This window comes from Streptomyces sp. NPDC055099, from assembly GCF_053607685.1.
Map to the genome: position 1 here is coordinate 1 of NZ_JBSGUA010000014.1, position 56,464 is coordinate 56,464.

51 protein-coding genes and 3 tRNA genes (1 of these 54 cut by a window edge) are annotated in these 56,464 nt (G+C 71.0%); 32 read left to right on the top strand and 22 right to left on the bottom strand.

Annotated features, from left to right (window positions below):
- Positions 1–362 precede the first annotated feature (362 nt).
- The gene (locus ACWFRU_RS29695) at positions 363–887 is read right to left on the bottom strand and encodes a universal stress protein (protein WP_453691399.1); all 525 of its coding nucleotides are present in this window, start codon (positions 885–887) and stop codon (positions 363–365) included.
- Between the two features lie 504 nt (positions 888–1,391).
- Here ACWFRU_RS29695 and ACWFRU_RS29700 point away from each other — a divergent pair.
- The 4 genes from ACWFRU_RS29700 to ACWFRU_RS29715 all read left to right on the top strand — a co-directional run bounded on the left by ACWFRU_RS29700 (position 1,392) and on the right by ACWFRU_RS29715 (position 4,219).
- Positions 1,392–1,745, top strand: coding sequence for a hypothetical protein (locus ACWFRU_RS29700; RefSeq protein WP_453691195.1), 354 nt, complete (start codon positions 1,392–1,394; stop codon positions 1,743–1,745).
- Positions 1,746–2,183: 438 nt separating this feature from the next.
- Positions 2,184–3,422, top strand: a complete 1,239-nt coding sequence (locus ACWFRU_RS29705) for a GlxA family transcriptional regulator (protein ID WP_453691196.1) — start codon at positions 2,184–2,186, stop codon at positions 3,420–3,422.
- Positions 3,423–3,432: 10 nt separating this feature from the next.
- Complete coding sequence (orn, locus tag ACWFRU_RS29710; RefSeq protein ID WP_453691197.1) at positions 3,433–4,035, top strand: oligoribonuclease; 603 nt, start codon at positions 3,433–3,435, stop codon at positions 4,033–4,035.
- Between the two features lie 111 nt (positions 4,036–4,146).
- Positions 4,147–4,219: transfer RNA gene (locus ACWFRU_RS29715), tRNA-His, on the top strand.
- 70 nt (positions 4,220–4,289) lie between these two features.
- Here the strand turns inward: ACWFRU_RS29715 and ACWFRU_RS29720 are convergent.
- Complete coding sequence (locus ACWFRU_RS29720) at positions 4,290–5,345, bottom strand: LacI family DNA-binding transcriptional regulator (RefSeq protein WP_453691198.1); 1,056 nt, start codon at positions 5,343–5,345, stop codon at positions 4,290–4,292.
- A gap of 314 nt (positions 5,346–5,659) precedes the next feature.
- Between ACWFRU_RS29720 and ACWFRU_RS29725 the strand changes: the two genes are divergently transcribed.
- The 7 genes from ACWFRU_RS29725 to ACWFRU_RS29755 all read left to right on the top strand — a co-directional run bounded on the left by ACWFRU_RS29725 (position 5,660) and on the right by ACWFRU_RS29755 (position 15,673).
- Positions 5,660–6,973: an ABC transporter substrate-binding protein gene (locus ACWFRU_RS29725; protein WP_453691199.1), complete on the top strand. Its 1,314-nt coding sequence runs from the start codon at positions 5,660–5,662 to the stop codon at positions 6,971–6,973.
- A 5-nt stretch (positions 6,974–6,978) separates the two neighbouring features.
- Positions 6,979–7,983 (top strand): carbohydrate ABC transporter permease, encoded by a 1,005-nt coding sequence (locus tag ACWFRU_RS29730; protein ID WP_453691200.1) that lies wholly within the window; start codon positions 6,979–6,981, stop codon positions 7,981–7,983.
- On the top strand, positions 7,980–8,927 hold the full coding sequence (locus tag ACWFRU_RS29735) for a carbohydrate ABC transporter permease (protein WP_453691201.1): 948 nt from the start codon (positions 7,980–7,982) through the stop codon (positions 8,925–8,927). Before ACWFRU_RS29730 ends, ACWFRU_RS29735 begins: the two co-directional genes overlap by 4 nt.
- 128 nt (positions 8,928–9,055) lie before the next feature.
- Entirely contained in the window at positions 9,056–10,477 is a 1,422-nt protein-coding gene (locus ACWFRU_RS29740) for a GH1 family beta-glucosidase (RefSeq protein WP_453691202.1), read from the top strand.
- 107 nt (positions 10,478–10,584) lie between these two features.
- Complete coding sequence (gene aspT, locus ACWFRU_RS29745; RefSeq protein WP_453691203.1) at positions 10,585–12,264, top strand: aspartate-alanine antiporter; 1,680 nt, start codon at positions 10,585–10,587, stop codon at positions 12,262–12,264.
- 24 nt (positions 12,265–12,288) lie between these two features.
- Positions 12,289–13,992 carry an aspartate-alanine antiporter gene (gene aspT, locus ACWFRU_RS29750; RefSeq protein ID WP_453691204.1) on the top strand — a complete coding sequence of 568 codons (1,704 nt, stop codon included), beginning with the start codon at positions 12,289–12,291 and terminating at the stop codon, positions 13,990–13,992.
- A gap of 31 nt (positions 13,993–14,023) precedes the next feature.
- Positions 14,024–15,673, top strand: a complete 1,650-nt coding sequence (locus ACWFRU_RS29755) for a bifunctional aspartate transaminase/aspartate 4-decarboxylase (RefSeq protein WP_453691205.1) — start codon at positions 14,024–14,026, stop codon at positions 15,671–15,673.
- Between the two features lie 129 nt (positions 15,674–15,802).
- On the opposite strand, the gene ACWFRU_RS29760 is transcribed toward ACWFRU_RS29755, so the two are convergent.
- From ACWFRU_RS29760 to ACWFRU_RS29770, 3 genes are all read right to left on the bottom strand, one after another.
- Entirely contained in the window at positions 15,803–16,852 is a 1,050-nt protein-coding gene (locus ACWFRU_RS29760) for a chitinase (protein WP_453691206.1), read from the bottom strand.
- A 329-nt stretch (positions 16,853–17,181) separates the two neighbouring features.
- Positions 17,182–18,573, bottom strand: a complete 1,392-nt coding sequence (locus ACWFRU_RS29765; RefSeq protein WP_453691207.1) for a sensor histidine kinase — start codon at positions 18,571–18,573, stop codon at positions 17,182–17,184.
- Entirely contained in the window at positions 18,570–19,259 is a 690-nt protein-coding gene (locus tag ACWFRU_RS29770) for a response regulator transcription factor (protein WP_363211347.1), read from the bottom strand. The genes ACWFRU_RS29765 and ACWFRU_RS29770 overlap by 4 nt, the downstream gene beginning before the upstream one ends.
- A 78-nt stretch (positions 19,260–19,337) precedes the next feature.
- On the opposite strand from ACWFRU_RS29770, the gene ACWFRU_RS29775 reads away from it, so the two are divergent.
- On the top strand, positions 19,338–19,877 hold the full coding sequence (locus ACWFRU_RS29775; protein WP_453691208.1) for a hypothetical protein: 540 nt from the start codon (positions 19,338–19,340) through the stop codon (positions 19,875–19,877).
- Positions 19,878–19,900: 23 nt separating this feature from the next.
- On the opposite strand, the gene ACWFRU_RS29780 is transcribed toward ACWFRU_RS29775, so the two are convergent.
- Together ACWFRU_RS29780 and ACWFRU_RS29785 are read right to left on the bottom strand one after the other, a co-directional pair.
- Entirely contained in the window at positions 19,901–20,761 is an 861-nt protein-coding gene (locus ACWFRU_RS29780) for a spermidine synthase (protein WP_453691209.1), read from the bottom strand.
- Positions 20,762–20,827: 66 nt separating this feature from the next.
- A complete protein-coding gene (locus tag ACWFRU_RS29785; protein WP_453691210.1) occupies positions 20,828–21,325 on the bottom strand; it encodes a hypothetical protein in 498 nt (165 codons plus the stop codon).
- A gap of 267 nt (positions 21,326–21,592) precedes the next feature.
- Here ACWFRU_RS29785 and ACWFRU_RS29790 point away from each other — a divergent pair, with 267 nt between their 5' ends.
- Positions 21,593–23,038 carry a tetratricopeptide repeat protein gene (locus ACWFRU_RS29790; protein ID WP_453691211.1) on the top strand — a complete coding sequence of 482 codons (1,446 nt, stop codon included), beginning with the start codon at positions 21,593–21,595 and terminating at the stop codon, positions 23,036–23,038.
- A gap of 40 nt (positions 23,039–23,078) precedes the next feature.
- Here the strand turns inward: ACWFRU_RS29790 and ACWFRU_RS29795 are convergent, their stop codons facing one another.
- Positions 23,079–23,672: a histidine phosphatase family protein gene (locus ACWFRU_RS29795; protein WP_453691400.1), complete on the bottom strand. Its 594-nt coding sequence runs from the start codon at positions 23,670–23,672 to the stop codon at positions 23,079–23,081.
- Between the two features lie 258 nt (positions 23,673–23,930).
- Here ACWFRU_RS29795 and ACWFRU_RS29800 point away from each other — a divergent pair, with 258 nt between their 5' ends.
- From ACWFRU_RS29800 to ACWFRU_RS29830, 7 genes are all read left to right on the top strand, one after another.
- Positions 23,931–24,938, top strand: coding sequence for a phosphatase PAP2 family protein (locus tag ACWFRU_RS29800; protein ID WP_453691212.1), 1,008 nt, complete (start codon positions 23,931–23,933; stop codon positions 24,936–24,938).
- Entirely contained in the window at positions 24,889–26,043 is a 1,155-nt protein-coding gene (locus tag ACWFRU_RS29805) for a hypothetical protein (protein WP_453691401.1), read from the top strand. Before ACWFRU_RS29800 ends, ACWFRU_RS29805 begins: the two co-directional genes overlap by 50 nt.
- Before the next feature lie 163 nt (positions 26,044–26,206).
- Positions 26,207–27,802 carry a hypothetical protein gene (locus tag ACWFRU_RS29810; RefSeq protein ID WP_453691213.1) on the top strand — a complete coding sequence of 532 codons (1,596 nt, stop codon included), beginning with the start codon at positions 26,207–26,209 and terminating at the stop codon, positions 27,800–27,802.
- On the top strand, positions 27,799–29,154 hold the full coding sequence (locus ACWFRU_RS29815; protein ID WP_453691214.1) for an AAA domain-containing protein: 1,356 nt from the start codon (positions 27,799–27,801) through the stop codon (positions 29,152–29,154). Before ACWFRU_RS29810 ends, ACWFRU_RS29815 begins: the two co-directional genes overlap by 4 nt.
- Before the next feature lie 353 nt (positions 29,155–29,507).
- Positions 29,508–29,873, top strand: a complete 366-nt coding sequence (locus tag ACWFRU_RS29820) for a hypothetical protein (RefSeq protein ID WP_453444343.1) — start codon at positions 29,508–29,510, stop codon at positions 29,871–29,873.
- 125 nt (positions 29,874–29,998) lie between these two features.
- Positions 29,999–30,631: a bifunctional DNA primase/polymerase gene (locus ACWFRU_RS29825; protein ID WP_453691215.1), complete on the top strand. Its 633-nt coding sequence runs from the start codon at positions 29,999–30,001 to the stop codon at positions 30,629–30,631.
- Positions 30,622–30,695, top strand: a tRNA-Lys gene (locus tag ACWFRU_RS29830). The genes ACWFRU_RS29825 and ACWFRU_RS29830 overlap by 10 nt, the downstream gene beginning before the upstream one ends.
- Positions 30,696–30,765: 70 nt before the next feature.
- Here the strand turns inward: ACWFRU_RS29830 and ACWFRU_RS29835 are convergent.
- Positions 30,766–32,046 carry a M6 family metalloprotease domain-containing protein gene (locus tag ACWFRU_RS29835; protein WP_453691216.1) on the bottom strand — a complete coding sequence of 427 codons (1,281 nt, stop codon included), beginning with the start codon at positions 32,044–32,046 and terminating at the stop codon, positions 30,766–30,768.
- A gap of 327 nt (positions 32,047–32,373) precedes the next feature.
- Between ACWFRU_RS29835 and ACWFRU_RS29840 the strand changes: the two genes are divergently transcribed.
- The gene (locus ACWFRU_RS29840; protein WP_453691217.1) at positions 32,374–34,179 is read left to right on the top strand and encodes a putative bifunctional diguanylate cyclase/phosphodiesterase; all 1,806 of its coding nucleotides are present in this window, start codon (positions 32,374–32,376) and stop codon (positions 34,177–34,179) included.
- A 15-nt stretch (positions 34,180–34,194) separates the two neighbouring features.
- Here the strand turns inward: ACWFRU_RS29840 and ACWFRU_RS29845 are convergent, their stop codons facing one another.
- From ACWFRU_RS29845 to ACWFRU_RS29855, 3 genes are all read right to left on the bottom strand, one after another.
- Positions 34,195–35,292: an LLM class flavin-dependent oxidoreductase gene (locus tag ACWFRU_RS29845; protein ID WP_453691218.1), complete on the bottom strand. Its 1,098-nt coding sequence runs from the start codon at positions 35,290–35,292 to the stop codon at positions 34,195–34,197.
- Between the two features lie 106 nt (positions 35,293–35,398).
- Positions 35,399–36,136 carry a maleate cis-trans isomerase family protein gene (locus ACWFRU_RS29850; RefSeq protein ID WP_453691219.1) on the bottom strand — a complete coding sequence of 246 codons (738 nt, stop codon included), beginning with the start codon at positions 36,134–36,136 and terminating at the stop codon, positions 35,399–35,401.
- A gap of 12 nt (positions 36,137–36,148) precedes the next feature.
- A complete protein-coding gene (locus ACWFRU_RS29855) occupies positions 36,149–36,997 on the bottom strand; it encodes a maleate cis-trans isomerase family protein (protein WP_453691220.1) in 849 nt (282 codons plus the stop codon).
- Positions 36,998–37,327: 330 nt separating this feature from the next.
- Here ACWFRU_RS29855 and ACWFRU_RS29860 point away from each other — a divergent pair, with 330 nt between their 5' ends.
- The gene (locus ACWFRU_RS29860) at positions 37,328–38,284 is read left to right on the top strand and encodes a D-2-hydroxyacid dehydrogenase (RefSeq protein ID WP_453691221.1); all 957 of its coding nucleotides are present in this window, start codon (positions 37,328–37,330) and stop codon (positions 38,282–38,284) included.
- A gap of 19 nt (positions 38,285–38,303) precedes the next feature.
- A complete protein-coding gene (locus tag ACWFRU_RS29865) occupies positions 38,304–39,707 on the top strand; it encodes an amidase (protein WP_453691222.1) in 1,404 nt (467 codons plus the stop codon).
- Positions 39,708–39,724: 17 nt separating this feature from the next.
- On the opposite strand, the gene ACWFRU_RS29870 is transcribed toward ACWFRU_RS29865, so the two are convergent.
- Positions 39,725–40,225 carry a DUF3830 family protein gene (locus tag ACWFRU_RS29870; RefSeq protein ID WP_363211366.1) on the bottom strand — a complete coding sequence of 167 codons (501 nt, stop codon included), beginning with the start codon at positions 40,223–40,225 and terminating at the stop codon, positions 39,725–39,727.
- Positions 40,226–40,322: 97 nt separating this feature from the next.
- On the opposite strand from ACWFRU_RS29870, the gene ehuB reads away from it, so the two are divergent.
- The 9 genes from ehuB (at position 40,323) to ACWFRU_RS29915 (ending at position 48,892) form a co-directional block, all read left to right on the top strand.
- Entirely contained in the window at positions 40,323–41,273 is a 951-nt protein-coding gene (gene ehuB / locus ACWFRU_RS29875; RefSeq protein ID WP_453691223.1) for an ectoine/hydroxyectoine ABC transporter substrate-binding protein EhuB, read from the top strand.
- Positions 41,270–42,010: an ectoine/hydroxyectoine ABC transporter permease subunit EhuC gene (gene ehuC / locus ACWFRU_RS29880; RefSeq protein WP_453691224.1), complete on the top strand. Its 741-nt coding sequence runs from the start codon at positions 41,270–41,272 to the stop codon at positions 42,008–42,010. The genes ehuB and ehuC overlap by 4 nt, the downstream gene beginning before the upstream one ends.
- The gene (gene ehuD / locus ACWFRU_RS29885; RefSeq protein WP_453691225.1) at positions 42,007–42,672 is read left to right on the top strand and encodes an ectoine/hydroxyectoine ABC transporter permease subunit EhuD; all 666 of its coding nucleotides are present in this window, start codon (positions 42,007–42,009) and stop codon (positions 42,670–42,672) included. Before ehuC ends, ehuD begins: the two co-directional genes overlap by 4 nt.
- Entirely contained in the window at positions 42,662–43,474 is an 813-nt protein-coding gene (gene ehuA, locus ACWFRU_RS29890) for an ectoine/hydroxyectoine ABC transporter ATP-binding protein EhuA (protein ID WP_363211369.1), read from the top strand. Before ehuD ends, ehuA begins: the two co-directional genes overlap by 11 nt.
- Positions 43,475–43,661: 187 nt before the next feature.
- A complete protein-coding gene (locus tag ACWFRU_RS29895; protein WP_453691226.1) occupies positions 43,662–44,420 on the top strand; it encodes an IclR family transcriptional regulator in 759 nt (252 codons plus the stop codon).
- A gap of 72 nt (positions 44,421–44,492) precedes the next feature.
- Positions 44,493–44,566 (top strand) — tRNA-Lys (locus ACWFRU_RS29900).
- Between the two features lie 129 nt (positions 44,567–44,695).
- Positions 44,696–45,937, top strand: a complete 1,242-nt coding sequence (locus tag ACWFRU_RS29905) for a sensor histidine kinase (RefSeq protein ID WP_453691227.1) — start codon at positions 44,696–44,698, stop codon at positions 45,935–45,937.
- Positions 45,870–46,541 carry a response regulator gene (locus ACWFRU_RS29910; protein WP_453691228.1) on the top strand — a complete coding sequence of 224 codons (672 nt, stop codon included), beginning with the start codon at positions 45,870–45,872 and terminating at the stop codon, positions 46,539–46,541. The genes ACWFRU_RS29905 and ACWFRU_RS29910 overlap by 68 nt, the downstream gene beginning before the upstream one ends.
- Positions 46,542–46,711: 170 nt before the next feature.
- Positions 46,712–48,892, top strand: coding sequence for an MMPL family transporter (locus ACWFRU_RS29915; protein WP_453691229.1), 2,181 nt, complete (start codon positions 46,712–46,714; stop codon positions 48,890–48,892).
- Here ACWFRU_RS29915 and ACWFRU_RS29920 read toward each other — a convergent pair.
- The 9 genes from ACWFRU_RS29920 to ACWFRU_RS29960 form a co-directional block, all read right to left on the bottom strand.
- Positions 48,867–49,157: a hypothetical protein gene (locus ACWFRU_RS29920; RefSeq protein ID WP_190080288.1), complete on the bottom strand. Its 291-nt coding sequence runs from the start codon at positions 49,155–49,157 to the stop codon at positions 48,867–48,869. The genes ACWFRU_RS29915 and ACWFRU_RS29920 overlap by 26 nt on opposite strands.
- A 100-nt stretch (positions 49,158–49,257) precedes the next feature.
- Positions 49,258–49,932, bottom strand: a complete 675-nt coding sequence (locus ACWFRU_RS29925; protein ID WP_453691230.1) for a LuxR C-terminal-related transcriptional regulator — start codon at positions 49,930–49,932, stop codon at positions 49,258–49,260.
- A complete protein-coding gene (locus ACWFRU_RS29930) occupies positions 49,896–51,191 on the bottom strand; it encodes a sensor histidine kinase (RefSeq protein ID WP_453691231.1) in 1,296 nt (431 codons plus the stop codon). Before ACWFRU_RS29930 ends, ACWFRU_RS29925 begins: the two co-directional genes overlap by 37 nt.
- A gap of 23 nt (positions 51,192–51,214) precedes the next feature.
- Positions 51,215–52,879: a long-chain-fatty-acid--CoA ligase gene (locus tag ACWFRU_RS29935; RefSeq protein ID WP_453691232.1), complete on the bottom strand. Its 1,665-nt coding sequence runs from the start codon at positions 52,877–52,879 to the stop codon at positions 51,215–51,217.
- Between the two features lie 42 nt (positions 52,880–52,921).
- Positions 52,922–53,464 (bottom strand): DUF3592 domain-containing protein, encoded by a 543-nt coding sequence (locus tag ACWFRU_RS29940; protein WP_453691233.1) that lies wholly within the window; start codon positions 53,462–53,464, stop codon positions 52,922–52,924.
- Positions 53,465–53,573: 109 nt separating this feature from the next.
- Entirely contained in the window at positions 53,574–54,176 is a 603-nt protein-coding gene (locus ACWFRU_RS29945) for a lytic polysaccharide monooxygenase auxiliary activity family 9 protein (RefSeq protein ID WP_453691234.1), read from the bottom strand.
- A gap of 120 nt (positions 54,177–54,296) precedes the next feature.
- Positions 54,297–54,986, bottom strand: coding sequence for a nucleoside/nucleotide kinase family protein (locus ACWFRU_RS29950; protein ID WP_453691235.1), 690 nt, complete (start codon positions 54,984–54,986; stop codon positions 54,297–54,299).
- On the bottom strand, positions 54,973–56,160 hold the full coding sequence (locus tag ACWFRU_RS29955; protein ID WP_453691236.1) for an SPFH domain-containing protein: 1,188 nt from the start codon (positions 56,158–56,160) through the stop codon (positions 54,973–54,975). The genes ACWFRU_RS29950 and ACWFRU_RS29955 overlap by 14 nt, the downstream gene beginning before the upstream one ends.
- 108 nt (positions 56,161–56,268) lie before the next feature.
- Positions 56,269–56,464: the final stretch of a peptidoglycan-binding protein gene (locus tag ACWFRU_RS29960; RefSeq protein WP_453691237.1), read on the bottom strand. It continues 1,151 nt past the right edge of the window; only the last 196 of its 1,347 coding nucleotides appear in the window; the start codon falls outside the window, past its right edge; the stop codon is at positions 56,269–56,271.

Sequence of the window (56,464 nt, forward strand, 5' to 3'; positions counted from 1 at the left end):
GGAACAGGATCAGCACGCACCCGGACACCCTGCCCACCAAGATCGCTAGACGCAAGACCCGCGGTTCAATTCATTCTGAAACGATCAGTAAGACCCCACGGGTGTCGGGCACCCGGAAATGAACGACCCCTCGCGCGTGCCACCAAGCGTGCGAGGGGTCGTTCTACAGGGGCCGGGGGCGCCCATTCCCCCGACCCACGCCTGCCTGATCCGGTAGCCGTCACTCCCCGGCCGGCAGGTGGTCGTGCCCCTGTACGTACCCTTCACAAGGGCACAAAGCACCTCTACGCACGAGTAGATTTATCTACATACAAAGGGAATTGACACCACGCCACCTTCGCCCCACCTGGGACGCGCAGCCGTTACGGAATGACCACGACGGGCCGTTGCGCACGGCGCGCGAGCCGGCCCGCGACCGAGCCGAAGATGCGCCCCACGATCCCGTGCGTCGAGCCGACGACGATGGCGTCCGCGGAGTACTCCCGGCCGACCTCTTCGAGCTCGTGGCAGATGTCGCCGCCGCGCTCGACCAGGATCCACGGCACCTCGGCCAGATAGTCCGCGCAGGCCAGCTCCAGACCGAGCACTTCCGTGCGGTGATCCGGCACGTCGACGAAGACCGGCGGCTCACAGCCCGCCCACACCGTGGTGGGGAGCCGGTTGGCGACATGCACGATGATCAGGCCCGAGCCCGAGCGATGGGCCATCCCGATCGCGTACGAGAGAGCGCGTTCACTGGAGGTCGAGCCGTCGAAACCGACGACGACCCCGTGCCGGAAGGCCGGATCGCAGGAATGACGTGGTTGTTCCGCCGCCTGGGGGGTCACCGTGGGATCGGCGACCTGCCGCTTGCGGTCCGCTGGTTCGAAGAATTCGTGACCGGCCATGGGTGTCTCGGCGAAGGAGTCCTCTGTGGGAGGGTCGGCTCTGTTCGGGTCGTACGACGCGGTGTGGAGCAGATCGGACAAGTTCAGCAGGATCAGGCAGGGGCGAGGAGGAGCGGCGACCACCGGAGCTGTGTCCGGGAATCATCTTCCCAACCCCATACCCCCAAGGGTACGGCGACACTCCTCTCCTGCCCAGAGCTTGCTGTCGGCCCTGCGGGAGCCTCACGGCGTTCACCGGAGCATGCATGAGCGGCGCCCGTATGGCAATGGTTGCTGCCCCGTACAGGCGGTTTGGGCACCCATGCGTGGGGCTGTCGTCGGCCACAAGGATCACGCCAGTGACCGGCCGCGCGACCACGCGTTGAACCTCGGTACGCCACCGCCACAGGGAGCCCGCCGTGCCTGGACCGCCGCCAGTGTCCTCACGCGTCACGACGACCTCACGAGCCACGACGCCCTCACGCGTCACGGCGCAGGGCCACCGGCGCCCACCCGAGGGGGCGCGTGAGCGCCCGCGCGGGGGCGTCCCCGCGCCGCGCGCCGAGGAGAGGCCCCCCCCCCCTGCAGGACTCCGCGAGCGACGTCGTGCGCTGGGCGGCGTTCAGCTGCGTCCTGGTTCCCGTCGTCCTCGTGGGGTACGGGACCTCGCTGGCGGGAGCCGCGGGCTCGGCCCTCGGCCTGCTCGCCGTGACGGGGGTCTGCCGGCTGCTTCTGCGGCAGTCCGAGCGGGGGTCGGCGCGGCCGGCCGACGAGCGGGTCGACGAGCCGGCGGACGAGCGCCGCGGGCGGCACGGAAGGACGGCTTCGGGGGCGCACAGGGGCGGTCGGCATGCTGGTGGGTCAGCGCCGGTGGACTGACCGATTCACGCGCACCTACCCATAACTTTTCAGCCAACTTCCTATGGCCATGCATTCCTTGGCCGAAGGGGTACTCAACCCCGGTCCCACCAGGGCTGAAAGGCCTGCGGAGGGCGCCTGAACCCTACGGGGACCGGCCACGGAGCTGAGGCGCACTTCCCAGCAACGCCCGTGAGTGCAACGCTTCGTGATCGACTGCTTCACGCCAAGTTGCCATGTCGACATAGTGCCGGGTCCTTAACTGGTCACCCCGGCAGCACGGGACGCAGTAGATTCGATCATGACTGTATTACGGCGGGGGACTGGTGGAGGACCGAGGGGAAACGTGCAGGAGCGACAGGTCCGACAGGAACGCCAAGAGCGCCGAGAACGCAGGACACGCAGAGACAGAGCACGCCAAGAACAGGGAGCCGCGACGACCGAGGGGGGCTTAGCACCATGAGCCACGACTCCACTGCCGTGCAAGAAGCCGCGTCGCGGAAACTCTCCGGACGCCGCCGCAGGGAGATTGTCGCGGTGCTGCTGTTCAGCGGTGGCCCCATCTTCGAGAGTTCCATACCGCTCTCCGTGTTCGGGATCGACCGGCAGGACGCCGGGGTCCCCCGCTACCGGCTGCTGGTCTGCGCCGGTGAAGAGGGACCGCTGCGTACGACCGGGGGACTCGAACTCACCGCGCCACATGGCCTGGAGGCGATAGGGCGTGCGGGCACCGTCGTGGTGCCGGCCTGGCGGTCGATCACATCACCGCCGCCGCCGGAGGCACTCGACGCGCTGCGCCGCGCGCACGAGGAGGGCGCCCGCATCGTGGGCCTGTGCACCGGGGCGTTCGTGCTCGCCGCGGCCGGTCTGCTCGACGGCCGTCCGGCGACCACGCACTGGATGTACGCGCCGACGCTGGCCAAGCGATATCCGTCCGTCCACGTGGACCCGCGTGAGCTCTTCGTCGACGACGGGGACGTGCTCACCAGCGCGGGCACCGCGGCCGGAATTGATCTGTGCCTGCACATCGTGCGCACGGATCATGGCAACGAGGCGGCGGGCGCGCTCGCCCGCAGGCTCGTCGTGCCTCCGCGCCGGGCCGGCGGCCAGGAGCGCTATCTCGACAGGTCTTTACCTGAGGAGATCGGCGCCGACCCGCTCGCCGAGGTCGTCGCCTGGGCCCTGGAGCATCTCCACGAGCAGTTCGACGTGGAGACGCTGGCCGCGCGCGCGTACATGAGCAGGCGAACCTTCGACCGCAGGTTCCGCTCGCTCACCGGGAGCGCTCCCCTGCAGTGGCTGATCACTCAGCGCGTGCTGCAGGCACAGCGGCTGCTCGAGACCTCCGACTACTCCGTCGACGAGGTCGCGGGCCGCTGCGGCTTCCGCTCGCCCGTGGCCCTGCGCGGCCACTTCCGGCGCCAGCTCGGCTCGTCGCCCGCCGCCTACCGGGCCGCTTACCGCGCCCGCAGGCCGCAGGGAGGTGAGCGGGCACTGCTGGAATCGGCGGCGTCCGTGCCCGCCTCGGCGACGGTGAACGCGGAGGGCACGGGACCAGTGCCCTCGCAGACCCGGCGTACGGCGGCCGCGAGTGCCGTCGGCCCGTCGGCCTCGCTGACCGCGGAGCCGGGGAAGCCGAACTCGGATGTGTACGCGCCAGGACGTCCGCCACTGCCCGGCCAGAGGAGCGCGCCGTAGGGTAAGACGCATGAACGATCGCATGGTGTGGATCGACTGCGAGATGACCGGGCTCTCGCTGACGGATGACGCACTTATCGAGGTGGCCGCACTGGTCACCGACTCGGAACTGAACGTGCTCGGCGAAGGTGTGGACATCGTGATCCGCCCGCCGGACGCGGCGCTGGAGACCATGCCCGAGGTGGTGCGCAAGATGCACACCACCTCGGGGCTCCTCGACGAGCTGGCCGCGGGCACGACGCTGGCCGACGCCGAGGAGCAGGTCCTGACGTACGTACGTGAGCACGTCAAGGAGCCGCGGAAGGCGCCGCTCTGCGGCAACTCGGTCGGCACCGACCGCGGCTTCCTGCTGCGTGACATGCGGACGCTGGAGGAGTTCCTCCACTACCGCATCGTCGACGTGTCCTCCATCAAGGAACTCGCCCGGCGGTGGTACCCCCGGGCCTACTTCAACAGCCCGGACAAGAACGGCAACCACCGGGCGCTGGCCGACATCCGCGAGTCCATCGCCGAGCTGCGTTACTACCGCGAGGCGGTCTTCGTTCCGCAGCCCGGACCGGACTCGGACACGGCGAAGACGATCGCGGCGAAGTACGTGCTGCCCGCGGAGTAACCCCCGCGACCGCCCCTCGTACGGGGTCCGGAAAACGCGTGCGCGAGCACCCCTTCGGACCCTGTACACTTTTTCTCGGCCGGTCAGAAGAACGCAGGACGACCGGACATGGTGGGTGTAGCTCAGTTGGTAGAGCACCTGGTTGTGGTCCAGGTGGCCGCGGGTTCAAGTCCCGTCACTCACCCTGAATGATCAAGGCCCGGTCCGCGGAAGCGGACCGGGCCTTCTTCGTTCCTCGCCCGGCCCCGGGGGGCTCAGGACGACGCCCGCTCCACCAGCTCCGTGGGCAGGACCAGCTGGCGGTGCTCCAGGCGGCGGGCCGATGCCGGGCGGTCGTCGGCGATCTCGGCGAGCAGCAGGTCGATCATCGCGCGGCCCATCTCCTCGATGGGCTGGCGCACGCTCGTCAGGGGCGGGTCCATGTGGCGGGCGATCGCCGAGTCGTCGAAGCCGACCAACGCCACGTCGTCGGGTATCCGGCGCCCTGCCTCGCGCAGGACCTGGCGGGCGCCGGCCGCCATCACGTCGGAGCCCGCGAAGACCGCGTCCACGTCCGGGAAGGCCGCGAGCAGCTCCGTCATCGCCCTGCGGCCGCCCTCCTCCGTGAAGTCGCCCGGCGCGATCAGCCGCTCGTCCACGGGCCGGCCCGCGTCCGACAGTGCCGCGCGGTAGCCGTCGAGGCGGCGCTGGGCGCCGTAGACGTCCAGACGTCCCGTGATGGTGGCTATACGGGTGCGGCCGCGCGACAGGAGGTGTTCGACCGCGGAGTGGGCCCCGGCGAAGTTGTCGGAGTCGACCGAGGGGAGCTGCTCGTCGGCCGAGCGGCGGCCGCTGATCACCGCGGGGATCTCCAGCTGGGTGAGCAGGTCCGGCAGCGGGTCGTCGGCGTGCACCGAGACCAGCAGGACGCCGTCGACGCGGTGGGCCGCGAGGTACTGGGCCAGGCGCTGGCGCCTGCGGTCGTTCCCGGCGAAGATCAACAGGAGCTGCATCTCCGTCTCGCCGAGCTCCGCGCCGACCCCGCGCAGGACGTCGGAGAAGTACGGCTCGGCGAAGAAGCGGGTCTCGGGCTCGGGCACGACCAGGGCGATGGCGTCGGTGCGGTTGGCGGCCAGGGCGCGGGCCGCCGTGTTCGGGACGTAACCGAGTTCGGCGACGGCGGCCTCGACGGCCGTCCGGGTCGCCTCGCTCACCCGCGGCGAGCCGTTGATCACCCGGGAGACCGTCCCGCGGCCCACTCCCGCCCTCGCGGCGACCTCCTCCAGGGTCGGTCGTCCGCCGCTGCGGCCGCGCGGTCCGTGAGCTGGCATTGTCCGCCTCCCGTCGCACTTCCCCCGGGCGAGGAATGTAGAGGAATGTAACAGCCTGATCTTCGCCGATCGGAGGGACCGTTCGCGCGGGCCTCCTCGTAACAGCCCGATAACTGAAGACATATCTCCATGTCCGGTCCCTTGACACCCCCGCTCCGAGCCACGACTCTTCAACTCATCACTTGTGGGAGCGCTCCCACAGTACCTGACACGTACACATCCCGCACGTTCCCCGCCCGAGCCGAAGAGTCAAGCAACGGGGCAAGAAGTGCAGTTGGCCGGGGGGTCGGCACGTCAGGCAACAGGAGGACGTAATGCGCACGAGTTCCCGCCGACCCGGTCGGCTGGTGGCCATCGCGGCCGTGACCGCACTGGCCGGCAGCCTGCTGGCCGGTTGTTCCAGCGACGACGACAGCAGCTCGGAGGGCGGCGACGGCAAGATCACGCTCAATGTGGGCACGTTCGGTGTCCTTGGTCTGAAGCAGGCCGGTCTCTACGACGAGTACGAGAAGTCGCACCCGAACATCAAGATCAAAGAGAACGTCATCGAGCGGAACGACGCCTACTACCCGAAGCTCCTCACCCAGCTCCAGTCCGGCGCGGGTGTCAACGACGTCGCCGCCATCGAGGTCAGCAACATCACCGAGGTCGTGCAGACCCAGGGTGCCAAGTTCGAGGACCTGAGCAAGGCCGAGGGCGTGGACAAGTCCACCTACCTCGACTGGAAGTGGAAGCAGGCCACGACCGAGGACGGCAAGACGGTCGGCCTCGGCGTCGACATCGGCCCGACGGCGCTGTGTTACCGCAAGGACCTCTTCAAGAAGGCCGGTCTGCCCACCGACCGCGAGGCGCTCGCCAAGGAGTGGGCCGGCGACTGGGACAAGTACGTCGCGCTCGGCGAGAAGTACATGAAGAAGGCCCCCGAGGGCACCAAGTTCGTCGACTCCGCCTCCAGCGTCTACAACGCGGTCTTCGCCGGTGCCACCGAGCGGTACTACGACAAGAGCGGCAAGGAGATCTACGAGAAGAGCCAGGGCCGCAAGGACGCCTGGGACGCGGCGATGAAGGTCGCGCAGGGCGACATGTCGTCCAAGCTCAAGCAGTTCGACCCGACGTGGGACCAGGGCTTCGCCAACGCCAAGTTCGCCACGGTGGCCTGCCCCGCGTGGATGGCCGGCTACATCCAGGAGAAGACGGGCCCGGAGGGCAAGGGCCAGTGGGACATGGCCAAGGCGCCCACCGACGGCAACTGGGGCGGCACCTTCCTCGGTGTGCCGAGCGCGGGCAAGCACAAGAAGGAGGCGACCGAGCTCGCCGTATGGCTGACGCAGCCCGAGCAGCTCGCCAAGGTCTTCGCCAAGCAGGCCAGCTTCCCCTCCACGCCGTCGGCGTACGACACGCTGAAGCCGTCCCCGGCGACCAAGGCGTACTTCAATGACGCGCCCATCACGGAGATCTTCGCCGACATCGCGAAGAACACCCCCTCGGCCATCTACGGCCTGAAGGACGCCCAGATCGGCCAGTCCATCACGGACATCGGTGTGCTCCAGGTGGAGCAACAGGGCAAGTCTCCGGCGCAGGGCTGGGAAGCCGCGCAGAAGGAGATCAAGGATGTTCTGGGACAGTGACGCGCATGTCCGAGACCGCTGAGTACGCCGAGACCGCGTCCCCCGAAGAGGGGGGCGCGGCCCCGGCCGCGTCCGGGAGGCGCACGCCCTCCCCCACGTCCTCGTGGCGCAGCCGCCTGTACCGCTGGGACATAAAGGCGTCGCCGTACGTCTTCGTCGCCCCGTTCTTCCTCTTCTTCGGTGCCTTCGGGCTCTTCCCGCTGCTCTACACGGGCTGGGCCTCGATGCACCGCCTGTCGCTGACCAACCTCGACGACAGCACGTGGATCGGCCTGGAGAACTACACCAACCTGCTGCAGAGCGAGTACTTCTGGAACGCGCTCGGCAACACCTTCACCATCGGCGTCATCTCCACCGTCCCGCAGCTCTGCGTCGCGCTCGGCATCGCGCACCTGCTCAACTACAAGCTGCGCGGCTCCACCCTGTGGCGGGTCGCGATGCTCGCGCCGTACGCCACCTCGGTGGCCAGTGCCTCGCTGGTCTTCACGCTGCTCTTCGCGTGGGACGGCGGCATGGTCAACTGGATCATCGGCTCCATCGGTGTGGACCCGATCAACTGGCGTGAATCCTCCTGGGGTTCGCAGTTCGCGGTGTCGTCGATCGTCATCTGGCGGTGGACCGGTTACAACGCGCTGATCTACCTGGCGGCGATGCAGGCCGTGCCGCACGACCTGTACGAGTCGGCGTCCCTGGACGGGGCCTCGCGCTGGCAGCAGTTCCGGCACGTGACGATCCCGATGCTGCGGCCGACGATCCTGTTCACGGTCGTCGTCTCGACCATCGGGGCGACCCAGCTCTTCGGTGAGCCGCTGCTGTTCGGCGGCACCGCCGGGTCCAAGGGCGGCGCGGACCACCAGTTCCAGACCCTTGGCCTCTATCTGTACGACCAGGGCTGGATCAACGGCCATCTGGGGCGGGCCTCGGCCGTGGCCTGGCTGATGCTCGTGATCCTGCTGCTCATCGCCGCGGTCAATCTGCTGATCGCCCGACGTCTGAGGAAGGCCCAATGAAGTCCCGCACCTCGGGCCCGACGACGGACGCCGCGTCGGACCCGCCGACCGACGTGATCACGAGCCCGAAGGACGCTCCCGCGCCGCGCCCGAAGCCGGGCCGCCCGCTGGGGCTCAAGGCCGGGCGCACGATGCACGCGGGTCCGTGGACCTACATCGTGCTCGCGCTGTTCACGGCCGTTTCGCTGGCCCCGCTGATCTGGACGGCCATCGCGGCGTCCCGTACGAGCGGACGGCTCGCCCAGACACCGCCGCCCCTGTGGTTCGGCGGGAACCTCTTCAAGAACCTGGAGCGGGCCTGGGAGGAGGCGAGCCTGGGCGACGCGATGCTGAACACCACGATCGTGGCGGGCAGCATCACCATCGGCACCGTCCTGTTCTCCACGATCGCCGGATTCGCCTTCGCCAAGCTGAAGTTCAAGTTCAGCGGCCTGCTGCTCCTGCTGACGATCGGCACGATGATGGTGCCGCCGCAGCTCAGTGTCGTACCGCTCTATCTGTGGGTCGCCGACCTGCAGTGGACCAACCAGCTCCAGGCGGTGATCCTGCCGACCTTCGTGAGCGCCTTCGGCGTGTTCTTCATGCGGCAGTACCTGCTGCAGGCGCTGCCGAGCGAACTCATCGAGGCGGCGCGGATGGACGGGGCGAGCAGCCTGCGGATCATCTGGCACGTGGTGTTCCCCGCGGCGCGGCCCGCGATGGCGGTGCTCGGCCTGCTGACGTTCGTGATGGCCTGGAACGACTTCCTCTGGCCGATCATCGCGCTGAACCAGTCGAACCCCACCGTGCAGGTGGCGCTCAACTCCCTTGGTACGGGCTACATCCCGGACCGGGCGGTGATCATGGCGGGTGCCCTGCTCGGCACCCTGCCGCTGCTCTTCGCGTTCATCCTGTTCGGCAAGCAGATCGTGAGCGGCATCATGCAGGGCGCCGTCAAGGGCTGAGGCCCGGCCGCCCGCCGATTCCTCCCCCGCCAGGGCCGAGCCGCCGCCACCTCGGCCCTGGCCGTCCGCCCCATCCGCCCCTCCCCTCTTCCCCCCTGTCCTTTTCCCCTTTCCATGGGAGCGCTTCCATGCCTGAATCCCTTGCCTTTCCGGCCGACTTCCTCTGGGGCGCCGCCACGTCGGCGTACCAGATCGAGGGCGCCGTACGTGAAGACGGCCGCACCCCCTCCATCTGGGACACCTTCAGCCACACGCCCGGCAAGACGGCCGGCGGCGACACCGGTGATGTGGCCGTCGAGCACTACCACCGCTACCGCGACGACGTGGCGCTCATGGCGGACCTCGGCCTGAACGCCTACCGCTTCTCCGTCTCCTGGTCGCGGGTGCAGCCCACCGGGCGCGGCCCCGCCGTCCAGCGCGGCCTCGACTTCTACCGGCGGCTCGTCGACGAGCTGCTCGCCAAGGGCATCAAACCCGCCCTGACCCTCTACCACTGGGACCTGCCCCAGGAGTTGGAGGACGCGGGCGGCTGGCCGGCCCGCGAGACCGCCTACCGCTTCGCCGAGTACGCGGGTTTCGTCGCCGAGGCGCTCGGTGACCGCGTCGAGTCCTGGATCACGCTCAACGAGCCGTGGTGCAGCGCCTTCCTCGGCTACGGCTCGGGCGTGCACGCGCCCGGCCGCACCGACCCGGCGGCCGCGCTGCAGGCCGCGCACCACCTCAACCTCGCGCACGGCCTGGGCACCCAGGCGCTGCGTGCCGCGCTTCCGGCCCGCGCCCGGGTGGCGGTCAGCCTCAACTCCTCGGTGGTCAGGGCGGTTTCGGACAGCCCCGCGGACCAGGACGCCCGCCGCCGCATCGACAACCTCGCCAACGGTGTCTTCCACGGCCCGATGCTGCACGGCGCCTACCCCGCGGACCTCCTCACGGACACCGCACGGATCACCGACTGGTCCTTCGTGCAGGACGGCGACCTGGCCGCCGCCCACCAGCCGCTGGACGCGCTCGGCCTGAACTACTACACGCCCGCGCTGGTCTCGGCCGCGCAGGACGACCCCACGAACGCGCGCAACGACGGCCACGGCGCCAGCGACCACTCGCCGTGGCCCGGCTCCGACGACGTGGCCTTCCACCAGACGCCCGGCGACCGCACCGAGATGGGCTGGACCATCGACCCGACGGGGCTGCACGACCTGATCATGCGCTACACCCGGGAGGCACCGGGCCTGCCGCTGTACGTCACCGAGAACGGCGCGGCCTACGACGACAAGCCCGACCCGGAGGGCCGCGTCCACGACCCCGAGCGCATCGCCTACCTGCACGGGCACTTGGCCGCCGTACGCCGGGCCATCACGGACGGCGCCGACGTCCGCGGCTACTACCTGTGGTCCCTGATGGACAACTTCGAATGGTCCTATGGCTACAGCAAGCGCTTCGGCGCGGTGTACGTCGACTACGAGACGCAGGCCCGCACCCCGAAGTCCAGCGCCCACTGGTACGCGGGCGTCGCGTCCAGCGGTGAGCTGCCGCGGGAGCACGTCGCGGGCTGACCCGCGGGGGTCGGCAGCCCCCAGGAGCCGAGTGGCATCCCGCCACTCGGCTCCTTAAGTTGCCCATATGCCACATTCAGCAATAGAACGGGCACGGTGAGTGCCCCATGGGTGTACTCCGTGACCACCCCGAGCTGGCACTGTTCGTCTGCCTCGCCCTGGGTTACCTCGTCGGCAAGGTGCGGGTCGGCCCCATCACCCTGGGCGGCATCTGCGGCACGCTGATCGTCTCGCTGCTGCTCGGCGCCTGGGCCGAGGTCGTCGTCTCCGACGACGTCAAGACGATCTTCTTCGCGCTCTTCATCTTCGCCCTGGGCTATCTCGCGGGCCCGCAGTTCTTCTCCAACCTCAACCGCGAGAGCCTGCGCTTCTTCGCGCTCTGCGGCATCGAGCTCGTCTGCGTCCTGGGCATCGCGCTCGGCCTCGCCAAGGCCTTCGACCTGGACGTCGGCACGGCCTCGGGCATCCTGGCGGGCGCCGCCACCGAGTCGGCCGTCGTCGGCACGGCGACCGAGGCCATCGGCAAGCTGGACGGCCTCACCCCGGACCAGATCACCCAGTACCAGGGGCACGTCGCCACCGCGTACACGGTCTGCTACCTCTTCGGCCTGATCACCATCGTGCTCTACACCAGCCAGATCATGCCGATGATGCTGCGGATCAACCTGCGGGACGCCTCGCGCGAGCTGTGGGAGAAGATGCGCGGCGCGGGCGGCGGTCTGGAGTCCGACGAGCGCCAGGCGCTGCCGGGCATGGTCGGCCGCACCTATCTGGTGACCACGGGCGACGGCAGGACCGTCGGCGACCTGGAGGCGGAGCTCGGCGGACGGGTCACCGTCGAGGCCGTCAAGCGCGGCAGCAAGGAGCTCACGCCCACGCCCGGCCTGGCGCTCACCCTCTCCGACCTGGTCCTGGTGGTCGGCCGCCGCGCCAACGTCATCGAGTCCGGGCACCTCATCGGCCCCGAGACCCCCGGCATCCCGGGCGTCGACACCCCGCTGGCCACCGCCCAGGTCGCCGTCACCGAGAAGGCGTCGGACGGCATGAGCGTGGACGAGCTGCAGCGCGCGCATCCCGAGTTCATCAAGGACGGGGTCTACGTCACCGACGTACTGCGCGGCGACCAGCATCTGCCCGCGGCCGGCGGCACCACCGTGCGCCGCGGTGACGTGCTCACCCTGGTGGGCGCGCGCTCGGGCCTGAACAAGCTGGTCGCGAGGATCGGCGCCGTCGTCAAGAACGACGCCACCGACTTCATCTATCTGGGTCTGGGCATCGCGGCGGGCTCCCTGCTCGGGCAGGTCGTCGTGCACTTCGGCGACGTGCCCATGTCGCTCGGCACGGGCGGCGGCTGCCTGATCTCCGGGCTGCTCTTCGGCTGGTTCCGCTCCCGCAGGCAGACCTTCGGGGCGCTCCCGCCGCAGGCCGCGAACACGCTCAAGGACATGGGCCTCGCCATCTTCATCGCCTGCACGGGACTCGTCTCGGGGCCGCAGGCCTGGCCGCTGCTCAAGGAGTACGGGGCGCTGCTGCCGTTCGCCGGGATCGCGATGGTCCTGGTGCCCGCGACGATCTCGCTGTTCGTGGGCCGCAAGCTCCTGAAGATCGAGAAACCGCTCCTGATCGGCGCCATCGCGGGACAGCAGTGCTCGACCCCGGCGATCACCTCCGTCACCCAGGTGGCCCAGAGCTCGGTCCCGCTGCTCGGCTACACGATCACCTACGCCCTCTCGAACTTCCTGCTCCCCCTGACCGGGCCGATCCTCGTCGGCGTACTCGGTGCCTGACGCGGCGCATCCGGAGGGTAGAACATGATCGACTTCCTCAACCGGAACATCTTCCAGCCCCACCCCGAGCTGCTCGTCTTCATCACCGTGGCGCTCGGTTTCCTCTTCGGGAAGCTGCGCTACAAGGCCATCGGGCTCGGCGCGGTCACGGGCTGCCTCATCGCGGGGCTGCTGCTCGGGGCGCAGTTCAAGGTCGAGATCGACGGGACGGTGAAGAACCTCTTCTTCACGATGTTCCTCTTCGCCCTCGGCTACAAGGTCGGCCCGCAGTTCTTCCGCGGCCTGAAGAAGGACGGCCTCCCGCAGGTCCTCAACGCGGTCGTCGTCTGTGTGACCGGCCTCCTCGTCTGCTGGGCCTTCGCCGCGATGCTCGGCTACGGACCCGGGCTCTCGGCGGGACTGCTCGGCGGGGCGCTCACGCAGTCCGCCGTCATCGGTGTCGCGGGCGACGCGATCTCCAATCTGCCGGGGCTCAGCTCCGCGCAGGTCAAGAGCGAGTCGAACCTGGTCGCCATCGGGTACGCCGTGACCTATCCGCTCGGCACGATCCTCTGCGCGATGCTGCTCGCCAACGTGCTGCCCAAGCTCTACCGGCGTGACCTGGCAGCGGAATCGGCGGCGCTGGCACGGGAGCTGGACGCACCCGGCGACAATCCCGACCTCGCCGAGGGCTACTACGAGGTCGTCCTGCGCGCCTACACCATCCAGCGCCCCGACCTCGCGGGACGCACCATCGAGGACTTCGAGAACCAGCAGCGCGAGCTGGGCCGCCGGGTCTACATCACCCGCGTACGCAGAGAGGGGAACATCCTCGACCACGACCAGCGGACCGCCTTGCGCGAGGGCGACGTCGTCGCGCTGAGCGCGCTGCGCGGCTCCCTCGTCGAGTTCGACCCCCGTACGCACATCGGCGCCGAGACCGATGACGTCGAACTCCTCGGCTACCAGACCGAGTCACTGCATGTGGTGGCCTCCGAGAAGGACCAACTGGGCAAGAGCATCGGGGACCTGCGGCGCGAACCGTTCATGGTCGGGGTCTACGTCGACAAGCTGTACCGCTCCGGCGCCGAGTTCCCCTACCGGCTCACCACGAAGCTGGAACGTGGCGACACCCTGATCCTCACCGGCCCCAAACGCCTGGTGGACCCGGCGGGCAGGGAAATCGGCAAGCCCGTGCCGACCTCCTTCGCCACCGACATGATCTGGGTGGGGCTCGGCATCTTCCTCGGCGGCTGTATCGGCATCCCGGCGCTCACCGCGGGCGGTGTGCCGATCTCGCTCTCCACGTCCGGCGGCGCGCTGATCATGGGCCTCGTCTTCGGGTGGATCCGCGGCAAGTACCCGACGTACGGCAATGTCCCGCCCGGTGCCCAGTGGTTCATGGACACTCTCGGGCTCTGCCTCTTCGTCGCCGTCGTCGGCATCAACGCCGGGCCGAGCTTCACCTCCGGCCTCTCGACGGCGGGCTGGGGGCTGCTCCTGTTCGGGGCGGTCGCCACGGTGATCCCGCTGATCGTCGGCTTCCTCTTCGGCCACCACGTGCAGAAGATCCGCTTCCCGATCCTGATGGGCGTCCTCGCGGGCGGCCAGACGACCACCGCGGCGATCGGCGCGATCAACGAGTCGTCGCGGTCCCAGATCCCCACGCTCGGCTACACGATCCCGTACGCCGTCGGAAACGTGCTCCTGACCATCTGGGGCGCCGTCATCGTCCTGCTCCACCACTGACCCCCCGCTCCCCCCACGTGAGGAACGAGCCGTGCCCAAGACCACCTTCACCCGCGCGGAAATCCAGTCGTTCGCCCAGCTCAGCCCGTTCGAGCTGAAGGACAAGTTCATCCAGATCGCCCAGGCGGTGCAGGCCGACAAGCCGGGCCAGAAGGAGACCTCCAGCGTCCAGATGCTCAACGCGGGGCGCGGCAACCCCAACTGGATCGCCACGGGCCCCCGCGAGGCCTTCTACGCGCTCGGCTATTTCGCCCTCTCCGAGTCCCGCCGCGTCTGGACCGCGGACAACCTCGGCGGCATGCCGGAGAAGGCGGGCTCCGGCGCCCGCTTCGACACCTTCGTACGTCAGCACCCGGACCTGCCCGGCATCGACCTGCTCCAGAAGTGCGTGGAGCACGCCATCGAGCGGTTCGGCTTCGACAAGGACGAGTTCGTGCACGAGCTGACGGACAGCTCGGTCGGCGACAACTACCCCGTGCCGGACCGGATGCTGAAGCACGCGGAGCAGATCGTGCGCGGCTATGTGGCCGACGAGATGTTCGACAAGAGGCCGCCCGCCGACAACCTGTCGCTCTTCGCCACCGAGGGCGGCACGGCCGCGATGTGCTACATCTTCGACTCGCTCATGAAGAACGGCATCCTGCACAAGGGCGACAAGATCGCCCTGATGGTGCCGGTGTTCACGCCGTACATCGAGATCCCCGAGCTCGACACGTACGAGTTCGACGTGACGTACGTCGAGGCCGGCAAGTTCGCCGAGGAGGGCGTGCGGGAGTGGCGCTACCCGGAGGAGGAGGTCGCGAAGCTCGCCGACCCGGACATCAAGATGGTCTGCCTGGTCAATCCCTCCAACCCGCCCTCGCTCGCGCTGAGTCAGCGGGTCGCGGACCAGATCAAGCAGATCGTCGCCACGTCGAACCCGAACCTGCTGATCGTGACGGACGACGTGTACGGGACGTTCGTCGAGGGCTTCCGCTCCATCGCCGCCGACCTGCCGCGCAACACGCTGCTCGTCTACTCGTACTCCAAGCACTACGGCGCCACCGGCTGGCGGCTCGGCGTCATCGGGCTGCACGACGACAACGTCATCGACGAGCTGATCGCGGCGCTGCCGCAGGCCGAGAAGGACCGGCTGGCCAAGCGGTACGGGACGCTGACGCTCGAACCGGAGAAGATCAAGTTCATCGACCGGCTCGTCGCCGACTCGCGCCAGGTGGCCCTGAACCACACGTCGGGGCTCTCGCTCCCGCAGCAGATGATGATGGTCCTGTTCTCCCTCTTCGACATGCTGGAGGAGGGCCAGGCGTACAAGCGGCGCATCCGCGCGATCGTGCGGCAGCGGCTCGAACTCCTTCTGGAGGGCGCCGAGATGAAGATCGCGGACGATCCGCACCGGGCCGCCTACTACATCGAACTCGATCTGCTCGCCGAGGCCGAACGCGTCCACGGCAAGGACTTCGCCGACTTCCTGGAGAAGAACTACGAGCCGGTCGACCCGCTGTTCCGCCTCGCCGAACAGACCCACGTGGTCCTGCTGAACGGCGGCGGCTTCGAGGGCCCCGAGTGGTCGGTGCGCGTATCGCTCGCCAACCTCGACGACCTCGACTACCTGAAGATCGGCCACCACCTGCGGGCGATCTTCCAGGACTACGCGGCGGAGTGGCAGGCGAGCAAGGGCTGAGGCGTCAGGTGTGAGGCGTCGGGCCTGAGGCGTCGGGCCTGAGCGTGAGTGGCGCCCCGACCGGGTGGGGGGATGCCGGTCGAGGCGCCGTGGGGGGGGTGGCAGCTACTGGGGTGGGGTGTTTCGGGCCTACTTGTAGGCGGCGAAGGCCTTCGTGAAGGCGAGCGGCTCCTGCTCGATCGACGAACAGGTGGGCTGGGCGCCGTTGTTGGCGCCGCCCTCACAGGCCTTGTCGCGGGTGGAGGACCACATCGCGAGCCAGCCGAGACCCTTCTCCTCGGCGAACTTCACCAACTGCGTGGCGTCGTCGACCTTGAAGATCTCGGTGGTGACGTCATTGACGCCGATCATCGGGGTGACCGCGACGGTCTTCCACGCCGCCTCCTCGGACAGGTCGAGGGCGCCCTTGATCTGCTTCTGCGTGGCGGTCGCGGCGTCGATGGCGTACTGGCCCATGTCGCCGCTGTAGGAGGGCCCGTAGTCCATCGCCATGATGTTGACGGCGGAGACCCGCACGCCGTTCTTCTTGGCGTCCGCCACGAGGTCGACGCCCGGCTGGGTCAGGCCCTCGGGCATGACGGGCAGCGTGAACGAGACGTCCAGGCCCTCGTGGTCCTTCTGCAACTGCGCGATGGCCTGGGCGCGGCGGGTGTTGGCGGCGGTGTCCGGGAGGGCCGCGCCCTCGATGTCGAAGTCGACCTTGGTCAGCTTGTACTTGTCGATGACCTTGCCGTACGCCTTGGCCAGCTCGTCGGCGCTGGAGCACTTGAGGCCCAGCTCGGAGCCCGCCGCGCCACCGAAGGACACGCGTACGTCGCCGCCCTTGGCCCGCAGGGCTTCGATCTGCGAGGCGACCTTGTCGTCGTCGAGCCCGGTGGCGCCGCCCCAGAGGGGCTCGCAGCTGCCGCCGGAGGTGATGAAGGCGAGGGTGAACTCCTTGACGCCGGTCTTCTCCGCGGTGTCGACGAGGTCGTACGCGGGGGCGAGCGAAGTGTCCACGAAGGGCGCGAACTTGGCGCTCCCGGCGGCCTCGGCCTTCGCGGTGTCCTCGGCGGGGGCCTTGGTCGCGAGGGCTGTCCCGGAGAAGAGGAAAGCGCCGCCGCCGACGAGGCCGGCGGCCACGAGCCCGCCTATGACCTTGGACCTGGTGCTCACCGTGCGCCGATGCGTGCTGCTCATCGCGTGCCTGCCTTAGCTGTGCGGGGGGTGGGGTGCGTCAGCAACTTAGCCCCGAGGGGGCGCGACATAGCGGGCAATTGGGGCTCTGCACTGGATCTTAGGGCGGGCTTAAGGGAGCGATCGGGGGCGTTTAATGGTGGCTCTGGGGTGCTCCCGGGTGCGAGCCGCGGACGCCTTCCCGCGCTTCGCGCGGATCTTTTCCCGCCCACCCACCCGGCACCCGGAGCCAGCCCATGGACGGGACCTACCTGCGCTCCGTTCACAGTCGGATGCGGGGTAAACGGGTGGGTGGGCGGGGAAAATCCGCCGCGAAGCGGCGGTTCAGGGGGCTAGCGCACGCTAGGGGCACGCTTCCGGCGGCGTACAGCGGCACCCCGATGTCCCCGCCCCCCGGCAACCGGCCGACGCCCGTCCAGCTGAATCCAGATCCGCACCTCGGTCCCACCAAGGACGGATCGCCCGATCCGCACATCACCACCGGTGGACTCCGCCAACTGCCGCACGATGTCGAGCCCCAGGCCGGTGGACCCATCGGCCCCCGACCCCGCGCCCCGCGCCAACGCCGCCTCGGGATCGGCGATCCCCGCCCCCGCGTCCGACACCAGGATGATCACCGCGTCCTCGCCACTGTGCACGTCCACCGCGAACGCCGCCCCCTCCCGCGTGTGCCGGAAGACGTTGCCGAGCAACGCGTCCAGGGAGGCGACCAGTTCGGGGCGCGCCACCGGTATCCACACCGGCCGCTCCACCCCCGCGACCCGCACCTCGCGCCCCTCGTCCTCCGCGAGCGCCGACCAGAAGGCCATGCGCTCCTGGATCACCTCGGAGGCGTCGCAGCCCGCGCCGGGCCCGACCGCGGCGGTCTGCGGCTTGGCGTCGCGTGCGGTGCGGATGATCGTGTCGACCTCGCGCTCCAGCTTCTCCACCGCGATCCGGGTCTGCTCGGCCGCGGGGCCGTCACCAAGGGAGGCCGCGTTGAGCCGCAGGACCGTCAGCGGAGTACGCAGGCGGTGCGACAGGTCCGCCGCCAGTTCCCGCTCGTTCGCCAGGAGTTGGACCACCTGATCGGCCATCGAGTTGAACGCCACGGCGGCCAGGCGCAGTTCCTTCGGCCCTTCCTCCGGGACCCTCGCCCCCAGCTTCCCCTCCCCGAGGGACTGCGTGGCGCCCACGAGCCGCTTGGCGGGCTGCACCATGCGTACGCCGAGCCGGTCGGCCACCGCCACGGACCCGATGATCAGCGCGACACCGACGCCCGCGAGCACCAGCCAGGCCGTGGTCACGCCGTTGCTGACGTCGCCCTCGGGCACGAAGATCTCGACGACGGCGATCTCGCCGGAACTCAGCGCCGTCGGCTGGAGCAGCGCGAAGCCGCCGTCGACCGTGGTCGTCCGCGCCCGGCCCTCCTTGCGCGTGGTCTCCACCGCGTCCGCGTCCGCCCGCCGGTCGCCGATCTCCAGGGCGGGCGCCTTGTCGACGGGCGGCACGTACACGGCCATCCGCCCCTCGCCGCCCGCCTCGGACGTGGCGACGGCCCGCGTCAGCTGACCCTTGTCGGTGGTGATGGAGAGCGTGGGGCCCATGCCGGCCGCGTGCCGCTCCGCGTTCGAGAAGGCCCTGTCCCGCGCCATCTCCTGGATGACCAGGCCGAGCGGCACCGCGAAGGCGACCACGACCATCGTCGTGACGGCCAGGCACACCTTGACGAGCGCCCACCTCACAGCGGTGGCTCCAGCTTGACGCCGACACCCCGCAGCGTGTGCAGATAACGCGGCCGCGCGGCCGTTTCGCCCAGCTTCCTGCGCAGCCACGACAGATGTACGTCGATGGTCTGGTCGTCCCCGTAACTCTGCTGCCACACCTCTGCGAGCAGTTCCTTGCGCGGTACGACGACACCGGGCCGCCCGGCGAGGAAGGCGAGCAGGTCGAACTCGCGCCGGGTCAGGTCGAGGCGCGCCCCGTCCAGCTCGGCCTGGCGGCGCAGCGGGTCGATGGCGAGCCCGCCGACGCGTATCTCCCGGCTCGGCGGGGCCTCGCCCGCCGGGACGCGCGAGCGGCGCAGGACGGCGGCCATCCGCGCCGAGAGGTGCTCGACGGAGAACGGCTTGGTCAGGTAGTCGTCGGCGCCGTCGTTCAGGAGCCTGACGATCTCGGTCTCGTCGTCACGCGCGGTGGCGATGATCACGGGGACGTCGGTGATCCCCCGCAGCATCTTCAGCGCCTCGGAACCGTCCAGATCGGGCAGACCGAGGTCCAGGATCACCACGTCGAAACGGAAATGGGCCACCTCGCGCAGCGCCTCGAGGGCCGTGCCGACGCTGCGCACGGTGTGCGATGCCTCGGTCAGGTGCCGGATGAGAGCGGAGCGTACGAACTGGTCATCCTCGACGACGAGCACACTTGCCATGGGCGGCACCGTACGCCATATGAGTGACCCCGGTCCTCCTGGGACGCCGAGGGGCCCGGTGGTGCAGTATGGCTCGCGATGCGCAGAGGACTCATACACGCAATGGCTTGGTCGCTCGCCACGGGCGCGGCGGTCACGCTCTCCTGGTGGGGTGTCCACACGGTCATGGCGGGCACCGCCTACGACCCGCCGCGCGCCGTGCCGCTGGCCGCCGACGGCGACCGTGCCGAGCCGCTCTCCTCCTCCACGCACCGCCCCGACCCGGCGCCGACCCCGTCGCCCTCGAAGTCGACGAAGCCTCCGAAGTCCTCGAAGTCCTCGAAGCCCCCCGAGAGCAAGCCGTCGAAGACGCGGACGAGCAAGCCGAGCACCCCCTCCGCCCCGGCCGCCGCACCGGGCAACGTGAAGAGCTACTCCGCCGAGGGCGGCCGGGTCGTCTTCGACCTCGGCAAGGACTCCGCGACGCTGGTGTCGGCGACCCCGGCGGCGGGCTGGTCGGTGCAGGTGTGGAAGCAGGACACCTGGATCCGGGTGGAGTTCACGTCGGGCGCCGACAAGGTCTCGGTGTTCTGCACGTGGCACGACCACCCCCCGGCGGTCGAGATCAACGAGTACTGACCGGCCGGTTCACCGGCTCGGCCTCAGCGGAACACCGAGGGCGGCGGCGCCGGTGACGCCACCGCGCTCGCGTCCGTGACCGCCGCCGCTCCCCCGCTGAAGTCGATGAGCGCCCTGCCGTGCTCGACCCGGGCCGGGTGGGAGTCCCCCGCGCTGCGCCGGGTCAGCTCGGCTGTGGGCAGCGGCCGGTCGGAGGCGACGAGCACCGCGTTGCCGAAGCGCTTGCCGCGCAGCACCGCGGGGTCGGCGATGAGCGCGAGCTCCGGGAAGAGCGTGGCGGCGGTGGCGAGCTGGCCGCGCAGATGTGCGAGCGGGGGGCCGTCGGCGAGATTCGCGGCGTAGAACCCGCCGGGCTTCAGGACCCTGCGTACGTCACCGAGGAACTCGGCGCTGGTGAGGTGGGCGGGGGTGCGGGCGCCGCTGAAGACGTCGGCGATGACGAGGTCCGCCCAGCCGTCCGCGATCTTCGCGAGCCCTTCGCGGGCGTCGGTGCCGCGCACCCTGACCCGGGCCTGCGGGTCCAACGGCAGTTCGCGGCGCACGAGTTGGATGAGCGCCGTGTCGCGCTCGATGACCTGCTGGGTGGAGCGGGGCCGGGTCGCGGCTATGTAGCGGGCCAGGGTGAAGGCGCCGCCGCCGAGGTGCAGGGCCTGGATCGGCTTGCCGGGCGGCGCGACCAGGTCGGCGACATGGCCGAGCCTGCGCTGGTACTCGAAGTCGAGATACGCGGGGTCGTCGAGGTCGACATGGGACTGCGGGGCGCCGTCCACGAGCAGCGTCCACGCGCGCGGCCTGTTCCGGTCGGGCATCAGCTCGGCGAGCCCCCCGTCCACCTCCTCGACGACGGCTTGCGCCTCTTCCCGGGACCGCCTGTTCCTTGCCATCGGACCATTATCGGCGTACGCACCGTGCGCGGCCCGATGACCTTGGAGAACCGCTTCTCCTGGGGGTCAGCGGCAGCTGTCGGCGGCTTCGATGGTGCGGGCCGCCTTGCCGAGCGCCGCGCGCAGGACGGCGGGGTCGGTGACCGGGTCGGTCTCGTCGGGGGGCAGCAGCCAGCCGGTGCCCGCGACCGGGGGTGGCGGGGGGACGGGCGCCGGCTCGGCGTGCGCGCGGATGCCGCGGCCGAAGGTCTGCGTACACGCGCTGCCCGGCAGATCCCAGCACTCGGCGGTGCCGGGCGGCACCAGGAAGCCGAGGGTGTCGCAGCTCCCGTCGTGCAGAACGGGGCCGACCGCGTCGTCGCCCGCCCCCCGGCGCAGGATGTCGACCGCTTCCAGGCCCTGGCGGGCCGGGACGGTGACGAGATCGCAGAAGTCGGTGTGCTCGGGGGGCTCGGGGAGCCGTGCGCCCTGCTGTGGTGGTGCGCTGCGATCCTGGGAGGGCAGGTGCCGCGCCGTGGTCAGCGATGCCCTCGATTCGCCGTTCTGTGCGCCGATCTCCAACAAGGGGACCCCTCCTCGCAAGGGCGGAAGCCGCGTCGCTCCCTCTCCGCATGGTTCAACGCGGGAGGGCGTCAACAGCTACGGCGCAATGCCGCCGCAAAGGATGGCACTTCATGGCGGATCGTGGGTGAGATATCCGGTTTGTAGCCAAACTCTGCGTGCCGGGCCCATGACAGCGGGTACGTTCGTGCTCCGCCGGAACAGGGGCAGTATTGCTGAATCCGAAGGATTCGGCACAATCCGGCACGATCCGTACGAGAGGGTCAGGCCATGGCGTCGTCACCGATGGCATCGTCAACTCCGTCCCCACGACCGAATCTTCGCTTCAGGCAGCTGCGCGGACAGCGCTCTCCGGGCGAGTTCGCCGCCTTGATCAGGCGTGCCGCTCGCGAGATCGGTGAGCGGGTCAGCTGCGACGCCCGCTACATCGGACGCGTCGAGGCGGGCGAGATCCGCTGTCCCAACTACGCCTACGAGCGGGTGTTCCTGCACCTGTTCCCCGGCCGGACACTGACGGATCTGGGGTTCGCGCCCCGCTCCGCAGTGCGCGGCCGGGGGGCGCGCGCCACGTCCGGGGCGCCCGCACCACACACCACGATCCAGCTGTATGAGTCTCCCCCGTCCGGGCCGTCGGGCCCCGAACTGCACGAGTGCGACCCGTACGAGATCCAGAGTCACGAGGAGATCGACGTGCGGCGTCGCGCATTCATGAGCGGTACGGCCACGGTGGCCGCCGCCTCCCTGGGGCCCTTCGGGCTCACCGACCCGAGTCCGGCCCAGGCCACCGCACAGCGCGGCGGCCGGCCGGGCGAGGCCGAGGCGTCCGCGGTCGAGGAGGCCGTGCGCAGGATCCGGCTGCTCGACGACCGGCACGGCGCCGACGGCCTCTACCGACGCGCGGCCGCCCCGCTGCGGACCGCGTACGCCCTGCTCGACGCGGGCACCACCCGCCAGCCGATGGCGGACCGGCTCTACACGGGCGCGGGGGAACTGTCCATCTCCGTGGGGTGGTTGGCGCACGACTCGGGCCGCTTCGACGACGCACGCTCGCACTACGCGGAGGCGCTCGCGACGGCCCGCATGGCCGGCGACCCGGCCCTGGAGGCGCACGCCTTCTGCAACACGGCCTTCCTCGCGCGCGACGCGGGGCGGCCCCGGGAGGCGGTGCGGGCGGCCCAGGCGGCGACGCGGGCCGCCCGGCAGCTCGCCTCGCCGCGGCTGCTCTCGCTCCTCGCGCTGCGGGAGGGCGGCGGCTGGGCGGGGCTCGGGGACCGGGCCGGCTGCGAACGGTCGCTGGTGCGCGCCCACGCCCTGTTCGACCGGGGCCCATCGGACTCCGACCCGGAGTGGATGACCTTCTACGGGCCCGCCGAGCTGGAGGTCCTGGAGGCGCAGTGCTGGTCGGCGCTCGGCGACTGGGAGCGGGCGGCCCGGCACGCGCGGCGCGCGGCGGGCATCGCGTCGGCGCAGACCCCGCAGTTCACCCGCAACATCGCCCTCTACACCGCGGAGCTCGCCGACGACCTGGCCCGCGCGGGCCGTCCGGACGAGGCCGCGACGGCGGGCATGCGGGTGCTCGGGCTGCTTGACGAGGTGCAGTCGTCGCGCATCCAGGCGATGCTCGCCACGACGGCCCGGGTGCTGCTTCCGCACCGGCGGGCCTCGGGGGTGTGCGGCTTCCTGGAGCGGCACGCCTCGCTGCCGCGGGCCGTGTAGAGGGCCGTACGCCTCCGGGGCGGCCGTACGCCTGTGATGGCTAGGCCAGGTGTCCGGTGTCGTTCCACGACTCGATGGCCGGCTCGCCGTACGCCCAGCCCAGGGTGGAGATCGAGGTCGGGTTGAGGCGGATGCGGGCGGCGAAGTCGATGCCGAGGCCGAGCCAGCGCGCGCCGATGGAGCGCAGGATGTGCCCGTGCGCGAAGACCAGGACGTCACGGTCCGCGCCGCGCGCCCAGGCCACCACCTCGTCCGCGCGGGCGGTGATCTGCTCCAGGGTCTCGCCCCGGGGGACGCCGTCGCGCCAGATGAACCAGCCGGGGCGCACGCCCTGGATGTCGGCCGGGGTCATCCCCTCGTAGGAGCCGTAGTCCCACTCCATGAGGGTGTCCCAGGTGGTGGCGCGGTCCCCGAAGCCGGCGATCTCGCAGGTCTCGCGCGCCCGCGCGAGGGGGCTGGTGCGCACCTCGACGTCCTTGAGGCCGTCGAAGGGGGCGCGGTGCAGGCGCTCGCCCAGGAGCTTCGCGCCGTTGCGCCCCTCTTCCAGGAGCGGGACGTCCGTCCTGCCGGTGTGCTTCCCGGACAGGGACCACTCCGTCTGTCCGTGGCGGGCCAGCAGGATGCGCGGTGCCATGTCGAGCCTTTCCGAGCCGACAGCCACGGTGGAGACCATCAGCTGTCATAGAGCGAATTCTGTGGACAGACAGCTGTCCGTACCCTCCATCATCACTCACGTGCCATGTCGCGATCACTCCTGCCCGCCAGGAGCAACCCGCTCGTCGATCTCTGCGTCTAAGACGACCGGGGACCGCCGCAGCGTCCTTTCGCGTACGCCGTAAGGTGAGGCGCCGTTGAACACCGCATGACCAAAGACAGATGGGGGACCTACCGGATGCCGCAGACTGACGCTCCGGGCACCGGGGGCATCAGCGGGCTTCGGCTCCGCTGGTGGACGGAGCTGCCGCTGATCGTGCTGGTGTACGCCGCGTACTCGGCGGGACGCCTGCTGGCCCGCGGCGATGTGGCGGGCGCGGTCGACAACGGCCTGAGCATCCTGCGCGTCGAGAAGTTCCTGCATCTCAACGCCGAGCACCCGCTGAACCGTCTCTTCACCGACCATTCCTGGATAGGTGTCCCCGCCGACTTCTGGTACGCGTCCCTGCACTACCTGGTCACGCCCTTGGTCCTCGTCTGGCTCTTCCGCAGCCGCGCGGTCCACTACCGCGCGGCGCGCGCGTGGCTGATGACCTCCACCATGATCGGCCTGGTCGGCTTCACGCTCCTGCCGACCTGCCCGCCCCGCCTGCTGAGCGAGGGGTACGGCTTCGTCGACACCATGGCGCAGTACAGCGACTTCGGCTGGTGGGGCGGCGAGGCGAGTGCGCCGCGCGGGCTCGGCGGCATGACCAACCAGTACGCGGCGATGCCCAGCCTGCACGTGGGGTGGGCGCTGTGGTGCGGGGTCGTGCTGTGGCGGCAGGGCCGTTCACCGCTGGTCAAGACCGCGGCGGTGGCTTACCCCCTGATCACCACGATCGTCGTGATGGGCACCGCCAACCACTACTTCCTCGACGCGGTGGCGGGCGCCGCGGTGATGGGCCTCGGCCTGCTCCTCGCGCAGCCGGTGCTGCGGCTCGCGGACCGAGTGAAGGCCAGGGTCAAACTGCCGTTCGACGCGGCGCGGCCTTCCTCGGGGGTCACGGGCGGGGCCGGCCAGACGTCCGGCGCGGGCTCGTCGTCCGTCTCGTCCGCCCCAGAGTCCTCAATTGTCAGTGGCGGGTGCCAGACTTCCGTGGGTGAGCGAATTCCCCGGCCGCGCAAGCGGCCTGCCGAGCCAGGCGCCGAGCCCAGTGCCCGACCCGCCGAAGCGGGGGACAGCACTCCGACAGCGGCTCGCTGAGCTGCGCGGACCGGACGTCCCCGCGTCGCCGCTCGACGCCCGCGCGCTCGCGGCCCTCGCCGCGAATCCGGGCTGCCGGCGGCGTGCGCTGCTCGACGGCGCGGGTGTGAACAAGGCCACGCTGGCGCAGTCCCTCGGCTCCCCCGCGCCCTTCGGTCAGTCGCAGTTCGCGTTCATGCGGGGCAACGCCTTCGAGGCGAAGGTCAAGGCGGACGGCGGCGCGGAGCTGCTGCGTCTGGTGCACGGCAGGCTCGGTGGCGGCCCGGAACCGGTGCCGGGCGAATCATCGGTCCCCGACCTCGCCGCGGTGGGCCCCGAGGGCCGCGCGGCCCGCACCTCGCTCGCGCTGCGCGAGGCCACGGCGACGGAGGGCTGGACCCTCCTGGACCACCCGATGCTCGCCCTCGACGTGGCGGGGACACCCGCCTTCCTCGAACCGGACGCGGTGGTGGTCCATCCGGACGGCAGTTGGACGGTCGTCGAGATCAAGTCCTTCCCGATGATCGACGGCTCGGCGGACGCCGCGAAGGTGGGCGCGGCGGCCCGCCAGTCCGCGGTGTACGCGCTCGCTCTGGAGGGGGTGGCGGCCCACATGGACCCCGCGCCCCGCATCCGGCACCACGTGCTCCTGGTCTGCCCGAAGGACTTCTCGAACCTCCCCACGGCGTCGGCGATCGACGTGCGCAAGCAGATCTCCGTGACCAGGCGCCAGTTGGCGCGCCTGACCCGCATCGAAGACATCGCGGACGCGCTCCCCGAAGGCACCACCTTCGACGTGAACCGTCCCGCGGCCGACCTGACGGCAGCGGTCGAATCGGTCCCGGCGACGTACGCCCCCGAGTGCCTGGCCGCCTGCGAACTGGCCTTCCACTGCCGCGAGCGCTCCCGCGAGGAGGGCGCGGTCACCGCCCTGGGCCGCTCGCTGCGGGGTGAGCTGGGCGGCCTGACGACGATCAGTGACGTCCTGTCCGCGGCCGACGGAACATCGGGCGACCCGACGGACCCGACGGTGGCGGCGCTGCGGAGGGCGGCGGCGTTGCGGGCTGAGGCGCTTTCTGGCGTGGGCGCCTCGGGCGGGGACACGGCAGGAGGCACGTCGTGCTGACCACCTCTGCGACGCGGCCCGCGGGCACACAGCACCGCCGATGCCCTGCGGCGGCCGCTGCCTTTCCTACGGTGAGCGGATGTTGCCGGGTGATCGGGTGGGCGGGTGGGGAAATCCCGCCGCGAAGCGGCGGGTCAGCGGACCCGCAAGGGAGGGCGGCTCGGTGTCGCTGATCGACAACCTCGCCCGCCTGGAGGCGGTAGCAACAGGCACCGCGCAGCCGAGAGCAACGGCAAGGCACCGCCACCTCTCCCAGCGCCCCCTCGTCTTCGTCCCCCTGATCACCGCCGGTGAGGCCGGCGCCCCGCTCGGCGCGCTCGTGGGGACGGAGCGCACCTCACCCCGCGTACTCGTCGTGCCCCAGCCCCGCGACCGCGACCTGCGCTTCACCTTCCTGGCCCAACTCGCCGACACCGTCCTGGAGTACGTCGACTCGTTCACGGACGACGTCGAAGCGGCGGAACGCAGCGAGACGGACCCCGAGACCGGCAAGCGCGTCAAGGTGGAGGTCGAACTCTGCTCGGACGCCCCGCAGTTGATCGTCCCGAGCCGCGCGGGCATCGACTTCGTACGGCTCATCGGCCGCTCCACCCGCTTCCGCCGCACCGCCGAGCAGGACCCGGAGACCCCGTATCCCGCGCCGCCCCGCGTCCCCCTCCTGGGCCGCTGGCTGACCCACTTCGGGGAGCGCGCCCGCGTTCCGGGCTCCTCCCTCCTCGTCGCCATGACCGACCTGCTCTCCCGGCACTGGGCCACCGGACAGAGCAGCCTCGAAGACCAGCATCTGGGCGCCCTGCTCGCCTGGATCGAGGCCCCGGAAGGCACCTCGGGCGCCGACGCCGCGCTCCGCGCCGAGCTGGCGCGGGACAAGGACGGCCAGTTGCTCTGCCCGCCCGCGGGCCCCGCCACGGACCCGGCGTTCGACAACCGCCTGCTCGCCCCGGCCATCGAGCGGTACGACCGCGCGCGCGGCGTCCTCGCCACCGCGCAGGACGGCGTCCAGGCGGACGCCCGCCTCGCCGAACTGACCGCGGCCGAGCGGGAGATCCGCTCCCTGATCGAGAGCAGGGCCCGTCCCACCTGGGACGCGGTGTGGCGCGGCCTCGACGCGCTCTGCACGCTTCCCGAGGCCCCGCACGCCGTCGACCGCTGGACCCGCGACCGCTGGTCGTTCACCGGCCACCGGGACCGCGTCACGGCGGGCGAGCCCCCGCAGCCGCGCGTCGACGACGCGGTGACGGCGGCGAACAAGCTCGCCACGCGGGAGCGCGAGCAGGCCAGGCTCGAAGCGCAGGAAGCACTGGACGACCCCCTGGTGATGGCGGGCCGCCGTCTCGCGGGCGAGGCGTTCGCCGGTGAGGTGACCGAGGTGGTCATGGCGTACAGCGAGGGCAAGAGTCCGCGGCCCCGCCCCCTGGTCACCGTCCGCACGGACGACCGACCGCACCTGGCCGAGCGCGCGAAGGTGTACCGCTCGCTGCAGGGCAAGCCGCAGTCGGCCGAGTTCGTGACGTACGAGAGCGAGGGCGCCGCCGCTTCCGTCGTGCTGCGCATCACCGACAAGATGGGCCGCGGCAAGGAGCCCGAGCCCGGCTCCGTGCCGGAGAAGGGCGACCGGATCTGCTGGACGCTCTTCGAGCACGAGCAGCGCGGCGGCCCCAAGCTCCCCGACCCCGAGGCGACTCCCTGGACCCACGGCGGCCCGCCGGGTGACACCGCCGAGCGCCCTGACCCCGTGACGCCGGAGGACACCCTGTGAGTCCGACCGCCCCCTTCGACCGCGCCTCCTTCGACCCCGGCGCGGCGGCCGGCCGCGCCACGGACGCGATCCTGCACGACACGCTGCACGGCGCGCACCGCGGCGTCGTCGTCGACTCGCCGCCCGGCGCGGGCAAGTCGACCCTGGTCGTGCGAGCGGCCCGCGAACTGGCCGCGGCGGGACGCCCGCTGATGGTGATCGCGCAGACGAACGCGCAGGTCGACGACCTGGTCCTGCGCCTCGCCGAGAAGGACCCTGAGCTGCCGGTGGGCCGTCTGCACAGCAGTGATCCGAACGCGTACGACAAGGCGCTGGACGACCTGCCCTTCGTCCGTACGTCGACGAAGGCCGCCGACCTCGCGGGGCTCGACGTCGTGGTGTCGACCGCCGCGAAGTGGGCGCACGTCAAGGACGTGGAGCCCTGGGGGCACGCGATCGTGGACGAGGCGTACCAAATGCGGTCGGACGCGCTGCTCGCCGTCGCCGGGCTCTTCGAGCGGGCCCTGTTCGTGGGCGACCCCGGGCAGCTCGACCCGTTCTCGATCGTGGGCGCCGAGCAGTGGGCCGGCCTCGCGTACGACCCTTCGGCGAGCGCGGTGACGACGCTGCTCGCGCACAATCCCGAGCTGCCGCAGCACCGCCTCCCGGTGTCCTGGCGGCTCCCGGCGTCGGCGGCTCCACTGGTCTCCGCGGCGTTCTACCCGTACACGCCCTTCCGCAGCGGGACCAACCACGGCGACAGGGCGCTCACCTTCGGTGTGCCGTCGGACGGTTCGGGCCCCGACCGGGTGATCGACGAGGCCGCGGAGTCGGGCTGGGGCCTGCTCGAACTGCCCGCGCGGAACACACCGCGCACCGACCCGGAGGCCGTGCGTGCGGTGGCCCAGGTCGTCCGGCGCCTCCTGGACCGCGGCGGCGCGGCCACCTCGGAGCGCGGCCCCGACCCCACGCCCCTGACCGCCGACCGGATCGCCGTCGGCACCGCCCACCGCGACCAGGCGGCGGCCGTGCGCGCGGCCCTCGCGGAGCTCGGCGTCGCGGACGTGACGGTGGACACGGCCAACCGGCTGCAGGGCCGCGAGTTCGACGTGACGGTGGTCCTGCACCCGCTCTCCGGCCGCCCGGACGCCACGGCCTTCCACCTGGAGACGGGCCGCCTCTGCGTCCTGGCCTCCCGCCACCGCCACGCCTGCATCGTGATCTGCCGCGCGGGCGTCAGCGAACTGCTCGACGACCACCCGTCCACGGAACCGGTCCAACTGGGCGTCACAGTGAAGTTCCCGGACGGCTGGGAAGCGAACCACGCGGTACTCGCCCGCCTGGCAGAACACCGCGTCCCATGGCGGCCATGAAAACGCCCAGCGCCATGCCCACGGCCGCCGAGCACCCCACCGCCCCGCCGGACGGAGTCCGGCACGCCGCCGGAGGCGGCCAAAGGAAACAGCCCGGACGGCTGGGAAGCGAACCACGCGGTACTCGCCCGCCTGGCAGAACACCGCGTCCCATGGCGGCCATGAAAACTCCCAGAACCAACGCCGTACTCGCCCGCCTGGCAGAACACCGCGTCCCATGGCGGCCATGAAAGCGCCCAGCAACACCGCGTCCCATCGCGGTAGCCGTAATCCCAGGCCCCCAGGGCCCCCTTGCGGGGCGAGGGAGAATGGGAGGCGGCCCCACGGCCGGAAACCGTACGAGGAGGAGAACCATGGCGGAGCCCGAGCGGCCCCGGACCGAGCAGCGTCTTCGACCCGCGCCCCTGCTCTTCGAGCCCGCGGAAGCCGCCGCCGACCCGGAGCACTTCTTCGACCTGGAGTCGATGGAGGACCCCCGGGAGCTGCTGGCCCGCGCCACCGAGCTGACGCACGCCTTTCGTGCCGCGACGGACCGCTCGGTGGAGTTCCAGGCCATCGCCGCGGCCCAGCTCGCCGACCCCCGGCGCTTCGACCGGCTGACGCCCGCCGCGATCGCCGAGCGGGCCCAGTGGACCGAGGACTACGCGAAGAAGATGGTCGAGTTCGGCCGGGATCTGCTGCGCGCGGCCGGTCCGGGAGGCGGCGGCCCGGAGGCCTGAGGGGGACGCCCAAAAGATCACGGGCATATGCCAAGGGGGGCAAGGTACTCCCCCGCACCCGCCGCTGTCCCCATTTCGGGCAACTCCCGGAAAGGGAACGCTCGCCACCGGTAGATGTAGTTGCCATGAGCAGCACACGTCTCCACCCGGGCCCCGACCCCGCCCGCGTCCAGGACATCTCCGACGTCACGGCCGAGGGAGCCGCCTGGCTCGCCTCCGCGGAAACGTATCCGCGCAGCGCGCTCGCCCACTGGCGCAGCCGCCCCACCGCCCCCGCGGTCCTCCCCTGCGGCGCCGTCTTCGACGTGGTGAGCGTCCCCGCCGTCTTCGGCCGCCGGATGCTCGACCGGTTATGGGAGGACGGCCCCGGCTCGGGCCCCGTCGCCGCGCACCGCGGCCGCATGCTGCTCTTCGCCGCCCCGGGGACCGCCCAGCGGCTGCCCTCCCTCCTGGAGTGGGAGGAGTGGGGCCGAGCCGTCCCCGGCATCCTCTGCCACGGCATGGGGGACGCCGTGACGGTGCCGCCGGTCACTTCGGAGACCCGGGCCGCGGCGCCCTCCGGCCGCCTCGACGGGCACCTCGAATCGCGCTGGCTGGTGGCCCCCGACGCCCGCCACCCCTGGCTTCCCGGGCCCGAGGTCGTGCTCTGGGCGTGCGTCCGCGCGGCCCGCGCGGCGGCCGGCTCCGCGGTCCGTATATCGATTTTTCCTGGCGGCGATCAGGGTGCTAAGGTCTACGACGTCAGCAGGCGCCGCTAGCTCAGTTGGTTAGAGCAGCTGACTCTTAATCAGCGGGTCCGGGGTTCGAGTCCCTGGCGGCGCACAGACAGAAGGAAGCCCCTCGCGCAAGCGGGGGGCTTCTTTCATGCCCAGCGAGGCTCCCGGGGGAGACGTCAGCCCACCGACACGTGCACATTCCAGGCCCCCGACGCCGTACGCCCCTCCACCTCGACGCGTACATCCTCGTCCGGCACCGTGAAGCTCTCCCCCGTCGACACCGGCGCGTCCGCGAGCGGTGGATACACCGAGTCGGTCCAGCACGCCTCCGAGTCCGGGTGGGCGTCGAGCACCTCGACCGGGCCACCGCCGGACGGCGCCTCGTTGCGCACGCGGTAGACCAGCACCCCCTCGCTGCACGTGGCGCGGTCGTTGCCCCCCGCGTCGCGCGCCTCGAAGGCGATCGCGCTGCCGCGCCCCGTGCGGACCACCGCCAGCTTGGTGCCGCCGATGCCCCCGCGCGTGGGCCGCGTCGACAGCGGCTCCAGGGTCAGCCGCCGGCCCTCGCCCTCCACGCACGCCACCTGCCGCCGGTCCAGCCAGCCGAGCTTCCACTTGTGCCAGCCGAAGAGGTCCGGGGAGAGCCCGAACTGGCTGCCCATGACGTCCCAGTCGCCGACGTGCGTGTCCCAGTCGCCGTCGCCGTCCGTCGGCCGGTGGTAGAGGTCGGGCAGGTCGAAGACGTGGCCGGTCTCGTGGGCCAGGACGTTGCGGTCCGGCGGATGGCGCTCGAAGACGGTGACGATGCGCTTGATGTCGGCGCCGTCGGCCCGCATCGGCCGGTCGAAGTTGACGACCTTCGTCGCGTCCGAGTCGACGCCGGGGGCGTCCGGGTCGGCGACGAAGTAGACGACGTCGTACCGCGAGAAGTCGACGTGCGGATCGGCGGCGGCCACCGCGTCCCGGAGATAGGCGCTGCGCCGGGCGGCGTTCCAGTCGCGCTGTATGGCGTACGAGGTGGAGTCGTCCGGCATCTCCACCCACTCGCGCCGCGGATGCGGGCGCAGGGCGAACTTGCCGTAGGAGGCGCGGTCGAAGAACTGGCTGGTGGCGGGGAAGTAGTCGGCCGTCAGATCCTCGGTGGCGAGCTGCGGCGGGGAGTCGGGGAAGGAGAGGAAGACCATCACGGCGTCGAGGGCGCGGTCGGGCCGCGTATAGGCGCCGTTCCAGGTATCCAGGCCCTCCGAGTGATGCGCCGGTGTGCGCTGCAGCGCACAGGGGACCACCGAGGTCCGGGCGCTCGCGGGGCCCGCGACCAGCCCCGTGGCGGCCAGTGCGGTCAGGGACGTCAGGACGGCGGCCGCGCTGCGCAACCGGGGTCTCTCCCCTCCACGGGTGAGTCCCCAGGGGGGTAGCTGACGCGGCACGTCCACCTCCGGATGCGGGTTACGGGGCATCCCACCCACCCTGTGCAGCTTTTTTCTGATATGCCCTGTTTTTCTGGGCCAGCCGGGTGACGCGCCACTCCCGGAGCGCTCACGGAACGTCACAAGTTGTCGCCGGGCTGATGGAGGCGTAAAGGAAGCAGTACACGGGCGAGCAGAAACGATCTGTCGCCGGGTAGGCGCCACATCTGCGCCGGGCATGCGCCTGTCCTATGCCCTGCGCGGCCGCCACGCGGCACCGCTCCATGGCTGGATGCGCCCTCGGGCCAGCCCCTATGATCGGCACACTTTCCTGCGCGGGCCCGGCCTCGCCGAACAACTGCACTGCGGGAGCAAGTGGTGAACGGAACGTCTGAAGGCCAAGCGCCCCCAGCGGTCACAGCACCCGACCTCGCCTGGGCGCCCATTACGGAGCGTCGCCATCCAGGGCCGCGGCCCGACCACCGGGCAGCTTTCGCCGCCGCCCCGCTCGCCCTCGGCGTCGTGGACGGTGACGGTCTCGTCATCGACGCCAACGACGCGCTCGCCGAGCTGCTCGGCGCGACCCCCGACGAGCTCACGGGCCGTCTGGCCGCCGATCTGGTGGACCTGGCGTCGGACGCGCGCACCTGGCACGCGTACCGCGAGGTGCTCCGCGGCCGCCAGGCGAAGCTGCGCTGCACCCGGCGCCTGAAACACCCCGACGGGCACTCGCTGTGGGTCCAGGTCACGGTCTCGCCGATGCCCGGCGGGCGTACGGTGCTGCTCGCCGCCACCGACATCAGCGCGCGCCGCGAGCTCCAGGCCCGCCTCCGGCATCTGCAGATGCACGACCCCGTGACCCGGCTGCCCAACCGCAGCCTGTTCTTCGAGCGGCTCGCCGCCGCGCTCGAAGCGGGGGCGTACGACGACACGGGCACCGGCCGGATCGGCCTGTGCTACCTGGACCTCGACGGGTTCAAGGCGGTCAACGACACGCTCGGCCACCGGGTCGGCGACCGGCTGCTCGCGGCCGTCGCGGAACGGCTCACGCGGTGCGCCGACGACGCGGGCCACGGCCGGACGGCGCCGCCGCTGGTGGCGCGGCTCGGGGGTGACGAGTTCGCGCTGCTCGTGGAGGACTCCACGGGCACGGACCAGTTGGCCGACCTCGCCGAGACAGCGCTCAAGGCGCTGCAGGAGCCCTTCGACCTGGCGGGCCAGCGGCTCTCCGTCTCGGCCTCGATCGGCGTCGTGGAGCGGCGCGCCGCCGGGACCACGGCGACCTGCCTGATGCAGGCGGCCGACACGACGCTCTACTGGGCGAAGTCGGACGGCAAGGCACGCTGGACGCTCTTCGACCCCGAGCGCAACGCCCACCGCATGACCCGCCAGACCCTGTCGAGTTCACTGCGTCCGGCCGTCGACCGCGGCGAATTCCTGCTCGACTACCAGCCGTTGGTGCGCCTGGAGGACGGCGGTGTGCGCGGGGTCGAGGCGCTGGTGCGGTGGCAGCATCCGCGCTTCGGGCTGCTCACGCCGAATCGGTTCATCGGACTGGCCGAGGAGGACGGTTCGATCGTGCAGCTGGGCCGCTGGGTGCTGCGGACGGCGTGCCGCCAGGCCCGGCAGTGGCAGCTCGACCACCCGGAGCGGCCGCCGGTCTTCGTGAGCGTCAATGTCGCGGTGCGCCAGGTGTGGGACTCGGATCTGGTGGCGGACGTCGCGGAGATCCTCGCCGAGACCGGACTGTCCCCCGCCCTGCTCCAGTTGGAGCTCACCGAGTCGGCGGTGATGGGCTCGACGGGCCGGCCGCTGCAGGCTCTCCAGTCGCTCAGCGACATGGGGGTGCGCATCGCCATCGACGACTTCGGCACGGGGTACTCGAACCTGGCGTACCTGAGCCGGCTCCCGGTGTCCGTCCTCAAACTGGACGGCTCCTTCGTGCGCGGCTTCCAGTACGACGCCGAGGCGGGCGAGGCGCACATCAACCCCGCGGACGAGGTCATCGTCGAGGCCCTGGTGCAACTCGCGCACCGGCTCGGCCTGACCGTCACCGCGGAGTGCGTGGAGACCACGTCGCAGGCGGCGCGGCTGCGGCGGATCGGGTGCGACACCGGGCAGGGGTGGCTGTACTCCCGCCCGGTGGCGCCGGATCGTATCTCCGCCTTGCTGGCGGCGGGTTGAGGGCCGCCTCGCCGGTCAGGCCGTGGGCAGTCCGTAGGCGTCCGCGATCAACTCGTAGGAGCGCAGACGCACTTCGCCGCCGTGCGCGTTGGCGGTGATCATCAACTCGTCGGCGCCGGTGCGCTTGGCGAGGTCGTCGAGGCCGGTGCGGACCTGGTCGGCGGTGCCGTGGATGACGTTGGAGTTCCAGCTGTTGATGAAGTCCCGCTCCATCTCGTTGAACTCGTACGCCTCGGCCTCCTCGGGCGTCGGGACGAGCCCCGGCTTCCCGGTCCGAAGCCGGACCATGTTCAGGGCGGCAGCGAGGACCTGGCGCCGCGCTTCCTTCTCGTCGTCGGTCGCGAGCGCCGACACACCGATCAGGGCGTACGGGGCGTCGAGCACCGCGGACGGCTTGAACGACTCCCGGTAGAGGTCGAGCGCCGGGATGGTGTTCTGCGCGGAGAAGTGGTGCGCGAAGGCGAAGGGCAGGCCGAGGACCCCGGCGAGGCGGGCGCTGAACCCGGAGGAGCCGAGCAGCCACAGCGGCGGGCGGTGCGGGGACTGGACGCCGCCGGGTGAGGTGGCCTGGACCGGGCCGGGGACGGCGTGGATGCGGCTGTAGGGATGGCCGTCGGGGAAGTCGTCGTCCAGGAAGCGGGTGAGCTCGGCGAGCTGCTGCGGAAAGTCGTCGGCGCCTTCGTTCAGCCGGTCCGTCCTGCGCAGCGCGGCGGCGGTCGCGCCGTCCGTGCCCGGGGCGCGGCCGAGGCCCAGGTCGATCCGGCCCGGGGCCATGGCCTCCAGGGTGCCGAACTGCTCCGCGATGACGAGGGGGGCGTGGTTGGGCAGCATGACGCCGCCCGAGCCCAGGCGGATCCGCTCGGTGTGGGCGGCGAGGTGGGCGAGGATGACCGCCGGGGACGAGGAGGCCACTCCCGGCATGGAGTGGTGCTCGGCCACCCAGTAGCGGTGGTATCCGCGCCCCTCCGCCAGCTCGGCGATCTCCACGCTCTTGCGCAGGGCGTCGGTGGCGGTCCGTCCCGCCCCCACGGTCACCAGGTCGAGCACGGAGAGCGGTACCGGCGCGCTGCCGTGCCGCTCGCCGCGGATGTCGTCGCTCGGGTCCACTGTCACGGGGGTCCTGCCTCCTGCTGCGCGTGCTGATGCGGTGCGTTCTGCTTCGCAGACTTAACAGGAGGTGGACTCCGCTTTATTCCCCGGGCCGGCGGGCGGGTTTCCGCTACCCCTTCACCTGCACCACCGGCTCCTTCGTGAACAGCGCGCCCAGGGAGGGAGCGTTCACCCTGCGGTCCGCCAGGCGCAGGGCCTCCCAGACCGTCACCTGGTTCGCCGTCAGGACCGGCTTGCCGAGGTCCTGCTCCAGGTCATGGACGTACGCCGCCGTGTGCAGCGCCGTGTCGGGCAGGAGGAGCGCCTCCGCGTCGGGGTGGTCGCCCGCGTGGGCCATGGCCCGCACCTCGTCCCAGCCCCACGTGCCGACCTCCGCCGCCGTGATGATGCCGTTCCCCTGCGTGGCCACGACCTCGACGCCGGCCGCCTTCAGGAACGAGGCGAAGAGCGCCGCCACGTCCTCGGGATACGTCGCCGCGACAGCGACCCTCCCCGCCCCCACCTCACGTACCGCGTGGGCGAACGCGAAGGACGTGCTGGACGCCGGGAGACCCGCCGACCGGGCCAGGGCGCGGACCTGGTCGTGCGCGCCCTCCCAGCCGAAGACGAAGCTCGCGCTGGTGCAGGCCCACACCACCGCCTCCGCCCCGGCGAGGCGCAACTCCTCGACCCCGGCGGCGAGCCGTTTCGGCGACCCCATCTCCAGGAGGGCGTCGACCCGGTGCGCGTCCTCGCCGATGTCGGTGTGGACGACCTGGAGCCGGACATCACTCCCCAGCATCTGCTCCATGCGTGGGTAGTCGTCCTCAGCCGAGTGACCCGGATAGAGGAAACCAAGTGCGGTCACTTCCAGCCTCCTTCAAGGCAGCGTTGGTGGTCCTTCGGGCAGACCCTGACCCGGATCGAGCGGCAGTACACCTGGCAGCTCGCCCGGCAGCTCGCCCGGTGCCGAGACCGGACCCGCGCCCGGCCTCGCGCTCGGATTGATCAGCGCCTGGTAGGGCCCTACCGCATGCGTACCCAGACGGCGCAGGGCGGACCACATCGTCACCTGGTTCGCGGAGATCACCGGCATCCGCAGCTCGGCCTCGAGCTGCGGGATGACGTCGTACGTCGCGAGGTTGGTGCAGCTGATGAAGAGCGCGTCGGCCCCGCCGAGCACCGCCCGGCGCGCCATGTCCGCCACGTCCTTGTACGGCACCTTCCAGATGTGCCTGGTCAGGCCCAGGTAGGCGCGGCCGGTGACGGACACACCGGATTCGGACAGATAGTGCTCCAGGGACTGCGTCACCGACCACGTGTAGGGCGTGACGAGCGCGATGCGCCGCGCGCCCAGGTCGGTCAGCGCTTCGAGCAGCGCGCCCGAGGTCGTGACGGAGGAGACGGCGCCCTCGCGGGTCATGGCCTCGCACATCGCGCGCTCCCCGGCGATGCCGCCGACGAAGCTGCCCGATGTGCAGGCGTACGCGAGGACTTCGGGTTCGGCGGCGCTCAGGGCCCGCACCGCCTCGCCGAGCGTCTCGTGTTCGCTGACGAGTCGTGCCAGGTCAAGGCTTACCTCGACGGGCACGTACGGAGTGCGGGTCAGATGGAGGGAGACCTCGTCCGGCACCCAGCGCCAGAGCTCCCGGTCGAGGGCGAAGTCGAAAGGGGCGACGACACCTACACCGCGTTGAGGGTGTGGTCCGCCGAGGAAGGAGACGTCCATGAGCAGGCCCCAAGTTCGTGCGTGCGTGCAATGGAGGGACCGGCCGGGGGCCGGGAGATGCGGAACCGGCGACGCGCCGGGACGTCGGGATGGGGCAGAAGGCGCGAAGAAAAGCGCTACAGAGTGTGCTACGACCTCATACGGAGCGTACTCAGCCATGGGGTGCTTGTGATAGAGCACCTCTGTTGACGAAGGTAGTTTCAGGTGCGAGCGTGGTCAATCCGCGCATCTCAGACGGCTCTGGCCGACACAACTCAGGGAAGCGGACTCTCATTGCGAAACGGTTTCTCCCCGATGTCCGAATCAACGTCCGATCCAGCGTCTGATCCGATGTCCGAAACGACCGTTCTGGTCCTTGACGCCCCATCTCCCGCCCCGCCGCCCCGCCTCGGCAGCCTCACCGGCCGCGCCCGCATCGTGCATGCGGACGCCGACACCCTGGCGGAGCAACTCCCCCACGCCGATGTGCTGCTGGTGTGGGACTTCCTCTCGGACGCGGTACGGCTCGCGTGGCCGGGCGCGGGCCCGCGCCCGCGCTGGGTGCACACTGCGAGCGCCGGCGTGGACCGCCTCATGTGCCCGGAGCTCGCCGAGTCCGACACGCTGGTCACCAACGCCCGCGGCGTCTTCGACCAGCCCATCGCCGAGTACGTGGCGGCCCTCGTCCTCGCCATGGCCAAGGACCTGCCGCGCACCCTTCGGCTCCAGGACGAGCGCACCTGGCAGCACCGCGAGACCCAGCGTGTCGCGCGTACGCGCGCGTGCGTCGTGGGTTCGGGGCCGATCGGGCACGCCATCGTCCGGATACTCAAGGGCCTGGGCATCATCACCGCCCTGGTGGGACGCAGCGCGCGCAACGGCGTGCACGGACCGGACGAGCTCGACCGGCTGATGGCGCGCGCCGACTGGGTGGTGTGCGCGGCCCCGCTCACGGACGACACACGCGGCATGTTCGACGCGCGGCGCTTCGGGATGATGCAGCCGTCGGCCCGCTTCATCAACATCGGGCGCGGCGCGCTCGTCGTCGAGGACGATCTCGCGGCCGCCCTGGCGAAACGGTGGATCGCGGGCGCCGCCCTTGACGTCTTCGAGCACGAGCCGCTGCCCGAGGACAGCCCGCTGTGGACGGCGCCGGGGCTTCTGGTGTCCCCGCATATGAGCGGCGACACGGTGGGCTGGCGCGATGAACTGGGCACGCAGTTCGTGGAGTTGTACGAGGAGTGGGCGGCCGGTAGGCCCCTCTCCAACGTGGTCGACAAGAAGCGTGGGTATGTACCCGGGAATTGATCACCCTTGAGGAGCGTGCATGACCGAGCTCACGGATCTCACCGCGGTACAACTCGTCGATGCCTTTTCCAAGGGCGAATTCAGTCCGGTCGACGCGACACGGGCGGCGCTGCGCAGGGCCGGGGAAGTGCAGCCGGTGGTGAACGCCTTCGTGCGCGTGGACGGCGAACAGGCCCTCGCGCAGGCCGAGGAAAGTGCCGGGCGGTGGCGGCGCGGTGAGCCGCGGGGCCTCCTCGACGGGGTGCCGGTCTCGGTGAAGGACATCCTGCTGCAGCGCGGTGGCCCGACACTGCGCGGCTCGAAGACCGTGCGTGCGGAAGGGACTTGGGACGAGGACGCGCCCTCGGTGGCACGGCTGCGTGAGCACGGCGCGGTGTTCATCGGCAAGACGACGACGCCCGAGTTCGGCTGGAAGGGCGTCACGGACAGCCCGCAGAGCGGGATCACACGCAATCCGTACGACCCTTCGCGCACCGCGGGCGGTTCGAGCGGCGGCAGCGCGGCGGCCGTGGCGCTCGGCGCGGCGCCCGTGTCACTGGGCACGGACGGCGGCGGCTCGGTGCGCATCCCGGGCGCCTTCTGCGGCATCTTCGCGCTGAAGCCGACGTACGGACGGGTGCCGCTGTACCCGGCGTCCGCGTTCGGCACGCTCGCGCACGTCGGCCCCATGACACGGGACGCGGCGGACGCGGCGCTCCTGATGGATGTCATCAGCGGCCCCGACCCGCGCGACTGGTCGCAGCTCGGGCCGGTGGCGGACAGCTTCAGCGCGGGTATCGAAGGCGGCGTACGCGGCCTGCGCATCGCGTACTCGCCCTCGCTCGGCGGTCAGGTCGCGGTGCGGCCCGCGGTCGCCGCGGCGGTGCGCCGCGCGGTGGAGTCCCTCGCCGCGCAGCGTGCGTACGTCGAGGAGACGGACCCCGACTTCACGGACCCGGTGGAGGCCTTCCACACGCTGTGGTTCAGCGGCGCCGCGCGGGTGACCCAGCATCTGCCGCCGGACCGGCGGGAGTTGCTCGACCCGGGGCTGCGCGAGATCTGTGCGCAGGGCGCCCGGTACAGCGCGCTCGACTACCTTGCCGCAGTCGACGTACGCATGGAGCTGGGCCGTCGCATGGGCCGCTTCCACGAGACGTACGACCTGCTGGTCACTCCGACGTTGCCGATCACCGCGTTCGAGGCGGGGGCGGAGGTACCGAAAGGTTCCGGCCATCGCAGGTGGACCGGATGGACCCCTTTCACGTACCCCTTCAACTTGACGCAGCAGCCCGCCGCGACGGTCCCCTGCGGGGTGGACGGGGAGGGGCTGCCCGTCGGTGTCCAGATCGTGGGGCCGCGTCACGCGGACGCGCTCGTCCTGCGGGCCGCGCACACGTTGTACGAAGCGGGCAGCGCGGGGATCGCGCCGCCCGCCCTTGACTGAACCTGCGAGCCCGCGGTCTACGCCCTGCGGAAGTTCAGCGTCTCGCCCTGCGCGCCCGCGCGCCACAGGTCGTTGCAGGCCTCGGCCATCCGGTCGAGGCCGTCGACCACCTGGCCCCAGACGATGCCGGGGACCCAGCCGACGTCGCCGTTGAGCAGCAGGTTGTTGCGTTCGTAGAAGAGGGCGAGGTCCACGACCGTGGCGCCCGCCTTGACGTCCGCGGCCGGTTCGTACCCATAGGCCTGCGTGCCCAGCTGTGTCCCGTTGAACGAGAAATAGCAGAGGTCGCCGGGAATGGGGGTGACTGTCGGGTTCTCCAGGGGCGGCTCGCGGTCCGCGAAAGCCGGAAAGAGGGCGTAGATCTCATTGCGGGCGTACTTCGCGTGATAGACGTCCTCGCTGAGCGGAAGCGCCTCCCACACCGCCTCGCAGGTCAACGGGGCCCGGTCGTCGAGCAGCTTGGCGGTGCACTGAACTCCCCGCTTGGCGAGGGAGACTTCGATGAATCGGTCTGCCATGTGTCCCATGCTCCTCCCTGGGTCAAGACCACAACGATTGCATCAGGGGCCGAAATTGGCCCGCATATTCCGCGTCGAGTCGGGTAGCCGCGCGCCCATGGCTCCACCACTTTGGAACGACCCAGAGAGCAATGAGACAGAGAGCTCCCGCGCCGACGGCCCGGGACCGAGTGCGGCACCCAGGAACACCGGGATCCGCCGACGATCACTCCTGTTCGGCGCGGGCGCGGCGGGTGCCGTGGCCGCGCTCGGCGCCGCGGGCTGCAGCAAGGTGCCCACGGGGGACACGCTGGCGCGGCTGAAGTCACAGGGGACCGTACGGCTGGGGATCGCGGGAGAGGCGCCGTACGGGTACGTCGACGAGGACGGAGGCTTCACGGGCGAGGCGGTGGAGCTCGCGAAAGTGATCTTCAAACGCCTTGGTGTCGACAATGTGCAGCCCGTCGCGACCGAGTTCGGTTCGCTCATCCCTGGCCTGAACACCCAGCAGTTCGATGTGGTCTCGGCCGGGATGTACATCAACAAGGACCGCTGTCAGCAGGTCATCTTCTCGGACCCCGAGTATCAGATGCTGGACTCCTTCATCGTCCGCAAGGGCAACCCGAAGAAGCTCTTCAACTACCAGGACGCCTTCAAGGCCAAGGCGAAGATGGGCACGGGCCCCGCCTACGCGGAGATCGACTACGGCATCGCCGCGGGCTACAAACGGGAGGACATCTCGATCTTCCCTGACCCGGTCGCCGGCATGAACGCCGTCGAGGCCGGGCGCATCGACTTCTTCGCCGGCACCGCGCTGACCGGCCGCGACGTGGTCCGCAAGAGCACGAAGGCGGAGGCGACGAAGGCCTTCGCACCCATCGTCGACGGCGAGAAGCAGATCGACGGCGGCGGCTTCACCTTCCGGCCGACCGACACGGAGCTGCGCGACGCCTTCAACGTGGAGATCCACAAGATGAAGAAGAGCGGTGAGCTCTTCCGGATCCTGAAACCGTTCGGCTTCACCAAGGCCGAGATGACCGAGCTGACCGCAGAGGAGCTGTGCAAATGACAGCGGGACTGTGGGAACACTGGGTTCTGCCCGGTATCTGGATCACCATCCAGCTGACGATCTACAGCGCGGCCCTGGCGACCGTCGTCGCCTTCGGCATCGGCATGGCCCGCACCCACCGGCTGCGCACCGTGCGCTTCCTGGCCGGTTTCTACACCGAGGTCTTCCGCGGCACCTCGTCGCTGGTGCTGATGTTCTGGATCTTCTTCGTCCTGCCGCAGCTGGTCGGCTGGGCGCTGGTCCCGATGTGGGCGGCCGTGCTCGCCCTCGGGCTCTCCTACGGCGCGTACGGCGCCGAGATCGTGCGCGGATCGCTCAACTCCGTGACACCGGCACAGCGCGAGGCGGGGGTCGCGTTGAGCTTCAGCCCGGCGCAGCGGATGCGGCTGATCCTGCTGCCGCAGGCCATCCCGGAGATGATCCCGCCCTTCTCGAACCTGCTCGTCGAGCTGCTCAAGGGCACCGCCCTGGTCTCGCTGCTCGGCATCGGCGACGTGTCCTTCGCCGCCAACCTGGTGCGCCTGGCGACCACGGAGAGCGCCGAGATCTACACGATCACCCTGGTCATCTACTTCGTGATCGCGTTCCTGCTCACCCGCGGGATGCGCTCCCTGGAGCGTAAGACCAAGGCGGGCATCGGGCAGAAGACCGAGTCCCGGGGCCTGATGTCCAGGCTCAACTGGCGTCAGGAGATGGAAGTTGCACAGATTCCGAAGAGCGGGGGTACCGGCGCATGATCATCGCTGCTGACAAGTGGGACTGGGGCGCCGTCTCCGACTTCATGCCGCATTTCTGGGACGGGGTCCTCACCACCCTTCAGGTCCTGGCCCTCGGCTCGCTGATCTCGTTCTCGCTCGGCCTGGTGTGGGCGCTCCTGTTCCGCGCGCCCAGCCGTTTCGTGCGGTGGCCGGTCGGCATCATCACCGAGTTCATCCGCAACACCCCGCTGCTCGTGCAGCTGTTCTTCTTCTTCTTCGTCCTGCCGGAGTGGGACATCCAGTTCTCCGCGCTGACGACCGGCACCATCGCGATCGGCCTGCACTACTCGACGTACACCGCGCAGGTCTACCGCGCGGGAATCGAGGCCGTGCCCGTCGGCCAGTGGGAGGCGGCCACGGCGCTGAGCCTGCCCTACCGCCACACGTGGACCGCGGTGATCCTGCCGCAGGCCATCCGCCGCGTGATCCCGGCGCTCGGCAACTACGTCATCGCGATGCTGAAGGACACCCCGCTGCTCGCCAGCATCGGTGTCCTGGAGCTGCTGCAGCGCTCGCGGCTGCAGGCGGCGGAGACCTTCCAGTACACCGAGGCCCTGACCGTCGTGGGCATCGCCTTCATCGTCATCGCCTACCCGTCCTCCCTCCTCCTCCGAGCCCTGGAGCGTCGTCTTGTCGTCTGAAACCACCCCCAAGGAAACGGCCAACCCGGCGGTCGACGGCAGCGAGCTGATCCGCTTCGACAAGGTCACCAAGAGGTTCGGCTCGAACACCGTCCTGGACGAGCTCGACTTCTCCGTGGACTCGGGCAAGCACGTCACGCTGATCGGCCCCTCGGGCTCCGGCAAGACCACGATCCTGCGCCTGCTCATGACCCTGATGAAGCCCGAGGAGGGCACCATCAAGGTCGGCGGGCGCTACCTCACGCACGAGGAGAAGAACGGCAAGCTCGTGCCCGCGGGCGAGAAGTACGTCCGCGAGGTCCGCAAGAACATCGGGATGGTCTTCCAGCAGTTCAACCTCTTCCCGAACATGAAGGTCCTGCGCAACATCACCGAGGCGCCGGTCCAGGTGCTCGGCCTGTCCAAGGACGAGGCCGAGGAGCGTGCCCGCGGCCTGCTGGAGCTGGTCGGGCTCACCGAGCACATCGACAAGTACCCGAACCAGCTCTCCGGCGGTCAGCAGCAGCGCGTCGCCATCGCGCGCGCCCTGGCGATGCGCCCGCAGGTGCTGCTCCTGGACGAGGTCACGTCCGCGCTCGACCCCGAGCTGGTGGCGGGTGTCCTCGACGTCCTGCGGGACATCGCGCACACCACGGACATCACGATGCTCTGTGTGACCCACGAGATGAACTTCGCCCGTGACATCTCGGACCAGGTCCTGATGTTCGACTCCGGGCGCGTGATCGAGTCCGGGACGCCGGAGAAGATCTTCACCGAGCCCGAACACGAGCGGACCCGGGAGTTCCTCAGCGCGGTCCTGTGATCACGCACCACAATTGCGCAGGCTATGGCCTTGGGTGATGACGCTGGCATATGCCAGGGTGGCGCGTTCCTGCTGAGAGTGCCGGAACGCGCCACCAATCTCCCCAACAGCCGCTCCCTGTCCACCTCTTGGCGGCTATCGTGGACGGAGCCCAGCTGTCCGGAACCGTTGCACGCAGGGGGAAGCCGTGGCGCTGAAGCACGAGCCGACCACGCCGCAGCACTCGGTGCAGAGCGCCCTTCGGGTGCTCGAGATCGTCGCCCGGCATGACGCCGGCGTCACCGACGCCGAGCTCGCCCGCCAGACCAAACTCCCCGATCACCAGCTCGCCGCCCTCCTGCGCATGCTGCGCCGCGAGGCGTACGTCGAGCAGATCGCCGACGGCGCGTACGTCACCGGCGCGTCTCTCGTCCGCCTCAGCTCGGCCCACCGCCGCGAGCAGGCCCTGCGGGACAAGCTCAAGGACACCTTGGACGAGCTGCGCGACTCGATCGGCGCGGCCGTCTACATCAGCCGGTACGAGGACGGCGAAATCAAGATCACCGACTTCGCGGACGGCCCCCGTACCCCCAAGGTCAACGAATGGGTGGACTTCCGCTCCTCCGCGCACGCCAGCGCGGTCGGCAAGAGCCTGCTGACCCAGCTCGACCTGAACGGCCGCAGGGATCACCTCTCCCGCCACAAGATGGCCCGCCTCACCTCGCGGACGATCACGAACGAGCGGGTCCTCCTGAACCGCCTCGCCGCCCAGCCCGCCACGGTCCCGGTCCTGGACCTCCAGGAGTACGCGGTAGGCACGGTCTGCGCCGCCGTCCCCATCACCGCGGGCTCGGCGGTCGGCTGCCTGGCGCTCTCCCTCCCGGTGGAGCACGCCCACCGGCTCCGGGAGGCGGCCCGGACGCTCAATCGCGGGGCGGCGCCGGTGCTGCTCTCCCTGGCGATCTAGGGGCGGGGGCCCGGTCGGCGGCGGGCGGTCCCGAGCACCCTCCAGGACCAGGTATTATTTTCGAGTCAGCAGGCGCCGCTAGCTCAGTTGGTTAGAGCAGCTGACTCTTAATCAGCGGGTCCGGGGTTCGAGTCCCTGGCGGCGCACAGACAGTGAGAAGCCCCTCGCGCAAGCGGGGGGCTTCTTCCGTTGTGCATATCCCTCGCACCGGTGAGGACAGCGCCCCCGGGGCCCCGCGATACTGGCACGGCCCTCCTGCCCCGAGGAGCCGCCCCATGCACGGTCCCTTCCCCGCACTGTCCAGGCTGTCCCGGCTGCGCACCGCCCACCCCTACGTCCTGGACACCGCGCTCGCCGCCCTGGTGCTCTTCGCCGTCTCGCTGCAGTTCCTCTTCCCGGACGAGGGCGGCGATCCGCTCAGCGCGGCCGGTTTCGCGCTCGGCGCGGGCACCGCGCTGCCGCTGATCTGGCGGCGCCGCGCGCCCATGATCTGCGCGAGCGTGATCTCCGTCTTCACGCCCGCCATGGCGCTGTACCATCGGCCGCCGCCCGACGTGTGCATCGGCGGCATGGTCGCCCTCTACACCGTGGCCGCCCTGAGCACCCCGCTCCAGCGGCGCGTCATGCTCGCCGGGTGGCTGACGGGGGCCGCCGTCACGATGACCTTCAAGGAACACGCCGAGCCGTACGAGTACCCCTTCCACCTGCTCAGCCTCGTCAGCGCGTACGCCCTCGGGTCCTTCGCCCGCGTGCAGCGCGCGTACACCGCTGCTCTGGAGGAGCGGGCCCGGCGGCTGGAGCGGGAGCGCGCCGCCGAGACGGCGCGGGCGGTCGGCCAGGAGCGGGCCAGGATCGCCCGCGACATGCACGACATCCTGGCCCACGCGGTGAGCCTGATGGTGGTCCAGGCGGAGGCGGGCCCTGTGGTGGTCCGCAGCGACCCGGACCGCGCGGTGGGGGTGTTCGACGCGATCGCGGGGGCGGGGCGCGACGCGATGGTGCAGTTGCGGCGAATCCTGGGCGTACTGCGGGAGACGTCGGCCCCAGGCGGCGGACGCGTCCCGCAGCCGACGCTCGCGGCGCTCCCGGAGCTGGCCTCGCTGGTGGAACACACGGGCCTGCGCGTCGAGTTGACGGAGACCGGCGGGCCCCGTCCCCTGCCACCCGACGTCGAGGTGGCCGCGTACCGCATCGTCCAGGAGGCGCTGACGAACTGCGTGAAGCACGCGGGAGCGAGTGTCGTGAGCGTGGAACTGGATTGGTCCGACGGGGAGTTGGTCCTGCGCGTCCAGGACGACGGGTGCGGGCTCCGTGCGGCGGACGACTCGGGGCACGGCCTGCTCGGCATCCGGGAGCGGGCCGCCGCCTGCGGGGGCACGGCCGAGGCCGGGGACGGGCCCGATGGTGGATTCCGTGTCGCCGCGCGGCTGCCCACGGCATCCTTGGGGCATGAGCATCCGGGTGGCCGTGGCCGACGATCAGGAGCTGGTGCGCAGCGGCTTCTCCATGATCCTTGAGGCACAGCCCGACATCGAGGTGGTGGCGGAGGCGGGTGACGGCGCGGAGGCGGTGGCGGCGGTGCGCCTGCACTCCCCCGACGTCATCCTCCTGGACATCCGGATGCCGGGGATGGACGGCATCGAGGCGGCCCGCCAGGTGTGCGCGCAGTCGAGCTGCCGGGTCGTCATGCTCACCACCTTCGATCTCGACGAGTACGTGTACGAGGCGCTGTACGCGGGGGCCAGCGGCTTCCTGCTCAAGGACGTGCGCAGGGACGACCTGGTGCACGCGGTGCGGGTCGTGGCGGCCGGGGACTCCCTGCTCGCGCCCTCGGTGACGCGGCGCCTGGTGGCGGACGTGGTCCGGCGCCGCCGCACGGACGCGGACGCGCCCGCCGTATCGCCCTCCGAACGCCTGGCGGTGCTCACGGCCCGCGAGGAGGAGACCTTGCGGCTGCTGGCCCGGGGCCTGTCCAACGCGGAGATAGCGGCGTCGTTCGTGGTCAGCGAGCACACGGTGAAGACCCACGTCAGCAACGTCCTGTCGAAGCTGGCACTGCGGGACAGGGTGCAGGCGGTGATCTGCGCGTACGAAACGGGGCTGGTGGCGCCGGGGGGATAGGGCCCTTCTGCCGGATCTTCGTGGGCCGCCGCCCTCTTCTCCCCCGTCCGACGGAGACCTACCCCGCGCGAGGGAGGCCGCAAGACCGCTCGGTGCGGCGATCCGCCGTGGGCGGGGGGCGGTGACTCTGAGGGGTGTATCCGGACCCCGTCCTTGGAGGAGGCAGAGCCATGCCGGCCGCCCTCGCCCGTACCGCGACCCGACGCCCCCGAACCGTCGTCCTCGTCTGGCTTCTGCTTCTCGTCATCGGCCTGGGCTTCGGCACCCGGGTCTTCGGTGATCTGACCTCCTCGGTGGAGGACGTACCCGGCAGCGAGTCGGTCGTCGCGGCGGAACGCCTCGCCGAACTCACCCCGGACGGCGACGACTTCAACGCCGTCGTGGCCGCTCCCTCCGTCGCCGCCCCGCAGATCCGCGCGCAGGTGGGCGACGCGGTGGCCGACGTACGCGAGCAGCCGGGCATCGCCCAGGTGCCGGACCCGTACACCACCCGCGGCCTGGTCGCGGATGACGGTAAGGCCCTCATCGTCCCCGTCACGCTCAAGGGCGGCCTCGACGACGACGCCGAGGAGGAGGCCGTCGGCGACGCGGCCGACCGGCTCCGCGAGATCACTGCCGGTGACGTCGCGGTGAGCGGCGGGCCGCTGCTCGGCGAGCAGATGGGCGGCAGGGCCCAGGAGGACGTCGCCCAGGCCGAGTTGATCACCCTGCCCGCCGTACTGATCGTGCTTCTGCTCATCTTCGGTGGGCTGCGGGCCGCCGGACTCCCCCTCCTGGTCACCGTGAGCGGCGTGGCCGGTGCCTTCCTGACCCTCTACGGCTTCAGCCAGTTCACCGAGATCTCCGTCTACGCCGTCCAGATCGTCACCATGCTCGGCCTCGGCCTCGCCGTCGACTACGCGCTGCTCATGGTGATCCGCTTCCGGGAGGAGCGGGGCAAGACGGATGACGTGGCGCAGGCCGTGCACGCGACCGTCGCCCGCGCCGGACGCACCGTCCTCTTCTCCGGTCTGACGGTCGCCATCTGTCTGTCGGGGCTCGTCTGGTTCCCCAGCCCGTTCCTGCGCAGCATGGGCCTCGCGGCCGGCGCGGTGGTCGTCGTCGACATGCTGGCCGCACTGACACTGCTGCCCGCGCTGCTCGCCCTGTTCGGCCGGAAGATCGCCCCCTCCAGCGCGACGTCCCGTACTTGGCGACTGCCTTGGCGGCGCGGCAGCAAGGCCGGGGCCTCACCCGAGCCCGGTGCCTTCTTCGCCCGCCTCGCCCTCTTCTCCGCCCGGCGCCCGGTGGCCGTGACCGTCGGCGTCGTGGCCGTCCTCACCTTCCTCGCCCTGCCCGTCCTCGGGATGCGGATCAACATCGGCGACGCGCGGCAGCTCCCGCACGACACCGAGGCCCGGCAGCTTTACGAGACCGTGCGCGAGCACTACCCGGCGGGGACGGACACCGACCCCGTCCAGGTGCTCATCGGGGCCGGCGCCGACCCCGACCGCGAGGACAAGATCCGTGCCCTGCCCGGGATCAGGGCGGCCGACCGCGAGCGGCTCTCCGACGGCACGGTCCTGCTTGAACTGACCCCGGCAGGGGCGGTCGACGGCCCCACCGCGACCCGCCTCGTGGAGCAGGTCCGCGACCTGCGGGGCGACGAACCGATCCAGGTCACCGGCAACGCCGCCGGCCTCGTCGACTTCCGTTCGATGCTCGCCGAGCGCGCCCCCTGGGCCGTACTCACCGTCCTGGCCGCCCTGTTCGCCCTGCTCTTCGCCTTCACCGGCTCGCTCCTGCTCCCGCTGCGTACGCTCGCCACCACACTCCTCAGCCTGGGCGCCGCCCTCGGCGTCGTGGTGTGGGTGTTCCAGGACGGGCACTTCGCCGGGCTGCTCGGCGGAGAAGGGCTCGGGGCGCTGAGTCTGACCGCGCCGCCCCTGATCATCGCGATCGCGTTCGGGCTCGCGATGGACTACGAGCTGTTCATCCTGTCCCGGATGCGGGAGACCTGGCTGGAGACCGGCGACCATCGCACCGCCACCGTCGAGGGCCTGCGCCGCTCGGGCCGTGTCGTCAGCTGTGCGGCGCTGCTGCTCGCGATCGTCTTCGGCGGCTTCATGACCGGCGGCTTCTCACCGATCCTGCAGATCGGGCTCGGCCTGACGCTCGCGGTGCTCATCGACGCGACCTTGGTGCGGATGTTCCTCGTACCGGCGACGATGACGCTGCTCGGCCGCCGCGCCTGGTGGGCTCCGGCGCGGATGCGGAGGCTCCACGAGCGGTACGGGCTCCGCGAAGAGGCGCCGTCCGCCGGCCCCGTGCCGGTCGGCCGAGGGGTCAGGCAAGCACCACCCAGTCCATGACCAGGGCGGCCACCAGGCCGACGGCGAGGAGATAGCTGCCGAGCCGGGTCCGTCCGCGCCTGCTGAGTTCGATCACCAGGCCGCAGAGCACGAGCAGCAGCCCGTACACCCCCACGACAAGCACGGACGACCGGCTCGCCAGACGTACGGCGAGCACCACGGCCGCCGCGGCCATCAGCACCGAGGCCGCGGCGATCCGTATGCGCCGGGCCTGGCGCGGCGTGAGGCCTGCCCGGCCTGCCCCCATCTGGTCTGACGTGCTCATGGTCCAGGATCGTAATCGACCTGACCGGTGGCCTGTGCATGCTTTCCCGCCGCGCATGCTTTCCCGCCGCGCATGCTTTCCCGCCGTGCATGTCGGGAGCTCAGGCGCGCAGGTACGCCAGGACCGCGAGGACCCTGCGGTGCGTGCCGTCCCCCGGGGGCAGGTCCAGTTTGCCGAGGATGTTGCCGATGTGTTTGCCCACCGCGGCCTCACTGACGACGAGTTCGGCGGCGATCGACGCGTTCGACCTGCCCTCGGCCACCAGGCCGAGCACCTCGCGCTCGCGCGGCGTGAGCTGTTCGAGGGGGTCGCGGCGGCGCCTGATCAGCTGCCGTACGACCTCCGGGTCCACGACCGTGCCGCCGTCCGCGACCCGCGCCACCGCGTCGGCGAACTGCTCGACCTGGCCCACCCTGTCCTTGAGCAGATAGCCCACGCCGGTGCCGTCCCCGGTGTCCAGGAGCTCGGCGGCGTACGAGCGTTGCACGTACTGGCTGAGCACGAGCACCGGCAGCTTCGGCCGCCGCGCGCGCAGGGCGAGGGCGGCGCGCAGCCCCTCGTCCTTGAATCCGGGCGGCATGCGTACGTCGGTGAGGACGAGGTCCGGTTCGTGCGCGTCGACGGCTGCGCTCAGCCCCTCGGCGTCACCGAGCGCGGCGGGCACCTCGTGGCCGAAGCGGGCGAGCAGGCCGACGAGCCCCTCGCGCAGCAGCACGCTGTCCTCGGCGACGACGATTCTCAGTGCGGGGCGCTGGTCGGGTGCTGGGCTCGGCACGGGATCTCCACGGACAGTACGGTCGGCCCGCCCGGCGGGCTGGTGACCGTCAGTGTGCCATCGAGCACCGCGATCCGGTCCGCCAGGCCGGTCAGGCCGGTGCCTCGGGCAGGGTCCGCGCCCCCGTCGCCCTCGTCGCGCACGTCGATGCGGAGAGCCTCGCCCTCGTGGCGGGCCCTGATGTGCGCGCGGGGCGCGTTGCTGTGGCGGGCGATGTTGGTGAGGGCCTCGCGGGTGGCGAAGTACCCGGCGGATTCCACGGGTTCGGGGAGGCGGGGCAGATCCAGGTCGGTGTCCACGGGGACCGGCGAGCGGTCGGCGGCGTCCTCGATGGCGGCGGCGAGGCCGTAGTCGGCGAGGACCTGGGGGTGGATGCCTCGGATGAGCTCGCGCAGTTCGGTGAGTACGTGGCCCGCCTCGTCATGGGCCGTGGCGAGCTGGGCCGCCAGCGGGCTGCCGGGAGCGGCGTCGAGCCTGGCGAGGCCCAGGGTCATGGTCAGCGCGACGAGCCGCTGCTGGGCGCCATCGTGCAAGTCCCGCTCGATGCGCCGCCGTTCGGCCTCGAAGGCGTCGACGAGACGGGCCCTGGAACGGGTCACTTGATCCAGCTGGGTGGCCAGCTCCGCCTCCCGGGGCGCGAGGAGGAGGCGGGCGAGGGAGGCGCGGGCGGAGGCGTAGGCGCCGAGGGGGTAGAGCAGCGGGACGAGGAGGACGAGTCCGAGCGCCGCTATGGCGAAGGCGTGCGGGTAGTCGCCGACCAGCCAGAGCTTGGCGGCGCGGATCTCGCCGCCGTCCAGGGCGAGTTGGACGGGGGCGGCGAAGAGGACGGCTGGGGCGCCGACGGTACAGGCCAGCACCAGAAGATCCAGCGGCCACAGCACGAGGGCGAGCAGCACGGCGTACGCGAGCTCACGCCAGGTGGCCTGCTCCTTGACGCGCAGCTTGAACCAGGCGGGGATGCCGGGGGCTTCGGGCGTGCGGTGGGGAGTGGCGGGAGGGGGTGCGGGGTCGACGAGGCGTGCGCGGCGGCGTTCGAGCGCGGCGATGGGGATGCCGGCGAAGGCCAGAAGGGGGAGGAGGGGGATGCCCACGAGAACCAGGGCGAGGGCAAGGCCGAGGGTGAGACCCAGGATGCCGCCGACCAGGACCAGGACCCCGAGCAGCACACCCCCCAGCAGGTACGCCACGCTTCTCCAGGGCGCACCGCTCCTCAGATACGCCAAACCCCGCATCCCCACCCACACGCTCTCCCCGGCCATGGGGCCACGGTATGGGCTGCGGATCAACCCGTCAGCAGCCCCTCCCGGCCCTGAGCCCGGTACTGGGCAAGGAGCTCGGCCAGATCCGACGGCACGAGGCGGCGATAGGCCCCCGCCACGGCATCGGGGCGCCACCACACAGGATCGGCGCACCGAAACCCCTCCCCTCGCAAGGCGGCCCGCGCCACCTTGTTCGTCGCGGTGACCGGCATCCGCCCCACCACCCGTACGAAACGGGGCGCCATCTTCGTGCCCAGGTCCCCCTGCGCCAGCAGGAACTCGGCGAAGGCGAGCGGATCGAACTCCGCCCCCGGCCGCGGGGCGACCGCCGCCATCACCTGATCCCCGGACACCGGATCAGGCACCGCGTACACCGCGACCGCCGCAGCCGCCTCCCACCGCGCGAGGATGTTCTCGATCATCGCCGCCGCCAGGTTCTCGCTGTCCACGCGGAGCCTGTCGTCCGTGCGCCCCGCGAAGTAGAGGAACCCTTCCGCGTCGCGGTAGAAGAGATCCCCCGTCCAGTACCAGCCGTCGCGGAGCCGCGCCGCGTCCGCCTCCGCGTTGCGCCAGTACCCCTCGAAGGGCGACCGCCCCTTGTTGACCAACTCCCCTATCGCCACGTCGCCGTTCAGCAGCCGCCCGTCCGCCGCGAAGACGGCGGGCGGGCACTCCTCCCGCGTACCGGCGTCCACCACCGCGAGCTCGTCCCCCGGCGCCGCCCGCCCGATCGCCCCGGCCGGAGTCCCCGGCACCCGCTGGATCGCCGCGCCGCCCTCCGAGGAGCCGTAGCCCTCCACGAGCCGCACCCCGAACCTCTTCTCGAAGCGTGCCGCGTCCACCGCCCCGGCCTCCGTGCCGAAACCCATCCGGAGCGGGTTCTCCGTGTCGTCGGGGCGCTCGGGCGTCGCGAGGAGGTACTGCACCGCCCGGCCCACGTACGTGAAGTACGTCGCCCCGTACGCCCGTACGTCGTCCAGGAACGCCGATGCCGAGAAGCGCCGCCGCAGCGCCACCCCCGCCCCGCCCGCGAGGGCGGGCGCCCAGTCCGCGATCACGGCGTTGCCGTGGAACATGGGCATGCAGATGTAGTGCACCCCGTCGGACCCGAGCCCGAAGTGGTCGACGAGGGACCGGCCCGCCGCCGCCAGACGCCCCTGGCTGCAGATCGCGGCCTTGGGGGCGCCCGTCGACCCGGAGGTGAAGTAGAGCAGCATCCGGCTCGACGGGGTCGCCGCCCGCGACACCTCCGGGCGCGCGTCCGCATAAGGGACCAGCAGTTCCCCGTACGCCTCCGTGTCCGTCACCAGGATGCGTATGCCAGGGAGCTGCAGTCCGTCCAGGAGGGCGAGGTGCGCCCGTTCCGTGATCAGGACCCGGCAGTCGGTGTGCACGATGTCCCGGGCCAGTTCGGCGCCCCTGCGCGTGGGGTTGATGCCCGCCACCGCGGCGCCCGCGAGCGCCGCCGCGCTCAGCCACAGGGGGTATTCGGGGGTGTTGTCGAGCAAAACGCCGACGTGCGGCTCGGCTCCCTTGGGCAGCAGGTCGGCCAGGAGCGCGGCCCTCGCCGCCGCACCCGCGGCGACCTGGTGGTGCGTGAACTCCTGGTGCTCGAAACGCAGCCCGGGGCGATGGTCGCCCCAGCGCGCCTGCACGAGTTCCGCGACGGTTTTCCCGTTGGGCTCCATGGCCGCGCACCATAACTGATGCACCGTCAGATGTGGAGAGGGTTACGGCCACCCCTGGTCGGCCCCGCCGTCGGAGTCGAACCCGCCGCCCTGCTCGTACCCGCCGCCCGAGTCCGTGGGGTCCCAGTCGACTGATTCGGAGGCGTCGAACATGTCGTTCACCGCCACCATGAAGAAGACGCAGATGGCGAGCACGACGCCGAAGAAGCAGAGCGCGCCGATCAGGGCCGCCGTGCTCTTGGCGGGATCCGGCGCCCGCACCGTCGCCGCCTCCGGGCGGTCGGCCGCGTAGTACACGGTGACGACGTCGCCCTCGATGATCGTCCCGGGGCCGTTCTGCTCCTCGAACCGGATGGATCGGCCCGTGGGCAGGGTGAATTCGTAGACGTGGTGCAGCGTGGTGCTGATGTGGTGGTTGTCGCCGTGGCGGCTCGTCGTGGTGTACGTGCGCAGGCAACGCCCCTGTGCCGTCAGGCCGCTTTCCCACGCTTCCCGCAGCCGCTGGTGGCGTTTGATCACGGCGACCGCCATCGCGATCATCAAAGCGCCCATCAACGTCGGCACGGCATAGAAGAAGAACTCCACTGCATCCCCCGATGGTTGGTGCCGGTACTGCCCCGCGTACGCCGTCGTGGTCCTGGACGGCGTACGCGGAACCTACCCGTGGGGAGTGCCGTGGAGCCTCAAGCCCTGCTCAGAACTTGACGTCGGAGCAGGCGTAGAACGCGTTCGCCGTGTCGTGGACCGTCCACACCGCGACGATCACATGGTGTCCGCTCCTGCCGCCGGGGATCGTCCCGGAGTGCGAGAGCGTGGCCGGCGGCTGCTGGCCGTTGTAGGGGACGTTGAGGAACGGGGTCGTCTCGAGGGCGGCCCGCGTGACGGGCTTGCTCTCGTCCCAGCCCTGCTTGGTTATGTAGTACTTGAAGTCGGTGGTGCGGTGGCGTGCCGTGAACTGCCAGCGGAAGCTGTAGTTCTGTCCCGCGCTGACACTGGTCGTCGGCCAGGCTCCGCCGCCCGGCGCCTTGGGCTGGTTGAGCGAGTCGAAGCCGCTGACGCCCGCCGAGCAGATCTTGCCGTCGGCGGGACCGGACGCCGGGAAGCCCTTGGGGCCCTCGACGCTCTGGGGTTCGTACTGGATGGAACCGCAGCCGCTCACCGTGCCGTTGGCACAGTTGATCTGGCGGCTGGCCGGCAGGTCGGTGTAGCCGTGACCGCTCGCGCCACCGGACGAGAGCGCGAGGGCCCCGACCGTGGTGGCACCGAGCATGGCCGCGTACATCTTCTTGTTTCGCATGCTGCCGCTCCAGGGGAAACGTGGGGGTTCCGTGAGCCGTGCGCGCGCCGCGGCACCGCGCCGCCACGGGTGCGGGGCGCGGTGAATGCAGTGAGTTCTGCGGTCTAGACCAAGCCCAGATTATGGGCGGTAGTTGAACATGTCCATACCAATAGTGGAGACGATCCGATCGCAGCGGTGGCGCGACTCCTCGACGAGATCACCGTTCGGGCCGTCGTTCGTCGCCACCCACTCGGCCGCCCCGTCGGCCGTCCGGCCGCCCGCCAACTGCCGCTCGATCAGGCGCTGTTGACGTACCTCCGCAGGTGCGGCCACGTACCAGCACTCCCCCATCAGCTCCCGCGCGTCGCGCCAGCCGGGCAGATCGCAGGCCAGATAGTTCCCCTCGGTGACCACGATCCGCGCGGTCGGCGGGACACGGTGCCGGGTGGCCACCGGCTCGTGGAGGGTGCGGTCGTAATCGGGTACGTAGATGTCGTGGCCCGTGTCGTCGAGAACCCGGGTGAGGAGCGCGACGTACCCCCGGACGTCGAAGCTCGGCTCCGAACCCTTGCGGGAAGTGAGGGAGAGGCGCTCCAGCTGGTCGTTCGAGAGGTGGAACCCGTCGAGCGGGAGATACGCGGCTCCCTCGCCGATCTCCTCCACCAGTGCCCGCGCGAACGTCGACTTGCCCGCGCCGGGCGGCCCCGCGATCCCGAGGAGGGTGCGGGGCCGGCCGGTGGTCAGCCGCCAGGCGTCCTTGGCCAGGGCCGGGAGCGTGGGGGCGGCGGGGGCAGCGGTGGGGGTGGGGGTGGGGTCAGCGGTCTCCATGCCCCGTATAGAACGCCACCGTGAGGTCCTTGACCAAGGCCTTGCGCTCGTAGTCGTCGAGCTCGACGATCCCGCGGGTGGTCAGCCGGGTCACCGTGTCCTCGACGGAGTCCACCACCGAGGTGAGCACGCTGTCGCGGTGTCGTGCGTCCAGGGCGGCGACCCGCCGCAGGCGCATGGTGTCGGCGATCTCGGGGGCGTACTCGATGCGGGTCGGCTGGGCCGAGAAGATCTCGATGCCGACCGGCTCGGCCTCCGCCACGAGCATCCGGGTCAGCGCGTCGCCGACCGCGTCCGCGTCGCGCAGGGTCGCGGTGTCGTCGTGGAACGCGTCGGCCGGCAGCCGGGACAGGACGCGGGCCGTCGCCGCCTCGACGCACTCGCGCAGATACTCCTGGTGGTCGGCGACGCCGAGCGTCGCCCGCGCCGCGTCCTTGACCCGCCACACCACGAGGACGACGACCCGCAGCGCGACCCCGCCCCGGTCCACCGCGGGCATCGGCTCGCTGCGCCAGTGCCGCAGGCGTACGTCGACGCGGCGCCGCAGGAGGAGCGGGTTGACCCACATCAGACCGGTGCGGCGGACGCTGCCGCGGTACCGCCCGAAGAGGGTGAGCACCCACGCCGTGCCGACCCGGCCCCGCGCGAGGCCCCCGAACCCGAACAGCGCGAGGGCGCCCGATCCGGCGAGCGAGGCCCACTGCGCGAGACCGAGCCCGGCGTACGCGTCGTGACCGCCGGCGCCCTCCACCCCGAACAGCCCGGCCGCCTGCGCCACCGGCTCGGGCAGCACCCCCGCCCACCACAGCGCGGCCGCGCACCCGGCGACCCCCGCGGTGCCGCCGAGCACGCCGACCGCGCCGGGCAGCACGCGCGCGGACCGCTCGCCGAGGTCGGGGTCGACCACGGGCAGGGGCCGCGCCGCCGCCGGGACCGGGGGCCGCCGGTTGGCGCGCGGCTGCTCCCCTGTTCCCTGGCGGCGCCGCACCACGGCGGGCGCCAGGGACACGCCGGGGTCGGCGGGGTCGTCGCGGAAGAGCAGATGGATGGGGATCTCGGTGGTGGCCTCGCTGTGGATCAGGCGCGGGGAGCGGGCGGTCGTGTCCGGGGCGCCGGTGGTCTGCGGTTCCTCGGGCTGGGGGGTCTGTGACCGTGATGCCGCTGTCGCACTCATCCTTGCCTCCGGCTCATACGTGCCTCGATCTCATACGTGCCTGAATGTCATTCGCGACCCGGTCACATCTGGGCCCCACCCCGATGCGTGTCCCGGTCTCATACGTGCTCACGCGAACAGCCGCCGCCAGGTCTCGGGGCCCGGGTAGCCGTCCGCCGCAGCGCCCCGCCAGCCCTGGGCCCGCTGGAACGCCTCGACGTTGCGGCGGTCGCTCTCGCTCCACCGCGGACCCGGGCCCCGCGCGTAGTGCCTGCCGAAGCCCTTCTTCACCAGCTGCCTGCCGAGCAGCTCGATCGACGGGCTG

What these genes read in the sequence shown, in the direction of transcription:
- aspT (WP_453691203.1), top strand. Translation starts at nt 10,585, where the DNA reads ATGGGTGTACTCCGTGACCACCCCGAGCTGGCACTGTTCGTCTGCCTC.
- ACWFRU_RS29870 (WP_363211366.1), bottom strand. Translation starts at nt 40,225, where the DNA reads ATGGCAGACCGATTCATCGAAGTCTCCCTCGCCAAGCGGGGAGTTCAG.
- ACWFRU_RS29770 (WP_363211347.1), bottom strand. Translation starts at nt 19,259, where the DNA reads ATGGCAAGTGTGCTCGTCGTCGAGGATGACCAGTTCGTACGCTCCGCT.
- ACWFRU_RS29935 (WP_453691232.1), bottom strand. Translation starts at nt 52,879, where the DNA reads ATGGAGCCCAACGGGAAAACCGTCGCGGAACTCGTGCAGGCGCGCTGG.
- ACWFRU_RS29730 (WP_453691200.1), top strand. Translation starts at nt 6,979, where the DNA reads ATGTCCGAGACCGCTGAGTACGCCGAGACCGCGTCCCCCGAAGAGGGG.
- ehuC (WP_453691224.1), top strand. Translation starts at nt 41,270, where the DNA reads ATGACAGCGGGACTGTGGGAACACTGGGTTCTGCCCGGTATCTGGATC.
- ACWFRU_RS29725 (WP_453691199.1), top strand. Translation starts at nt 5,660, where the DNA reads ATGCGCACGAGTTCCCGCCGACCCGGTCGGCTGGTGGCCATCGCGGCC.
- ACWFRU_RS29930 (WP_453691231.1), bottom strand. Translation starts at nt 51,191, where the DNA reads ATGGCCGGGGAGAGCGTGTGGGTGGGGATGCGGGGTTTGGCGTATCTG.
- ACWFRU_RS29760 (WP_453691206.1), bottom strand. Translation starts at nt 16,852, where the DNA reads ATGAGCAGCACGCATCGGCGCACGGTGAGCACCAGGTCCAAGGTCATA.
- ACWFRU_RS29800 (WP_453691212.1), top strand. Translation starts at nt 23,931, where the DNA reads ATGCCGCAGACTGACGCTCCGGGCACCGGGGGCATCAGCGGGCTTCGG.
- ACWFRU_RS29790 (WP_453691211.1), top strand. Translation starts at nt 21,593, where the DNA reads ATGGCGTCGTCACCGATGGCATCGTCAACTCCGTCCCCACGACCGAAT.
- ACWFRU_RS29855 (WP_453691220.1), bottom strand. Translation starts at nt 36,997, where the DNA reads ATGGACGTCTCCTTCCTCGGCGGACCACACCCTCAACGCGGTGTAGGT.
- ACWFRU_RS29955 (WP_453691236.1), bottom strand. Translation starts at nt 56,160, where the DNA reads ATGAGTGCGACAGCGGCATCACGGTCACAGACCCCCCAGCCCGAGGAA.
- ACWFRU_RS29775 (WP_453691208.1), top strand. Translation starts at nt 19,338, where the DNA reads ATGCGCAGAGGACTCATACACGCAATGGCTTGGTCGCTCGCCACGGGC.
- ACWFRU_RS29920 (WP_190080288.1), bottom strand. Translation starts at nt 49,157, where the DNA reads ATGAGCACGTCAGACCAGATGGGGGCAGGCCGGGCAGGCCTCACGCCG.
- ACWFRU_RS29950 (WP_453691235.1), bottom strand. Translation starts at nt 54,986, where the DNA reads ATGGAGACCGCTGACCCCACCCCCACCCCCACCGCTGCCCCCGCCGCC.
- orn (WP_453691197.1), top strand. Translation starts at nt 3,433, where the DNA reads ATGAACGATCGCATGGTGTGGATCGACTGCGAGATGACCGGGCTCTCG.
- ACWFRU_RS29740 (WP_453691202.1), top strand. Translation starts at nt 9,056, where the DNA reads ATGCCTGAATCCCTTGCCTTTCCGGCCGACTTCCTCTGGGGCGCCGCC.
- ACWFRU_RS29780 (WP_453691209.1), bottom strand. Translation starts at nt 20,761, where the DNA reads ATGGCAAGGAACAGGCGGTCCCGGGAAGAGGCGCAAGCCGTCGTCGAG.
- ACWFRU_RS29835 (WP_453691216.1), bottom strand. Translation starts at nt 32,046, where the DNA reads ATGCCCCGTAACCCGCATCCGGAGGTGGACGTGCCGCGTCAGCTACCC.
- ehuD (WP_453691225.1), top strand. Translation starts at nt 42,007, where the DNA reads ATGATCATCGCTGCTGACAAGTGGGACTGGGGCGCCGTCTCCGACTTC.
- ACWFRU_RS29705 (WP_453691196.1), top strand. Translation starts at nt 2,184, where the DNA reads ATGAGCCACGACTCCACTGCCGTGCAAGAAGCCGCGTCGCGGAAACTC.
- ACWFRU_RS29735 (WP_453691201.1), top strand. Translation starts at nt 7,980, where the DNA reads ATGAAGTCCCGCACCTCGGGCCCGACGACGGACGCCGCGTCGGACCCG.
- ACWFRU_RS29795 (WP_453691400.1), bottom strand. Translation starts at nt 23,672, where the DNA reads ATGGCACCGCGCATCCTGCTGGCCCGCCACGGACAGACGGAGTGGTCC.
- ACWFRU_RS29860 (WP_453691221.1), top strand. Translation starts at nt 37,328, where the DNA reads ATGTCCGAAACGACCGTTCTGGTCCTTGACGCCCCATCTCCCGCCCCG.
- ACWFRU_RS29820 (WP_453444343.1), top strand. Translation starts at nt 29,508, where the DNA reads ATGGCGGAGCCCGAGCGGCCCCGGACCGAGCAGCGTCTTCGACCCGCG.
- ACWFRU_RS29905 (WP_453691227.1), top strand. Translation starts at nt 44,696, where the DNA reads ATGCACGGTCCCTTCCCCGCACTGTCCAGGCTGTCCCGGCTGCGCACC.
- ACWFRU_RS29720 (WP_453691198.1), bottom strand. Translation starts at nt 5,345, where the DNA reads ATGCCAGCTCACGGACCGCGCGGCCGCAGCGGCGGACGACCGACCCTG.
- aspT (WP_453691204.1), top strand. Translation starts at nt 12,289, where the DNA reads ATGATCGACTTCCTCAACCGGAACATCTTCCAGCCCCACCCCGAGCTG.
- ACWFRU_RS29825 (WP_453691215.1), top strand. Translation starts at nt 29,999, where the DNA reads ATGAGCAGCACACGTCTCCACCCGGGCCCCGACCCCGCCCGCGTCCAG.
- ACWFRU_RS29945 (WP_453691234.1), bottom strand. Translation starts at nt 54,176, where the DNA reads ATGCGAAACAAGAAGATGTACGCGGCCATGCTCGGTGCCACCACGGTC.
- ACWFRU_RS29865 (WP_453691222.1), top strand. Translation starts at nt 38,304, where the DNA reads ATGACCGAGCTCACGGATCTCACCGCGGTACAACTCGTCGATGCCTTT.
- ACWFRU_RS29910 (WP_453691228.1), top strand. Translation starts at nt 45,870, where the DNA reads ATGAGCATCCGGGTGGCCGTGGCCGACGATCAGGAGCTGGTGCGCAGC.
- ACWFRU_RS29695 (WP_453691399.1), bottom strand. Translation starts at nt 887, where the DNA reads ATGGCCGGTCACGAATTCTTCGAACCAGCGGACCGCAAGCGGCAGGTC.
- ACWFRU_RS29915 (WP_453691229.1), top strand. Translation starts at nt 46,712, where the DNA reads ATGCCGGCCGCCCTCGCCCGTACCGCGACCCGACGCCCCCGAACCGTC.
- ehuB (WP_453691223.1), top strand. Translation starts at nt 40,323, where the DNA reads ATGGCTCCACCACTTTGGAACGACCCAGAGAGCAATGAGACAGAGAGC.